Source organism: Streptomyces sp. NPDC107528, assembly GCF_055639295.1.
Map to the genome: position 1 here is coordinate 1 of NZ_JBVKAV010000024.1, position 57671 is coordinate 57671.

The 57671-nt window shown below is 67.1% G+C and carries 43 protein-coding genes and 17 pseudogenes (1 of these 60 running past the window's edge); 23 read left to right on the forward strand and 37 right to left on the reverse strand.

Features of this window, described 5'->3' with window-relative positions:
* Positions 1-351 precede the first annotated feature (351 nt).
* Positions 352-594 (reverse strand): annotated as a pseudogene (locus ACZ7L5_RS43975) (ATPase, T2SS/T4P/T4SS family); the annotation flags it as partial.
* A 6-nt stretch (positions 595-600) separates the two neighbouring features.
* Between ACZ7L5_RS43975 and ACZ7L5_RS43980 the strand changes: the two are divergent.
* Positions 601-907: pseudogene (locus ACZ7L5_RS43980) on the forward strand (transposase family protein); the annotation flags it as partial.
* 12 nt (positions 908-919) lie between these two features.
* Here the strand turns inward: ACZ7L5_RS43980 and ACZ7L5_RS43985 are convergent.
* A pseudogene (locus ACZ7L5_RS43985) lies at positions 920-1265 on the reverse strand (transposase); the annotation flags it as partial.
* Positions 1266-1352: 87 nt separating this feature from the next.
* Between ACZ7L5_RS43985 and ACZ7L5_RS43990 the strand changes: the two are divergent.
* From ACZ7L5_RS43990 to ACZ7L5_RS44000, 3 genes are all read left to right on the forward strand, one after another.
* The gene (locus ACZ7L5_RS43990; RefSeq protein WP_471524622.1) at positions 1353-3158 is read left to right on the forward strand and encodes a hypothetical protein; all 1806 of its coding nucleotides are present in this window, start codon (positions 1353-1355) and stop codon (positions 3156-3158) included.
* Between the two features lie 434 nt (positions 3159-3592).
* Positions 3593-4687, forward strand: a complete 1095-nt coding sequence (locus tag ACZ7L5_RS43995) for a barstar family protein (RefSeq protein WP_471524624.1) — start codon at positions 3593-3595, stop codon at positions 4685-4687.
* 409 nt (positions 4688-5096) lie between these two features.
* Complete coding sequence (locus ACZ7L5_RS44000) at positions 5097-5294, forward strand: hypothetical protein (protein WP_471524626.1); 198 nt, start codon at positions 5097-5099, stop codon at positions 5292-5294.
* A gap of 388 nt (positions 5295-5682) precedes the next feature.
* Here ACZ7L5_RS44000 and ACZ7L5_RS44005 read toward each other — a convergent pair whose 3' ends face one another.
* Positions 5683-5880, reverse strand: a complete 198-nt coding sequence (locus tag ACZ7L5_RS44005) for a helicase associated domain-containing protein (protein ID WP_471524628.1) — start codon at positions 5878-5880, stop codon at positions 5683-5685.
* 51 nt (positions 5881-5931) lie between these two features.
* Complete coding sequence (locus ACZ7L5_RS44010; protein ID WP_471524630.1) at positions 5932-7029, reverse strand: hypothetical protein; 1098 nt, start codon at positions 7027-7029, stop codon at positions 5932-5934.
* Positions 7030-7418: 389 nt separating this feature from the next.
* Here ACZ7L5_RS44010 and ACZ7L5_RS44015 point away from each other — a divergent pair, with 389 nt between their 5' ends.
* Complete coding sequence (locus ACZ7L5_RS44015; RefSeq protein ID WP_471524632.1) at positions 7419-7982, forward strand: cysteine hydrolase family protein; 564 nt, start codon at positions 7419-7421, stop codon at positions 7980-7982.
* A 521-nt stretch (positions 7983-8503) separates the two neighbouring features.
* On the opposite strand, the gene ACZ7L5_RS44020 is transcribed toward ACZ7L5_RS44015, so the two are convergent.
* The 7 genes and pseudogenes from ACZ7L5_RS44020 to ACZ7L5_RS44050 all read right to left on the reverse strand — a co-directional run bounded on the left by ACZ7L5_RS44020 (position 8504) and on the right by ACZ7L5_RS44050 (position 17638).
* A complete protein-coding gene (locus ACZ7L5_RS44020) occupies positions 8504-9958 on the reverse strand; it encodes an MFS transporter (RefSeq protein ID WP_471524633.1) in 1455 nt (484 codons plus the stop codon).
* 18 nt (positions 9959-9976) lie between these two features.
* Positions 9977-10607 (reverse strand): annotated as a pseudogene (locus ACZ7L5_RS44025) (IS5 family transposase); the annotation flags it as partial.
* A 274-nt stretch (positions 10608-10881) separates the two neighbouring features.
* A complete protein-coding gene (locus tag ACZ7L5_RS44030; protein WP_471524636.1) occupies positions 10882-11760 on the reverse strand; it encodes a polysaccharide deacetylase family protein in 879 nt (292 codons plus the stop codon).
* A gap of 1471 nt (positions 11761-13231) precedes the next feature.
* Positions 13232-13612, reverse strand: a complete 381-nt coding sequence (locus tag ACZ7L5_RS44035; protein WP_471524637.1) for a hypothetical protein — start codon at positions 13610-13612, stop codon at positions 13232-13234.
* A 108-nt stretch (positions 13613-13720) separates the two neighbouring features.
* A pseudogene (locus ACZ7L5_RS44040) lies at positions 13721-13876 on the reverse strand (zinc finger domain-containing protein); the annotation flags it as partial.
* A gap of 277 nt (positions 13877-14153) precedes the next feature.
* Positions 14154-14406, reverse strand: a pseudogene (locus ACZ7L5_RS44045) (IS110 family transposase); the annotation flags it as partial.
* An 865-nt stretch (positions 14407-15271) separates the two neighbouring features.
* Entirely contained in the window at positions 15272-17638 is a 2367-nt protein-coding gene (locus tag ACZ7L5_RS44050) for a SpoIIE family protein phosphatase (protein ID WP_471524639.1), read from the reverse strand.
* A gap of 167 nt (positions 17639-17805) precedes the next feature.
* Here ACZ7L5_RS44050 and ACZ7L5_RS44055 point away from each other — a divergent pair.
* Positions 17806-17922 (forward strand): annotated as a pseudogene (locus ACZ7L5_RS44055) (flavoprotein); the annotation flags it as partial.
* A 66-nt stretch (positions 17923-17988) separates the two neighbouring features.
* On the opposite strand, the pseudogene ACZ7L5_RS44060 reads toward ACZ7L5_RS44055, so the two are convergent.
* From ACZ7L5_RS44060 to ACZ7L5_RS44075, 4 genes and pseudogenes are all read right to left on the reverse strand, one after another.
* Positions 17989-18207, reverse strand: a pseudogene (locus tag ACZ7L5_RS44060) (hypothetical protein); the annotation flags it as partial.
* Between the two features lie 21 nt (positions 18208-18228).
* On the reverse strand, positions 18229-19458 hold the full coding sequence (locus ACZ7L5_RS44065; protein ID WP_471524641.1) for an IS110 family RNA-guided transposase: 1230 nt from the start codon (positions 19456-19458) through the stop codon (positions 18229-18231).
* A gap of 582 nt (positions 19459-20040) precedes the next feature.
* A pseudogene (locus ACZ7L5_RS44070) lies at positions 20041-21186 on the reverse strand (transposase); the annotation flags it as partial.
* Between the two features lie 338 nt (positions 21187-21524).
* Positions 21525-21929 (reverse strand): annotated as a pseudogene (locus tag ACZ7L5_RS44075) (replication-relaxation family protein); the annotation flags it as partial.
* Positions 21930-22075: 146 nt separating this feature from the next.
* Between ACZ7L5_RS44075 and ACZ7L5_RS44080 the strand changes: the two are divergent.
* The gene (locus tag ACZ7L5_RS44080) at positions 22076-23365 is read left to right on the forward strand and encodes a WD40 repeat domain-containing protein (RefSeq protein WP_471524643.1); all 1290 of its coding nucleotides are present in this window, start codon (positions 22076-22078) and stop codon (positions 23363-23365) included.
* 257 nt (positions 23366-23622) lie between these two features.
* On the opposite strand, the gene ACZ7L5_RS44085 is transcribed toward ACZ7L5_RS44080, so the two are convergent.
* The 7 genes and pseudogenes from ACZ7L5_RS44085 to ACZ7L5_RS44115 all read right to left on the reverse strand — a co-directional run bounded on the left by ACZ7L5_RS44085 (position 23623) and on the right by ACZ7L5_RS44115 (position 28599).
* Positions 23623-24552 (reverse strand): IS5 family transposase, encoded by a 930-nt coding sequence (locus tag ACZ7L5_RS44085; RefSeq protein ID WP_471524704.1) that lies wholly within the window; start codon positions 24550-24552, stop codon positions 23623-23625.
* A gap of 26 nt (positions 24553-24578) precedes the next feature.
* Positions 24579-24812: a hypothetical protein gene (locus tag ACZ7L5_RS44090; RefSeq protein ID WP_471524644.1), complete on the reverse strand. Its 234-nt coding sequence runs from the start codon at positions 24810-24812 to the stop codon at positions 24579-24581.
* A 189-nt stretch (positions 24813-25001) separates the two neighbouring features.
* On the reverse strand, positions 25002-25919 hold the full coding sequence (locus tag ACZ7L5_RS44095; RefSeq protein WP_471524646.1) for a DUF6192 family protein: 918 nt from the start codon (positions 25917-25919) through the stop codon (positions 25002-25004).
* Between the two features lie 279 nt (positions 25920-26198).
* Positions 26199-26690: pseudogene (locus tag ACZ7L5_RS44100) on the reverse strand (replication-relaxation family protein); the annotation flags it as partial.
* Positions 26691-26904: 214 nt separating this feature from the next.
* Complete coding sequence (locus tag ACZ7L5_RS44105; RefSeq protein WP_471524648.1) at positions 26905-27327, reverse strand: hypothetical protein; 423 nt, start codon at positions 27325-27327, stop codon at positions 26905-26907.
* A 271-nt stretch (positions 27328-27598) separates the two neighbouring features.
* A complete protein-coding gene (locus ACZ7L5_RS44110; RefSeq protein ID WP_471524650.1) occupies positions 27599-28315 on the reverse strand; it encodes a hypothetical protein in 717 nt (238 codons plus the stop codon).
* Positions 28316-28449: 134 nt separating this feature from the next.
* Entirely contained in the window at positions 28450-28599 is a 150-nt protein-coding gene (locus ACZ7L5_RS44115) for a hypothetical protein (protein ID WP_471524652.1), read from the reverse strand.
* Here ACZ7L5_RS44115 and ACZ7L5_RS44120 point away from each other — a divergent pair.
* Both ACZ7L5_RS44120 and ACZ7L5_RS44125 read left to right on the forward strand, forming a co-directional pair.
* Positions 28598-28879 (forward strand): hypothetical protein, encoded by a 282-nt coding sequence (locus tag ACZ7L5_RS44120; RefSeq protein WP_471524654.1) that lies wholly within the window; start codon positions 28598-28600, stop codon positions 28877-28879. The genes ACZ7L5_RS44115 and ACZ7L5_RS44120 overlap by 2 nt on opposite strands.
* Positions 28872-29009, forward strand: coding sequence for a hypothetical protein (locus ACZ7L5_RS44125; RefSeq protein ID WP_471524656.1), 138 nt, complete (start codon positions 28872-28874; stop codon positions 29007-29009). Before ACZ7L5_RS44120 ends, ACZ7L5_RS44125 begins: the two co-directional genes overlap by 8 nt.
* A 43-nt stretch (positions 29010-29052) precedes the next feature.
* On the opposite strand, the gene ACZ7L5_RS44130 is transcribed toward ACZ7L5_RS44125, so the two are convergent.
* Positions 29053-30306, reverse strand: coding sequence for an AlbA family DNA-binding domain-containing protein (locus ACZ7L5_RS44130; protein WP_471524658.1), 1254 nt, complete (start codon positions 30304-30306; stop codon positions 29053-29055).
* Between the two features lie 215 nt (positions 30307-30521).
* On the opposite strand from ACZ7L5_RS44130, the pseudogene ACZ7L5_RS44135 reads away from it, so the two are divergent.
* Positions 30522-30679: pseudogene (locus ACZ7L5_RS44135) on the forward strand (PIN domain-containing protein); the annotation flags it as partial.
* Between the two features lie 51 nt (positions 30680-30730).
* On the opposite strand, the gene ACZ7L5_RS44140 reads toward ACZ7L5_RS44135, so the two are convergent.
* On the reverse strand, positions 30731-32404 hold the full coding sequence (locus ACZ7L5_RS44140; RefSeq protein ID WP_471524660.1) for an SWIM zinc finger family protein: 1674 nt from the start codon (positions 32402-32404) through the stop codon (positions 30731-30733).
* Between the two features lie 422 nt (positions 32405-32826).
* Complete coding sequence (locus ACZ7L5_RS44145) at positions 32827-33081, reverse strand: hypothetical protein (RefSeq protein WP_471524662.1); 255 nt, start codon at positions 33079-33081, stop codon at positions 32827-32829.
* Between the two features lie 45 nt (positions 33082-33126).
* On the opposite strand from ACZ7L5_RS44145, the gene ACZ7L5_RS44150 reads away from it, so the two are divergent.
* The 4 genes and pseudogenes from ACZ7L5_RS44150 to ACZ7L5_RS44165 all read left to right on the forward strand — a co-directional run bounded on the left by ACZ7L5_RS44150 (position 33127) and on the right by ACZ7L5_RS44165 (position 34972).
* Entirely contained in the window at positions 33127-33390 is a 264-nt protein-coding gene (locus ACZ7L5_RS44150; protein WP_331748760.1) for a hypothetical protein, read from the forward strand.
* Entirely contained in the window at positions 33387-33773 is a 387-nt protein-coding gene (locus ACZ7L5_RS44155) for a PIN domain-containing protein (protein ID WP_471524664.1), read from the forward strand. Before ACZ7L5_RS44150 ends, ACZ7L5_RS44155 begins: the two co-directional genes overlap by 4 nt.
* Positions 33774-34091: 318 nt before the next feature.
* Positions 34092-34235 (forward strand): annotated as a pseudogene (locus ACZ7L5_RS44160) (ASCH domain-containing protein); the annotation flags it as partial.
* Positions 34236-34354: 119 nt separating this feature from the next.
* Complete coding sequence (locus tag ACZ7L5_RS44165; RefSeq protein ID WP_471524706.1) at positions 34355-34972, forward strand: DUF6000 family protein; 618 nt, start codon at positions 34355-34357, stop codon at positions 34970-34972.
* Between the two features lie 229 nt (positions 34973-35201).
* Here the strand turns inward: ACZ7L5_RS44165 and ACZ7L5_RS44170 are convergent, their stop codons facing one another.
* Together ACZ7L5_RS44170 and ACZ7L5_RS44175 are read right to left on the reverse strand one after the other, a co-directional pair.
* Positions 35202-35555: a hypothetical protein gene (locus ACZ7L5_RS44170; RefSeq protein WP_471524665.1), complete on the reverse strand. Its 354-nt coding sequence runs from the start codon at positions 35553-35555 to the stop codon at positions 35202-35204.
* Between the two features lie 91 nt (positions 35556-35646).
* On the reverse strand, positions 35647-36096 hold the full coding sequence (locus ACZ7L5_RS44175) for a hypothetical protein (RefSeq protein WP_471524667.1): 450 nt from the start codon (positions 36094-36096) through the stop codon (positions 35647-35649).
* A 1094-nt stretch (positions 36097-37190) separates the two neighbouring features.
* Here ACZ7L5_RS44175 and ACZ7L5_RS44180 point away from each other — a divergent pair.
* A pseudogene (locus ACZ7L5_RS44180) lies at positions 37191-38519 on the forward strand (IS1380 family transposase); the annotation flags it as partial.
* 162 nt (positions 38520-38681) lie between these two features.
* Here ACZ7L5_RS44180 and ACZ7L5_RS44185 read toward each other — a convergent pair.
* Positions 38682-39041, reverse strand: coding sequence for a hypothetical protein (locus tag ACZ7L5_RS44185; RefSeq protein ID WP_471524669.1), 360 nt, complete (start codon positions 39039-39041; stop codon positions 38682-38684).
* Between the two features lie 545 nt (positions 39042-39586).
* Positions 39587-40540, reverse strand: a complete 954-nt coding sequence (locus tag ACZ7L5_RS44190) for an IS110 family RNA-guided transposase (protein WP_471524671.1) — start codon at positions 40538-40540, stop codon at positions 39587-39589.
* A 545-nt stretch (positions 40541-41085) separates the two neighbouring features.
* Between ACZ7L5_RS44190 and ACZ7L5_RS44195 the strand changes: the two genes are divergently transcribed.
* The 5 genes from ACZ7L5_RS44195 to pstB all read left to right on the forward strand — a co-directional run bounded on the left by ACZ7L5_RS44195 (position 41086) and on the right by pstB (position 45885).
* Entirely contained in the window at positions 41086-41799 is a 714-nt protein-coding gene (locus ACZ7L5_RS44195; protein WP_471524708.1) for a zinc finger domain-containing protein, read from the forward strand.
* Between the two features lie 360 nt (positions 41800-42159).
* Positions 42160-43119, forward strand: a complete 960-nt coding sequence (locus ACZ7L5_RS44200; protein WP_471524672.1) for a PstS family phosphate ABC transporter substrate-binding protein — start codon at positions 42160-42162, stop codon at positions 43117-43119.
* Complete coding sequence (pstC, locus tag ACZ7L5_RS44205) at positions 43116-44072, forward strand: phosphate ABC transporter permease subunit PstC (protein ID WP_471524674.1); 957 nt, start codon at positions 43116-43118, stop codon at positions 44070-44072. Before ACZ7L5_RS44200 ends, pstC begins: the two co-directional genes overlap by 4 nt.
* Positions 44069-44974, forward strand: a complete 906-nt coding sequence (gene pstA, locus ACZ7L5_RS44210; RefSeq protein ID WP_471524676.1) for a phosphate ABC transporter permease PstA — start codon at positions 44069-44071, stop codon at positions 44972-44974. Before pstC ends, pstA begins: the two co-directional genes overlap by 4 nt.
* A gap of 89 nt (positions 44975-45063) precedes the next feature.
* Entirely contained in the window at positions 45064-45885 is an 822-nt protein-coding gene (gene pstB, locus ACZ7L5_RS44215; protein WP_471524710.1) for a phosphate ABC transporter ATP-binding protein PstB, read from the forward strand.
* On the opposite strand, the gene ACZ7L5_RS44220 is transcribed toward pstB, so the two are convergent.
* The 3 genes from ACZ7L5_RS44220 to ACZ7L5_RS44230 form a co-directional block, all read right to left on the reverse strand.
* A complete protein-coding gene (locus ACZ7L5_RS44220) occupies positions 45861-46019 on the reverse strand; it encodes a hypothetical protein (RefSeq protein ID WP_471524678.1) in 159 nt (52 codons plus the stop codon). The two genes, pstB and ACZ7L5_RS44220, sit on opposite strands and share 25 nt — an antisense overlap.
* A 744-nt stretch (positions 46020-46763) precedes the next feature.
* The gene (locus ACZ7L5_RS44225; RefSeq protein WP_471524680.1) at positions 46764-48302 is read right to left on the reverse strand and encodes a hypothetical protein; all 1539 of its coding nucleotides are present in this window, start codon (positions 48300-48302) and stop codon (positions 46764-46766) included.
* Positions 48302-49483, reverse strand: a complete 1182-nt coding sequence (locus ACZ7L5_RS44230) for an FAD-dependent monooxygenase (RefSeq protein ID WP_471524682.1) — start codon at positions 49481-49483, stop codon at positions 48302-48304. The genes ACZ7L5_RS44225 and ACZ7L5_RS44230 overlap by 1 nt, the downstream gene beginning before the upstream one ends.
* Positions 49484-50744: 1261 nt before the next feature.
* Between ACZ7L5_RS44230 and ACZ7L5_RS44235 the strand changes: the two genes are divergently transcribed.
* A complete protein-coding gene (locus ACZ7L5_RS44235) occupies positions 50745-51062 on the forward strand; it encodes a hypothetical protein (RefSeq protein ID WP_471524684.1) in 318 nt (105 codons plus the stop codon).
* Positions 51063-51387: 325 nt separating this feature from the next.
* Here ACZ7L5_RS44235 and ACZ7L5_RS44240 read toward each other — a convergent pair whose 3' ends face one another.
* Together ACZ7L5_RS44240 and ACZ7L5_RS44245 are read right to left on the reverse strand one after the other, a co-directional pair.
* Entirely contained in the window at positions 51388-52014 is a 627-nt protein-coding gene (locus tag ACZ7L5_RS44240) for an SMI1/KNR4 family protein (RefSeq protein WP_471524686.1), read from the reverse strand.
* A gap of 1506 nt (positions 52015-53520) precedes the next feature.
* Positions 53521-53673, reverse strand: a complete 153-nt coding sequence (locus tag ACZ7L5_RS44245) for a hypothetical protein (RefSeq protein ID WP_471524687.1) — start codon at positions 53671-53673, stop codon at positions 53521-53523.
* 717 nt (positions 53674-54390) lie between these two features.
* Between ACZ7L5_RS44245 and ACZ7L5_RS44250 the strand changes: the two are divergent.
* Positions 54391-55143, forward strand: a pseudogene (locus ACZ7L5_RS44250) (DUF2637 domain-containing protein); the annotation flags it as partial.
* Between the two features lie 190 nt (positions 55144-55333).
* Here ACZ7L5_RS44250 and ACZ7L5_RS44255 read toward each other — a convergent pair.
* A pseudogene (locus ACZ7L5_RS44255) lies at positions 55334-55525 on the reverse strand (IS630 family transposase); the annotation flags it as partial.
* A 495-nt stretch (positions 55526-56020) separates the two neighbouring features.
* Here ACZ7L5_RS44255 and ACZ7L5_RS44260 point away from each other — a divergent pair.
* Positions 56021-56267: pseudogene (locus tag ACZ7L5_RS44260) on the forward strand (CBS domain-containing protein); the annotation flags it as partial.
* A 180-nt stretch (positions 56268-56447) separates the two neighbouring features.
* Here ACZ7L5_RS44260 and ACZ7L5_RS44265 read toward each other — a convergent pair.
* Positions 56448-57389 carry a DUF6766 family protein gene (locus tag ACZ7L5_RS44265; protein ID WP_471524689.1) on the reverse strand — a complete coding sequence of 314 codons (942 nt, stop codon included), beginning with the start codon at positions 57387-57389 and terminating at the stop codon, positions 56448-56450.
* A gap of 83 nt (positions 57390-57472) precedes the next feature.
* A protein-coding gene (locus tag ACZ7L5_RS44270) for a hypothetical protein (RefSeq protein WP_471524691.1) crosses the window boundary here: on the reverse strand, positions 57473-57671 show its 3' portion. The gene runs 212 nt beyond the window's last position; only the last 199 of its 411 coding nucleotides appear in the window; its start codon lies beyond the right edge, outside the window; it ends in the stop codon at positions 57473-57475.

Genomic DNA, 57671 nt, shown 5'->3' on the forward strand with positions numbered 1-57671 from the left:
CGGAGTTCTCGGCCCCGGCACCCCGGCCGCCACCCGCCTCGACAACATCGCCCGCTTCCTCGACTTCGTCTGCGAGAGCACGGCCCGCGCCGCGGAGCAGGCCAGGGAAGTCCTCCACACGAAGCTCGAAACGGACCTCACAGTTGGAGCGCAGTGACCAACGCTCGCGGCGTCTCGTTGCCCCGGGGTCCGGGGCTGGAAGGGTGAGCAGCTGATCGAGTACTCGGCGGTGGACCTGCAGCGGGGCGGAGCACGCCTGCGGTCATCGGTCCTGAACCTCTCCACCGCAGTTGGCCCGGACAGGATCGCCCCGTCCGGGCCCGTTGCGAATCCGAACGGTTACATCCATCGCATTGGCTCATACACGATGAAGTCGAGGCCGTTGGCGGTCTGCCGGTACGCGAGCTGCTCGGACAAGTTCTCCTGGGCGAGCGCGTACAGTTCGGCGATCCGGTCGAAGATGATGTCGGGGCGACGCGCGTGGATGGTGCACAGGTTGCCACCCGAGCCGTTCGTCAGCGCCTGCATCATGGCGACGACTTCGGGGCCGCGGACCTCTCCGACCACGATTCGCTCCAGCGACATCCGCAGTGCCTAGCTCACGACCTGACCGCTGCCCGCACTCACCGGATCATCCGCATCTGCGAGCGCCAAGGCGTGCCCATCCTGGCCGACCTCGCCTATCAGGCGGCGGCCCGTGGGTGACCACCGGCATCAAGCGCAGACCCCTGCAGAAACTCACCCTCGCCGAGAAGACCGTCAACCGGAACCGGGCCGCGGCGCGGGCACCGGTCGAGCGCGGCGTTGCACGCCTGAAGTCCTGGCGAATCTTCCGTAGATCCCGATGCAGCCCGAACGCATGACGTCAATCGCAAAAGCCATCCTCACCCTGGAGCGGCAACGCTGAAGAACCTCAGTTAGCCCGCACATGGGCGGAATCGAGGACCACGCGAGAGACGACGACGAGGCCCGCGACGTCGAGCTGGTGCAGGACGGCCTCATGCGAGCGGACCCATCGAGCCAGCGACCAGATCATGAACTGGCGGTGCACAGTCGATTTCGATATCCCGAAGCGTGGCGACAGAGCCCGCCTGGCGCCCAGCCACTCACCAGCACGTAGATGATCGCCGCGAACAGCGTTGGATCAGGGGAGTTCTGCTTCCCACCACCCTGCGGCCGCACTCGGTCCTCCGGAATCAACGGCCTGACAATCTCCCACAAGCCATCCAGAACATCTAACTCCACGTACCACGCCCCGCGGGCAGCCCAACGATCAACAGGCCACGTAGGACACGATCTTAGCAGTCGGTTCACGCTTTCGATGTCAGTGCCATGCTCTACCTTCGGGTCACATGGACGTCAACTGCACAGCCTTGGCCGCCTACTACGGAGGAAGGGACGCGCCGGAGGGCACGCCTGCCCACTCTTTGTATGTATGGATCGAGTACCTGCATGAGCTGATGGACCGGCTGTGTGACCGGTTCACCGCCGAGGGCTGGGAGCACGACTTCTCGATCGACTCGCTGCAGGTCCTCGAGCACGACCTTGGCACCCGGTACGGGGCCGGTGACGGCACGGACGAGGCCGCCATGTTCTTGGAGTCCCTGGCGGGCTACTTCGGAGAGGTGCTCATCAGGGCGGGCGGCGGGCGCTGGGTGTGGCACGAGGGTGCGGGGGCCGGGGGGCTACCTGCCGTACAGCCGGATCCCGAGCTCGGCCTGGAACCCGTCGTTCCGATGCTGCTCGTCGGCCAGGCGGTCTACGAGAAGACACGGAACATCTTCACCACCGTCGCGCTACGTCTGCGCAAGGCGGTTGTGGACCACGCGGCGGCGTACCCCGGGTGGAAGCCGGAGCGTGTCCGTACGCCGTGGGTGCGACGCCATGAACTGGACGCGTGCGACGACGGATGGCGCCAGTGGCCGGACGCGTGCTTCAACCACTACCGCTCCTGGTGGGCGGACAGGGCCGGCGGGGGCGTTGAGCGCTGGAACTTTCAGGCCGAATCGCTCGACGCCCTGGAGGAGTTGCTGCGCCAACGCCTCGGGACGGTCGCGGAGTACGACAAGGTCGCGGGCCGGGACTTCTGGACCATGGCCGCCTGGTATGTCGGTGAGTACGTTGTCCGCCACAAGGGCGCCAGTTGGCAGTACCGCACGTCCAATCCCCAGGCGCCGCCCGGGACGTGGTACGGCAAGGACTCCTACTGGACGGACTCCGCGTTCGTCGCCCAGCGGTTCCGATACGACGGTCACACCGAGCACCCTGCCGACATGGTGCGTGACGTTCTCGTGGGCGCGAGCCTGCGTGAGGTGGTGGACCGCTTTCCTCCCCGCCTCGACGGGCCGGGGCGCGCCGTTCTCGCGTCGCCTGGCCGAGGAGATGTTGCCGAGCCCTGGCCCGAGGTCCTGTGGCCGCTCGTCGCCCCGGAGCACCTTCCGCCGCCCCTCACGCCGTTGCAGCTCGAGGAACTGGACGAAGAGGCACGGCAGTTGAAGGCCGATCCCGATCTCAGGCCCCGATACGCGGTGAAGCCTGGACGGGTCACCTACAGACGGATGGCCGAAGTCCTCGTCGATCTAGGCATGATCACTCAGGAGAAGGCTCGTGGCGTCCTGGACGACTTCAGGGACTACGCGCACGACACACTGGACGGTCCCCATGACATCGCCCACACCCTCGAGGAGTTCGGCGTTGCCGTCAGTATCCACGCCGATGACGTCGACTACGCCGACGAGCACTATGCCTGGCTCCTGGACAGGGCCGCGGCACTCACTGGAGGGAAGGCCACTGTCACGAACTTCCGCTTCGTCTTCGACAAGGACGATGAGGATGACGAGGACAACAAGGGCAACGAGGACGGGGAGTATGAGGAGTACCAGGAGGAGGACGGTCGCGGGACGCTGTACTTCGACCGCAGCGGTGAGGAGTTCTCCTTCTACATAGAGCAGGAGTCGAACGACTACCTCGACATGGGCGCAGCCCGGGCCGCCATCGAAGCGCTCAGCCCTGACGACGACCCCCGGTCCTTCCGCTGTGTTGACAACGGCCCCAAGAAGCCGCCCGGTACCACAGACGACGTTATGGTCCTGGCGACGGCCGATCAACGCGCAGGACTCCGCCGGCACTTCGGCATTGAGTTCCACGATCCGTGGTGAGGCGGCCGTCACCCTCCCTTGTACGTCTGCACTGCGGCCCACCTGGCGCCGCGTATGCGCATTCGAGCCGGTGTCCTCGCTCGTCATCGCCGCGTACAGCTCGGGATCGCTGATATGCAGGCACAGCACCTGATACGCGCACCAGCCCCAGCCGGATCGCACCACTGAGCTTCAGCTTGTGCTGTACGCCACCGGCCCGAAGGTCGGCGAGTCCTCATCCATACTCGCCACCAGACGAGGCGTATCCCGCTCCGCCTCCCACATCCGAGTAGCCGCGGTCATGTTCAACCGCCGCACCGACGGTATCCGTGCCTGGTCGTGCACGGCCGTCCAGGCTTGCATCGCTTGTGTGCGGGTGGTCGATGACCGCGCTGCTTGAGGCATCGCGACCGGCTACGGGGGAAATAACTTCGCCGTTGGAACCTGGGCCCGGCATGATTCCCAGCGTGCACGAGGACGAGGACCATCGCAGGCGAACGCGGTACACGCTGACTGAGACGGAGCACGGGCATGTCTGGGGCGTCTGCGCCGAGGCGGAAGGGCTGTTTGGAGAACCCCAACGCGGGACCTACGAGCTGTTCGGCTGGGTTCCACAAGCAGAGGTGGGCGGCTGGGTCGGCAACCGACTGTGGCTGGTGCCGGACGATGAGACAGTCGACCCCTGGTTGCTGGAGGACGCGGAGAGCCCAGGGCAGCCCCTTGGGACAGACAGTCTCGTGCTCACCGGCCTGGACGACTACGAAGGTCCGCCCGAGGGACACTGGGGCCGCGTTCGCGTGCATGATGGGCACCGATGGCTGGGCTCCTGCCGGGAATTCGCCCGTGTCCTGCCGTACAAGCAGTCGGCGCCCCCGCTCGTCCTGCGGGGGCTCGCCGAGGGTGATCAGCTGCGGGCGGCACTGGCGAAGGGCACCCGGCGGGCGCTGGACCTGGAGCAGGCCGCCCTGGAGATACGAGACGATCAAGGTGAGCCGCTCACCGAACGCCTGCTCTGGGCCAGAGTCAGTGCTTGGCGCCCATCTTCATACGGGACGGATCTGATCGACCTAGAGCTCGATGGAGAGCTCTTCACGCCCGTTCCCGAACACGCCCGGCCCATCTGGGAGCGGTGGCTCGTTGGGCCGCCTGACACGGCGGCTGCCTGGGCCGGCCTTGATACCCGGCACCGCTGGGCCTGGCACGATCTAGTCCGAGAGCGAGCTGCCTACCCTGCCCTCTGTGACCGGTCGGCCGGTTACGCCTACGAACTCGATGGCCGGCATGTCACCGACGAACCGGGCCTCTACCTGGCGCTTGGCGAGGCGGTAAACGGGCCGGGTGGCTACTTCGGCGGCTGTCTTGCCGCAGTCGACGACTGCCTGCGTGGCACCTTCGGCTACACCGCCCCCGCAACTCTGCTCTGGCGGGACGCTGCGACCGCACGCGAGCACTTGTCCCAGGCCCTGTCACCGCGTGGCCAGCCCTACGACCTGTTCGGTGTGGTCCTCGATCTCCTGGCCGAGGGCGGCATGCACGTCACCCTGGCGTGATCTACGGTCCGCCCGCCGGGCATCGACCATGTCCGGACGGTTCCCAACCACTTGTGCGCCGAGTCATTGCGTGACGGTCACATACAGTCAGCGCATGGACATAGTCAGCGGCGTCGTCAGCATCGCGTACTCGCACTTCTACATCAGCGAGCGTGTCGAGTCCGGTTTGGACAACGCCACGTAGGCACCGGACTTCCGTACCTACGACCCAGTGATTCTCACGCCCGGCCAGCTCACCGTCGTCAGCCACGTCCAGTCTCATGACGCTTGGGTGACGCTCATGCTGGCCGATGCGGAGCCTGTCAAGCAGACGGACCAATGGCAACTGTTGGGCACGTGGCCTTACTCGCCAATATGCGGAGGTCGGATGGGCATATCTGGCCCCACTACCGGTCCTGCAATGCCGGCCATGGGCTGGCTCTCCGGAGGGCAGGACGAGGACCGTTCGCTGGCCCTCAACCCGGCTACGGTCTACACCGTCCACGTCTACGCCAGGGGCCGACAGGACTCCCGAGCCCGGTATGAGGCAGCCATGGAGCGTGAGGAATGGGGCACACACGAGGGCTACGAGGACTACGTGGTTGTGTTCATCCCTGCTGGGCACTAGAAGAAGCCTCGGCCCACACGTTGAACGACAAGCTCAGGTCCCACACCGGAAGGCCGGCGGCATGCACCCACTGGAGCGAGCCGCCACCCGTTTCGGCTTGGAGACATCGCTGAATGTACGGGTGGTCCGGAAACCGGGCGGCGTTCGACGAGATCTTCGAGGAACATTCGGTGATCGTGTACGCGGATGCCATACGGGTGACCGGACACTGGGCGGCGGCCGAGGACGTCGTGTCCCTGACCTTCCTGGAAGCCTGGCGGCTGCGGGGTGGCAGAGGGTGGACAGGTACTGCCCCACCAGAGGTCCAGCATGGCCGCGGGCCTGGTGCGCACAGCGTCCGGTGCTCCACGAGGTACGCCCGGGACGCCGCTTCGTTCTCCTGGAAGCGTTAGTCCGTCATACTCCAGACCATGCCCAGCTCATCGAGCCGCTGCGCGCATTTGCCGGTCATCCGCCCGGCCCCGGAAGCTCTCCGCTGCTCAGCGACCCACGTCCCCAGCGGGAAAGTCCCCTCCCTGTGCTCGTAGCGTCGGACGTGGAGCTCACGTTCGGTGGACTTCTTCAGCGCCGCCTGGCCGCTGGCCAAGCCCGGCTGCGGGTTCGGCCAGCGATCCGGTCAAGGGCGCTTGTGGGCCTGTCAGTCGGCGGTCGGGGGGCGGTCGTCGAGGACGATGGTGGTGATGTCGCCGCTCCGGGAAGGCTCGGTGCTGGCGGCGGCAGTGACGGCCTGGTGGGTGCGGGTGTGTATGGCGTGGGCGAGGGCCCATGAGGCCAGGTCGTCGTCGGCGGGCTGGTTGAGGATGTGCTGGGTGGTGACCAGCACGGCGAGCAGGGAGCGGCCGGAGAGATGGGTGTCGATCTGTCCGTCGTCGGTGTCCGTGATGCGGTCGGGCAGCCGGAAGTGGGTGTGGGTGAGGGACTTCTCGACCAGGAAGGCCCAGGTGTCCTTGTGGCAGATCAGCCGGGCGGAGGAGACGGTGGCCGCTGCCAGCAGCCCGCGTCGGTACTCCGCCGGCTGTTCACCGCTGCCTGCGGTGCCGTTGCCTGGTGTGCCGGCGGGCTCTGCCGTATTTGAGGGCGGCCGCAGAGCCGGGCCGGCACCGGACGGGGTCTGCGGTGTGCCCGCGGTGGCTGGCGGGGACGGTGGGACGTCCGTGTCACCCACCGGTATTCCGAGAACGGCTGGTACCTGACGGGCAGCCGAGAAGACATCCGGCGCCCGCACAGCATTGTGTCCGTCCACCGGCTCGGCCCGGTCCGGCTCCGGCGATGGGTGATAGACGGGTTCCGTGTCGGTGGACGGGGGTTCGGCGGCGTCCGGCGCGGGCTGGTCGGGCACGGGTGTGTCGTCCTTCCGCTCGTCGTCGAGGCTGTCACCGGCCTCCAGGGCTGGTGTGGGGCGCCGGGCCGAAGGGGCCGCCTCGGCGGGTTCCGCAGTGCCGGGGATCCGGGGCAGGCGCAGGGTGTGCGCCCACGCCTGGGCAATCTCGCGACGTAGATCGTCGACCGCGGAGCGGACCTGGCCCAGGTCGGTGAGCATTCGCTCCTGCCGGCGCCGCAGTTCGCGGTTTTCCTCCCGCACACCGGTCGTGCTGTAGGTGACGTGCTCCAGAACTTTGCTGTGCCGGCTCTCCTGCACCTGATGCAGCGCTGTGATCCCGGTGTGGGGATCGGTGAGCATCCGCCGGATCTCGCCGATTTCACCGATGATCTTCTCGATGTCCCGTCGTGCCACGCGTCCTCCCTTCGCCATGACCGGGCCATCCCTTTCCGCCCTTCCTTGAGCTGAAGCTGCACTTTTCAGCCGTTTCGCACATGCCAGGCACAGGTGCCGTCCATGGCGACCGACGCACCTCCCAGACGGCGGCCGGCCGGACCGAACCGGGGGAGTGCGCTACCTTCACGGCTGCTACTCCGTCGGCGACGACAGTCTCTGGGGCTTCACCGGCGCCGCAAAGGCACCGACCACGGCCTCGCCGCAGTCAAGAGGGTCCGGGTGGCCCGCCCGGACGGCCCCCCATCTACGTGCTGCGGCGCGACTGATGAAGAGCACTGAAACGTCGACCATGGCTCGGTTGATCCACCAGACTTGCTCTTGTTTCCCAGCAGAGAAGGATGGCAAGCATGGCTAACAGCGCGCTTCTGGTGATGGACGTCCAACGGGACGTCGTGGCCATCGTCGACGACGGTTCCGGTTACCTGCCGCGCTTGCGCAGGGCGATTGAAGGCGCCAGGGCTGCGGACATCCCCGTGATCTACGTGGTGATGGGGTTGCGGCCCGGTGATCCGGAAGTCAGCCCTCGCAGCAGGGTGATGAAAACCGTGGTGCGGGCCGGCCTCTTCACGGAGGGGGCCCCTGGCACCGAGATCCATCACGACGTTGCTCCCCAGCCGGGCGACGTGGTGGTTACGAAGAGGCGGGGGAGCGCGTTCTCGGGCAGTGACCTTGACTTGGTACTCAGGGCTCGCAATATCGACAGCCTTGTTCTCACCGGTATCGCCACCAGCGCTGTCGTGCTGTCCACTCTGTGGCACGCCATCGACCTGGACTTCGGCCTCACAGTCCTGGCGGACGCCTGCCTGGACCCCGACCCTGAGGTCCACACCATGCTCACCGAGAAGCTGTTCCCTCAGTGGGCGGATGTAGCCGTCGTCGAGGACTGGCTCAAAGCCATCGCACCGCAATAGCGGGGCCGTCCGCACTCTCGTGTGCGGGGTTCGGCTTCGAACACGACGTGGCGCCTGATGACAGACGTGATCGCCTCGTCTGAGGCCGTGAGGGAAGTGCTGCCCGCCAGGGTTGATCAGAAGGGCCAGGGCGCCAGGGTTGGGCGGCCACTCCCACAGAGTCACACACAGTAAGAACGGGCTCAGACCCGCGCTTGTAAGGCAGGACAAGCTCGGATCATTCCAGTCAGAAGCGGGTGGCTCCGACGACGGGCAGCGGGGTGACGGCAGATCAGGGTCAGCCAGCAGGCTCGCTGAGTCACGGCTCCCGGCAGTCCGCAGGTGCGACATCGTGCACCATCAAACGGCGGTCTTCAGCCGACGTATGGAGGTCGTGGGACGAACTCCTACCATTCGACGGCTCGAAGACCAACGGGGGCTCAGGAAACATCAGTTCCTGACCGACGCTGAACCGGGTGGGGAGTAACGCCTGTTATCGGGACCTTGCTAGGGAATACAGAAGCCCCCCGGGTCACACCACCTCAGTCGTCAAGCTTCTTTACGGTGCGTGCACCGAACATGACCAGCCCGGAGAGGAACACTCCCCCTGCCCCGACCAGGAGTGCTGACTGGTTCCAGCTCACACCTGCTGCGAGCATCGCAGTAGTGATCAAACCAGCCAGGATCGCCCCGGGCTGGCCCAGCGCGTTGAGGAACGTGGTGCCAGTGGCACGGCACCCGGTCTCGTAACACTCGCCCATGTAGAACAGCAGAGGCGCGTAGGGGCCGACCAGGAAGAACATGCCCAGCGAGTACAAGGTCACCACGGCGAACGTACCGGTGGCTACGGTCATGGTCAGTGCGAACATGACACCCGAGATGAGCCAGCCGACCGCGATCACTGCCCGGCGGTCGAACCGATCGCCGGCCCAGCCGTGGAAGATGTAGCCCAGGTAGCCGACTGCGTTGATCAAGATCAACATGACCAGCGATCCGGTGAAGCTGACGTGCTTTCCTTCGGTGAGGACTGTCGTACCGAGCACGATGAAGATCTGGGTGCCAAACCAGTTGAGGGGCCACGCCAGTCCGAGCACCAGAGTGGTGCGCAGGGCACGCCCGCGGAAGATGGCCGCCAGCGGTGCCGTGGAGGGCTCATCTATACCGTATTCCCTGGCCAGTGTCGTGGCTTGCTCGACCTGACCTTGCTTACGCAGCTTCCGCAACCGCATCTCGAGCTCAAACTGCGGGCTCTCCTTCAGCCCGCGACGGGCCAGCGCGATCACGGCCGCAGGGAACACCGCGAGGAGGAAGCAGCCGCGCCAGCCCACCAGCGGTAGGAAGATGGCCACGAAAGCCGACGCGAACAGTACGCCCAAAGGCCAGCCGCCTTGTACAAGGCCGTAGACGAGGCCACGGTGCTTCTTGATCTTCTCGTCCTCAGTGACCGCGTAGATCTCGTTGAGGTACGTTGCGTTGACGGCCTGCTCGGCAAGTCCGAGGCCCCCCAGTGCGCGGATCCCGACCAGGTAGCTGATTCCAGGCGTCAGCGCACTGGCCGCCGAGGCGAGCGCCGTGCCGGAGACCGTGAGAATCATGCCGCGGCGACGTCCGATCCGGTCCACTATGGGCCCCACCGCGAGTGCCACTATCGCGGTGCCGACGGTGACCAGGGTGGACACGAGTGAGGCCGTGGCCGCACTCCAGCCGAAATGATCGGATATTGGCGGGAGCAGCATGCCGAAGAGGATGTAGTCGTAGACGGCGAACAACCACGCGAGGAACGCGAAGATGGTTGCCCTACGAGTGTCTTGAGAGCTCACCCTGGGAAATGCGCGCACATTCAGAGACAACTTAGTAGGCATGCCGTGCTGCCTTTCTCTGTGGACAATGAAAGATCGCAAGGATTTCGTGAAAGCGGTGGCGAGTCTCGTGAGCTTGTGGCTCAACTCGGGAGCACGCTCAAGGCAGTCATCGATGTTCTCGTCAAGACGGATCATCGCGCCTCAAACCGTGTCCTACATGGTCAGTTCGAGGAGCCGCTTGTGGCAGCAGAGGGCAGAAGCCAGGCCAAGAAAGGCCAGGTAATTGCCGGTTTCCGTTCGTAGCGGTGGTTGAGTCGGCGGTAGCCGGTCAGTCGGGGCATGGTGCGTTCGATGACGCCCCTGCGTCGGCCGAGTCGTTCACTGGAGTCGATGCCCTTGCGGGCGATGCGGGCTCCTATGCGTTTGCGCCACAGCCAAGGATGCCGGTGAGGGCATGTCGTACGCCTTGTCTGCATGAAGGCGTACGGGTTTGGAGTCGGTCGCATGGGGTTCGTGTCCCATGTGGAAAACGAGACAGCATCGGCTTCAGAGCGAGACTGTCGTGGGTGTTGGCCGCTGAGAGCCCAACTCGTAGGGGCAGTCCGTTCGCGTCGGACAGGACATGCGTCTTGGAACCGGGCTTACCCCGGTCCACGGGGCTCGGACCTGCAAGTTGGCCCCTCTCTTAGCGCGGATATGAGCGGAGTTCGAGGACTGCGCTGGACAGGTCGACCAGGTCCTGTTCGTCCATGAGTTGGCGAACTTTCTGTTGCAGCCGGTCCCAGACCCCGGCCCGGAACCAGATGGCGAAGCGGCCATGCACCGTCGACTTCGACCCCCCGAAGCGGTGGCAATGAGATTAGACGTCCGATTCATGGTGAGCGCGACGTAGCTCAGCGCGCGGTCGGCTCGGCTCGGACCGCTGCGACGGCGGCCCGCCGGCGCATTCTGTGAACCGCCCACACCACAGCACACGCCATCGATGCCTCGCCGTGTGGGGCAGAGCGGGGCAGGCTGCCGCCGACCTTAACGTGCCTCCACACGGCGAGTTGACGCCGCGATGCTCAGAGAGCTTCACTCGATCGCAACCACGCCGGAAGCGGCGAAGTTACTGGGGTTCAGCTGGTCTTCGCCTGCCCGGCGGCCTCAGGACCGTTTGCCTTGTAGTGGTCGGCGATGTCGTCGCTGGTGCAAACCCATACCTCGCGCGTCGACGTGATGGTCCGCAACACGCGTGCCAGATACTTGGCGCGGTACGGCTGTCCGATGATGAAGGTGTGCAGGGGCAGGGCCATCACTCGCCCTGTATTGGCCGAGTCCTCAAGCAGTTGCTCGAACTGGTCAAGGACGACCCGCTCGTAGTCGGGGCCGGACAGCCCAGGGTTCGTCACGAACATCAGGAAGTCGTTGACGTCAAGCGAGTACGGCACGGACAGCATGCCGGGGATGTTCAGCGGGAACGGCTGATCGTCGCAGCACCAATCCAGGAGGTAGTTGATTCCTCCGTCGGCGAGCATCTGCGGCGTCGCAAGCGTCTCGGTGAGGCCAGGGCCCAGCCAGCCCTTCGGCCGGGCAGGGAGCGACGCATCGAACGTCGCGAACATCTCCTTGAGGTACTGCTCCTCCTCCTTCGGAGCCATGCCGGTCTGGAAAATCGAGTTGGTCTGGCCGTGCGCTACCCACGCCCAATCGCGCTCAATGCCGGCTTCGATGATCTCCGGGTACGCGGTACAGACGTCAGAGTTGATGATGCCCGAGGCGCGAATGCCAACCTCGTCGAACATGTCCATCAGACGCCAGATGCCCACGCGGTTGCCGTAGTCCCTCCACCCGTGCGACAGAGGGTCGGGTACGGGGCCGCCGGCTCGGTCGATCGGGATGTCATGCCGGAAGTGTTCGATGTTGAGGCCGACGTAGAACGCCAGACGTGCACCGTTCGGGAAGGTGAGCGGCGGCCGGGAGACGATCGAAGAAGGGGAGTAGAGCTGCTGGTTCATGATTCCTTCTCTGTGAGTGCTTGGGGCACACGGTCAAGTGATGGGTGTTCATGCATCCGGTGGGTCCGGTGGGTCCGGTGGGTCCGGTGGGGAGGCGAGTACCGCCCTCGATTCGACGAATGGCGACCAGCCCAAACGATCACGATCCATGGCTCGGGCTAGTGGCTCGGCGGGAGTGATGACCGTTCGGCCAAGCAGTCCGCCCCAGCCACGGTGGTGCCCATCGGTGTTGTTCGTGACATCGGCCGTCAGTCATGGAGGGCTTGCCGAGGTGTGACTGTGGTCCTCTATGTCGGGCTGCTGCTGTGGGGTGAGTTTGCGATCACATCGCCGAGGCCTGCGGGAGAGACGTGAGGCCGCCGTTTGCAGACGGACGGGGTTCGCGTCGACCGCCGGGTAACCCGTTGGCTCCAGCCAGTGGAGTAGGTGGAGTCGACGATCCCTGAGTCACGTCGTCGACCAGGGCTGCAGGGCGCACGGCTGCCATGATCGGCGATCCTGACGGTCAAAGCCCCGCCCGAAGCGTGTGAGGCCCTCCTCCGCGATGACGCCGCTCCACGGCTTGTCGCTGATCTCATCTCTACCTCCACAGCACTGACCGACGAACAACGAAACGCAGAATCAGCTAGGTCCTGCCGTATCCCTCGGTTAAATGTCTAGCATTAGCGTCACGGTTCCAACTGTCAACAGGTGGGAGTATTGCCGGGTGGTATGTTCGAAATCTGTCTAATGTGGTGTCCTCTCGCGCCGTACTCCTGCCCCTCTCGTCGCTAGTAGTCAGGTGTGGAAACATCCGACAATTAACGGGGTGGCAAGCCGTAGGCGATAGGTGGCCGGGTCGCGGGCGCGCTGACGGCTCAGGCGAGGCCGCGTCCCGGCCCAAGGGCCCTGCGAGGTACTGACGGCATCCGAGACGACGGCGAGCGCGAGGCAGGTCATGCGATCAGCCAGCCGGTAGGGGCCGGATGACGGGTGCCGTCCAAGGCCGGCCACGGCGGGCCGTCGAGCGCCACGAGCAGACCACTGCCGCGTGGAGCCAGGCGATGGTGCGCTCGATGACCGGAACGCCGGCTCCTTCATGCAGCCGGGCACCTCGTGGCGGCCGGACAGCCGTTCATGATTCAGACAGCGTGGTGGAGCGCCGGCCCGCCGCCCGAACGTGTACACCCCGCTCGATGACCTTGTCCGGTGACCCGCCGCCGACGACAGGGATGCGCCAGCGGCGGGCCCGGCGGGCCACCCCACCGGGGGGTTGTAGTGGCCCATCCAACCTGGACGCGACGCCTGACACATCAATGCCGGAGGTCAGTGGCGTATAGACGCCTGCCCTGCATGGGACAGCGGCTGAGCTGTCACCACCAACTCGTCTTCGTGTAGGTGTGCCAGTGCGGGTGCCCCTCGTCGGAGTGTGACCCAAATTCGCGACAAAGGGGCAATCAGTTGATCTTGAGGTGCCGACCGGCGGCCGGGCTCACTCGCTGCTGTCGGTGTCCTCGGCGAGGATGCGGTACACGGTGGCGACCGAGGGGCGCTTGTCCTGCTTCTTGCCTGAGGTGATGACAAGTCTGCGGGTGATCTCGGGGACGGGGATCCCGTTGCCCCGCAGGGACCGTGCGTACGCGGCCATGTCGTCGTCGACGACCTTCGGGCGTCCGCCGTGCCGACCGCGCTCGCGGGCGGGCGCCTGGCCCTCCAGGGACTTCTCCCGGATGTACTCGTGCTCGGACTCGGCCATGCCGGCGAAGAATGCGAAGAGGGCGGCGCCGTGTCCTGATGGGTCGTAGACCGCTTGGAGAGGGCCCGTGAGAAGCTCGAGCTGGATGTCGTGGTGGCGCGCTGGGCGGTGCTGCACCGGGCGTACCCCACTCTCGTGGGTTTCATGGTGGCCTCGGGCACCGCGGCATCGATCGCCGGGTCCATCTCTCACGCGCGGTGGGCGGGCGTCTTCACCTTCAGCTCGGCGCGGAGCTGGGGGACGAGCATGAAGCGGGGTGTGGTATTTCGGGGCGACCTTGCCGCCGCGGGTGCGGCAGGTGCTTCCGGCGGACACCTCACAGGTCGGGCAGTCGAACTGTTCGACGGCGGCGGTCGGTTCGTTGAGCTGGGCACGTCGCAGAACCCATCGCGAGGGGCTTGGTGGTGAGAACGAAGATCAGGGGCAAGTCGGACCCGGTCCGGCGGTGGGCTCCGGTCTCTCAGAACTACTCATTTCTGCGAGGATGCCGCCACCTCGTTTCCGGCTCTGCGCGGCCGAGTTGAAGCGACGCGTCTTCGCGATGACGTCGTGAGGCGTGTCGGACGTCATAGGGAACCGAACAAAGGAAGCGGACACTTCGCTGTGTGGAGACATCGCTGACTGAACGGGTGTGGTCCGGAAACCGGGCGGCGTTCGATGAGATCCGGCAGCCGGCGTCGCGGGCTACGGTCAGCGGCAGAGCCCCGATCGAGGCCGGGCTGGTCGACCACGACCAGCGCCGTTCCGTGCCTGGACTGCAGCTTCCCGAATAGCGCACGCAGCCGCGGCTCACGGTTGGGCAGCGCCTTGTCGAACACCTTCTTGCCCGCCGGAGTCAGTGCGGTGCCGGGATGCTCGCCCTTGCCGACGTCCAGACCGACGTAGACATCGATCTCACCCTCGTCGCTCAGGGCCCCGCCCTGCAGAACCACCGCTCGCTACGCCCGAGCGGGGAGTACCGCATACCCCACCGCGGAGGGGCGACTTCCCGGGCCATGCGAGCACCGCAAGCTCTCCCACGGCATCTGCGCCCGCGCGTTAGGCACCTGATGTATCCGCGAATACACGGGTTCCCTGAACTGCGAACGCAGCCGCAGCCGCAGCAGAGCCCTTGGAGGACAGCTGAGTCTTCATGAGCGTCGGTATGGTCGGAGGATCTCTCGCGGGGCGTGCTGCTGGCCACGGAAGGGGGCAGGGATGATCCCTCTGACTTGCTGGCGGGGTGCAGACTTTGCATTCCTTGTCTGCTTCTAACCAGGGCTTCATGCGCAACATCATCAGCGCCTCCGCGCGCGCAGCAGCTCACTGCCTGAGCCTCACTGCCTGTTCCGACAGAGATGACGAGAGTGATCCGCAGCCGAGTCCGCGCGCCGCGCTCAATTTCGGGCAGAGCGCCAGCACGTCCGGTGTTCGGTGGTAGGGGCACTGCGCAGATCACCCCAGATGCCGTCGTCTACGTCGACAGGGCTGGCACCGAAACCGGGTGCTGTTCTGCAGCCCGACCCAGCCCGGAAGCTGCGCGGACATCACCCATGCCCGCCAGTTAGGGCTGGCCGGGCTCATGGTCGACGGACCCGCGTTCGAGATCCTTGCCGATGCCGGCCATCAGGCTCGGGGTGCCCAGACCGGCGGCCGCGTGGTGACACCACCGCACCGCAAGTTCAAGACACCTCATGGCCCGCCGCCTCACCGGCGAGAACGCTATCTCCTGGCACGACCTGAAAACGACCGCGAAGCAACCGATTCCGGGATGAAACATCGGACGAAAACGACCTCTCAGATGCCCAGGGCGTCGGCGTCCTCGGCGTTCAGATCGAAGAGGATCGTCGGCTCGGCGTCGGGACGGATCGGCACCTCGGCCCAGATCGTCTTTCCCTCGCGCGTGTAGCGCGTGCCCCACCGGTCGGCGAGTTGGGCGACCAGGAACAGCCCGCGGCCCCCCTCCTCGTCAGGCCGGGCCCGCCGCAGCCGCGGTGATGTCTCGCGGCCGTCCGACACCTCGCAGATCAGCGCGCGGTCCTCGTCGCGCAGGAGTCGCAGCTCCACCGGCGGAGCCCCATATCGGATCGCGTTGGTGACGAGTTCGCTGACGATCAGTTCGACCGCGAAACCGGCGGTGTCGAGGCGCCAGTGGGCCAGCTGCGCGTTCGTGGAGGCGCGGGCTTCGGCCACCTCGGCCGGGTCCGGGTCGATTCGCCAGCTCGCCATGTGGTCCTCGGCCAGGGCGCGGACCCGGACGAGCAGCAGTGCCGCGTCGTCGCGGGCGTACGCCGGGTCCCGGGGTGCGGCGATCCGGCGCCGGATGTCGTCCGGGTGCAGACCGGAGTGCTCCGTCAGGGTCCGGCACAGGCCGGCGACCCCGGCATCGGGATCACCGTCCGCCCCGATCACCAGGCCGTCCGTGAACAGGGCCAGCAGGCTGTGCTCCTCGATCTCGAACTCCGCAGCCTCGAACGGCATTCCGCCGACCCCCAGCGGCAGCCCGACGGGGACGTCCAGGGGTGCCGCGGGTCCCCCGGGCGGGACGACGACCGGCGGCAGATGACCGGCGCTCGCCGCCGTGATCCGCCCGTGGACAGCGTCGTACACTACGTACAGGCAGCGCGCACACACCGCAGGGTCAGCGCCGTCCGCATCCTTTGCGTCGATCCCGATGCGCGCCTGCCCGACCAGGTCGTCGAGTCGGCTGAGGAGTTCGTCGGGCGCTAGATCGAGGGCGGCCAGGGCGCGGACGGTCGTCCGCAGTCGCCCCATCGTCACCGCCGCGTGCAGCCCGTGACCCACCACGTCGCCCACGACGAGCCCGACACGAGCACCGGACAGCGGAGTCACGTCGTACCAGTCGCCGCCCACGCCCGTGGGAACCGCCCCCGGGATGTAGTGGTGGGCCGTCTCCACGGTGGTGTGCTCCGGCAGTTCCTGCGGCAGCAGATTGCGCTGGAGCAGCAGGGCGGTGGCGTGCTCGTGGGCGTAGCGCCGTCCGTTGTCGACACAGACGGCGGTATGGGCGGCCAGTTCGCCGGCCAGATCAAGGTCGGCGTCGTCGAAGGCGGCTCTGTGGGCCGTGCGGGTGAAAGTGACGGTTCCGAGCGTCGCGGCACCGACCTTCAGGGGGAGAACGAGCCGCCGGTCGTTGGCGGGGTGGTCCTGCGCTGGCGTGTCTTCCTGATCCGCGCTGCCGCTGTGCGCCACCGTCCTGAGGGGCGGCCTGACATCCCACGGACCGGGTTCCAGCCCTTCGAGCACGGCCTCGGCGAGGTCGACCCGGGCCGCGTCCGCGAAGTCGGGGACGGCCACGGCAAGGAGTTCCTCGGACGTCCGGACCACATCCAGCGTCGTTCCTACCATGCTGGAGCGGCTCAGCAGCTCGAGGCGGCGCTGGGCCGTGTAACGCGCGGTGATCTCGAATGCTGATTCGCATACCCCCAGCAGATTGCCGTCGGGGTCCTGCAGCCGGAAGTAGGAACAGCAGACGACCCGCTCACGGGTGGGTCCGTGCGGCATGGTGTAGCGATAGTGGAGGTCGATGACGGGCTCGCCGGTGCGGAAGACCTGTTCGACCACCTCGTCGAGCTGACGGCCCTGTAGCTGCCCGCCGACGATCACGCCCTCGGGCGTGATGTCTCGCACGTACTTGCCGATCCAGTACGAGCGGTCGAGGCGGAACTCGACCTCCTGGGTGGGATTGATCCAGGTCACGCGGCCGTCCGGGCCGTACACGGTCAGGCCGATTGGTGACTGGTGGAAGAGCCCCATCAGCATCGCCTGGTCGGTCGCCCAGCGCTCCACCTGCTCCGCGGCGAGGGACATGACGGCCCAGGCGGCAGGGGCGGGGCCGGTCTGGACGAGCGGCAGGACGTGCAGCACCGCTCGCACGGTGCCGCCGTCGCTGGTCCGCAGGGTCCGGGTCTCGCCGGAGAGGTCGGCGGGGGTGTCCGCCTCGAGGAGCGGGCGTCCGTCGGTGGGGGCGAGGATCTCCCGCGCCGGCCTGCCGAGGGCTTCGACCGCCGTGAGGCCGTAGAGGTCCTCGGCCGCGGAGTTCCAGCCGATGACGACGCCCTGTCGATCCAGTACTGCTGTGGCCGTGGACGCCAGGTGGAACGGAGTGCCGGGGTCCGGCTCTCCCGACCTGGACGGTATCATGGCGGCCTCCCGGCGTACGGAGATCCCCCTCGTCACCTTAGTCGGCGGGGACGTGGGAGCGCGCCGGAAGGGCCGGGTCGGGGGAAGTGTCAGTCCGTCGAGAGCTCGCGCTTGAGGATCTTGCCGGTGGCGGTCATGGGCAGGGTCGGGTTCTTCCGGCCCCTCAGCAGGTGCTGTTTGGGGAGGGTGGGTTCGTGCCCAACCAGGCGGGCTCGGGGAAGCCGAATGAGTACCCGTGGCATCTGGCGCTGGACGCCGCCGAACGGATTACGGAAAGGCCATGACGGCCGTGAGTGAGCCGGTGCCCGGGTGAGAGTCTGTGTCATGTCTCCCTTCTCTCAGCTTGGCGTTCATGCAGCTCCGGTGACTGTGGTGGCTGCTACGAGGTTTGGTTTGTCCTGTTTCCCGACAGGGTGCTCGCGTGCGCGGTGCCTATTCTTAGCGCCGATTGGTCGGCCTGGGCCTGCAGCGCTGGGTTTCGGTGCGCTGGCCACCTGAGGGGTTTTCCCGTGGAGGCGGCGAAATCCTCGACGTACGCGTGCGGGTGTGTGGGCGGCAATGACCAGCCAGACACCTCATGAAGCTAAGAGTCAAGCTGCAGCAGCCATCGGGACGGGAAACGCCGTCTGTTCGTCGAACAGCGTGTGGTCCTCCAGACAGCGGTAGAGCTGGCCGAGCATCCGGTTGAAGAGATGCCGAAGGGCGGCCGCGTGCCAGTCTCCGTGTTCGTCGCGTCGACGGCGGTAGTGAGTCTTGGCCCCGGACGATCCGTTCGGAGCTGAGAAGGCCCATAGGTAGCCGGCATGGTTGAGGCGATCGTTCTTCACCCGCCGCCGAGTGATGCTCGACTTCTTCCCGGATGCCCGAGTGATGGGCGAGGAGCCTGCGTAGGCCTTCAGTCCGCGGGCGTCGGCGAACCTGTTGCGGTCGTCCCCGATCTCGGCAAGCACCCGGACGCCGAGCTGGACGCCGAGGCCAGGAAAACTGAGGAAGATTTCAGCGTCCGGGTGCTGAGGGAGGGCCTCCTCCACCGCCCTTGCAAGGTCTTCGGCCGCGGTGCAGGCGGCTTCCAGTTGGATGAGGAGGGCGAGCATCTGCTTGCCGAGTGCGTCCTCGACCAAGGGCGGCTGGTGGGCCCAGTCGGCCCGGAAGACGTCACGGATGCGGTCGGCCTCGGTCTCTATGCCCCGTTTGCGGCCGGCTCGCCTGAGGGCGGCCTGGATCTGCGTGCGACTCAGTCGCGCGGCCTTGGCCGGAGTGGGCGCGAGCCTGAGCAGTTCGCGGGCCTCAGGACGACACAGGCCGTTCTGCCAGGGCGCGAAGGCATCCAGGGCGGCTGGGTAGTACTCGCGAAGCAGCGACCGGAGCTGGTTGGAGGTCTGCTGCCGGTTCCAGGTGGCGTCCTGCTGGGCCCTCGCCAAAACGGCGATGGCGCGGGCCAGGTCGGTGTCTTCGGGCAGCGGCCGGTGGGCGTGCATGTCGGTGCGCAGGATGTTGGCCAGGACCAGGGCGTCGCCGGGGTCGGACTTCTTGCGCGAGACGCTGTGCCGGTCGCGGTAGCGGGCGGCGGCCATCGGGTTGATGGCGAAGACCTGCCGCTTGCCGGTCCGCAGCACGGCCACCAGCAGGCCCCGGGAGGTCTCGATGGCGACCGGGATGGGGGCGTCCTCCGTATCACCGTACTCAGCAAGGAGGTCCAGCAGGAGCCGGTAGCCGACCGCGTCGTCGGTGATACGGCGCTTGGCGAGTAACGCGCCGGTGTCGTCGACCAAGGCGATGTCGTGGTGCCGTTCTGCCCAGTCGATACCGCAGTAGATCACGTTGTTCCCTCCCCATGGTGCGGGTGTTTGCGCTGGTCACGAGCGCATGCGGGCCACGCAGCGACCTAATTCCAGGACTCCGCCGGGATGGTCCGACACCTCATTAGCCGTGTTCGTGGCACCAGCGCACCGCGCGGGCCTCGGTCTAGTCGGGAGCTCGGACGGCTCGGGTGCATCAAGAGGTCACCGTGCGGAGGGCTCACACCACCAACTCCAACGAGTGATCAAGCGAGTGGGTGTTGACGCTTCACAGGCGCCGAGCGTCGTCGCTCTGGCTAAAGGCATCGAGGCCAGGTCCAGCGAAGACGTCCGCTCGACGCCCATGGAGCATCACCACACATCGGTCGTGGCTGCCGTGAATACGTCGAGCGTCGCCGTTCTCTGGGTAGGCCTCTCCTCGACCAAGTCGCGTGAAGACGTCCGCTCGACGCCCACGCGACCGCCACCACCACAAGCCGGGGGCCGTCCGCACGCTCTAACCAGAGGCTTCACAAGCCCAGCTCGAAGTAGGCGTGACGACCCTCACCACTCGAACACCCCGGTGACTCGACCTGACCCACCGGGGCCGTTGGAAAGGAATTAGGTCCAGCGGTCGGCGGCGGCCGGCTCGCGGAGTTTGGGAGCGGTCCACCCCAATGTCTGCTTGAACATCCTGAAGGTGTGCTCCAGATCGAATCTTCGCAGGAATGCCTGCCAGAGCCGGTCCACATTCCCAGCGGTAGCGGCTGTGGCCGACCACCACAGCCAGACAGGCTTGGGGTTCCGGTCTCCAGGGAGGTGGTCGACCTGGAGACGGATGACGGTGCCTTCGATGACCGGCAGCTCTCCTTCGGGGTGGTCGGCCCAGGCCGAGCGCCGGACCAGCAACGCGTGCAGGCGGTCCCAGGCCGCGGCGACGGCCTTCCCGTAGTGGGCGGTGTCAGTCACGGTGGTGACGGAAGGGGCGGGCTGGGTTGCCGCATCCTCGAAAGCAAACTCCGCCCCCCGCTTGGGCTTACGCCCGCGTTTGCCCGCTGGCTGCGGTGGGGGCGGGAAGTACAGGACGCGGTCCGAATGCATCCGGCCCAGCAGCTCAAGGGGTAGGTCCGCGAGCAGGAACGCCAGGTGGGTCACGTCATAGCCGGCATCGACGACAACCAGGACGGGCGGGTCACCGATCTGCCACTGACCTGCCACATACAGCCGCTGGAACACCTCCCGAAGCTGGGCGGCGGTGACAGCGATCGCGTCGTCCCACGGACACAGCCGGACCACGTCCAGCATGGCAGTCCACGACGTCCGCCCCGGCTCCAGAGCGGCAATGAAGGAGTAGGGCCACCCGGGGATCATCTGGGCCGAGCCCCTGCCCCGACCATACGTGTGACAGAACAGCCGGTCCGGGCTGGTATTCGCATCCGGCCGCAGCCAGTTGCTCACATCGACCGCCAGCACCAGCCGCCCTTCCGCCGTCCGGGCAAGCGGCAGCTGGGCCAGCGCCATGCGGAGCCGAGACAGGTCCAGATGCCCGCGGTTCAACCCGCCATATAGTGCACCATGCCCACGCTGATGCTCCGGCGTCGCCAGGGACAGCTCGACCAACGTCTTCACCGGGCCGTCCTCACACAGCAGGGCGTCGCTCAGCTCGAACAAGGCATCGGGTCTGTGCGTCAGGCAGGCATATAACTCCGTCCGAAAGCATGCCAGTTCGGTAAACGCATCCCGCGGGACATCCCGCTGCAGCAGACTCATTGCTACGGCCTTCGTGCTGGTCAAGTGCCTCTGTGACGGAGCATAGGATCAGGCGAAGGCGCTCTTATGTCAGGCGCTCGGCCGAAAGAATCATCAAGTTCGGGGCCATGTTCGACCACGGACGTTAAACGCCAAGCTCAGCACCCGGGCGTCTTGCGCTCTGCTGCGGTTGTGAACGAGGACATCCGTGTCCTGTGGCCGCATCCGGTGGTGCGGCTTACGGACGGAGCGGGCGGTGTGGGGTGCGGCTGTTGCAGGATGCGTCGCTGTCTCCCGGGGCCGGTAGGTGCGGCTGATCCGGTACCGTCGGTGGCCTTCTCAGCGGCGGGGTTTTGTGTTTACAGGTCGGTCCATGGGCGGGGTTGGCCTCCAGCCGGTACCCACACCTTCCCCGAGGGGCCGTGCTTCTCGATGTCTTCCAGGATGGCGGCTGCGAGGGGGACCTCGCGGGAGAAGGCTGCGACGAGTGGGTGCTGAGCGGCCATCGCCTGTAGATCGTTGATCCGGTTCTCGAGCCTTGCTCGCGTTGCGCCGGTGAGTACGAAGAGGACGCGGGGGGAGATGGGGTACCAGCGCAGCCAGGCCGGGCCGGCGGTTGGCAGCTTTCGGCGGCCGACGGGTTGGGCTTCGTAGCGGAACAGGCGGGCGTATTCGATCAGTTTGACGGCCAGGCGTTCGCTGCTCATGGTGGTGCGGTCGACTTCTATGAATGCCCGCAGTTTCAGCCGGTGTTCGTCGTCTGTGAGGGTGTAGTGCATGAGAAGCTGTTTCACATCCGGTGATCTACGGGCACTCCGTGCCTGCTGCGAGCGTTCTATGGCTAGGCGATCGGTGACCTTGGCGGTGGAGGGTCGTTGCGGAGACGTGTTACGAACGTCTCGATTCAGCGATGGAGCAACTGATTTGTTCTCGCACCCAGTTGGAGGGCATCGCCCCAGCGCTATCGCCCGATCAGTTGGTCGGTTCCAGCCGGGAGGAACGCTCTGTTCGGGAGGAACTGTGCGCTGAAGCCCTCCAACTCCTGGAAGATGCCGAGGCGGCCGTCGCTTTGGAGAACCGGTTGATGTCCTCGTCGGTCAGCACATTCCTGGATGTCAGAGGGCGCTGGCAACATGCAGGCATGACAAGCAATGAGCCGCTCATCAGCAGCCTGCCCCCGTCCGTCAGTCACATGTACGACTTCGATCTCGTCACCCTCGACGGTCAACTGCTCGTCGTCGGCACCCCCGACGAGGACTGCCGTGCCTGCACCTGGGATCCGGGAGCCGACCGTTGGACGACGTACGAGCTCGACGCTCCGGACGAGGAATACCCCTTCACCGAGCTCACCTCGCTCTGTGCGGCGGTGGTGGACGGACGGATCGTGATCGGCGGTGGCGGTGAACACCAAGGCTTCGCCATGTGGGACTTGACGACTGGCAAAGTACGGCTGAGCCCACAGGATTACGGCACAAGCTCCGCGGTCAGGGCCGACTTCGGGGGGTACTCAAAGTTCGTCGTGGGAGCGAACTACATGGGGGTGGATCTCTGGGACCCGTCCCTGGTCGAGCCTGACGACGACGGCGACGAGGAGGACGACGAGGCCAAGCCGGAGCAGCCCTCACCGTACGATTCCCTGGTCAGCGTCGGGCTGTGGTGCAAATCGAGAGCCAGTAGTGCTGCCGCGGCGGGACTGCTGGACGGCCGCCCTGTGCTGGTCGGCGGTCACCCGAGCGGAGTCGTCGCCGTATGGGATGTCGAGGGAAAGCCTCTGGCTGAGTTCGACCGCCTCGATCGTTTTGCCGGCTCCGAGGACTCGGATCGCTTCCCCGGGGCGACGCTCACTGATTTCGCCCTGGCGGCGGTAGACGATCGTATTCAGGTCGTGGCGGCGGGCCGGCAGCGGCTCCTGGTGGGAGATCCGAGGTCCGGCAAGTGGGGAGAGGAGCTCGCCGTGCCCGGTGGCGAGATCGTGTGCCTCGACGCCGACACCGTGCACGGGGTCCCGGTCGCTGTCACCGGGGCCGAGGACGGCACCATCTGCGTCTGGGACCTGGCGGAACGTCGGCTGCTGGGCCAGCCGTTCCAGAAGTACGATCACAAGGTGTTCGGGGTACGGCTGGCCGAGCTCGACGGTCGCCCGGTGGTGATCAGCAGTGGAAGGTTCAGTTCCGTCGACGTCTGGGAGATTCCGTCGTAGGGAGGTGGGCTGCCGGCCTCATCCGCGATCTGCCCCGTTCGCCTTCCGGACTCAGGGACGGTCCGTGCAACGCCGCCTCGGTGGACTGTGCGGTAGTACCCCGGCTGTGCATCGGATATCTCCTCCAACCGCCTCGTCGCCCTGGTCAACGCGATTGAGGGGCTCGCGGGAGAGTTGCGGGACTGTGTCCTGGATCAGGTGGTGGAGTCGAGTCCGCCCGCGGACTCGTGGCCCCTGTGAGAGGAGTCTGTCCGAGGTCAGCGCAGGGTGGTGGGGGCCAGGCGGATCGTCTGCGGCTTCTGCGTCCGGAGGCGTATGCGTGTGGGTTTGCCGGCTGTTTTCACCGGTTCGACGGGGTGTGGTGACGAGCGGGGTGGTCGGGGAGGACGGGTGAGGCGGCGGACCATGAGGGTGATGACGGTCCAGGTGAGGTGGGCCTCACTGTGGGAGATGAGCCGTTCGTAGTCCCGGACGTTTCTCCTGGCTCTCATGATCCATGAGATGGCCCGCTCGACCCGCCATCGCTTGGCCAGGACGGCGAAGCCGTCCTGGTCCTTTCGGCGGGGCACCGTCTTGAGGGTGATGCCGAGGAAGGAGCGGGAGAAGTCGGCGAGGGTTCCGCCGTAGGCGGAGTCTGCCCAGGCGACGGTGAGTTCGGGACGGGTCAGGCGCAGGCGGAAGATCTGGTCGCGGGCGGGGACGCTGTCGTGCGGAGAGGCTTTGGTGACCATGACGGCCAGGGGCATGCCGCGCATGTCCACGGCCAGGTGCCGCTTCCTCCCATTGATGAGCTTGCCGCCGTCGAAGCCGCGGGTGTCCTGGCTGACCGTCTCGGCGCCTTTGACCGACTGGGAGTCCAGGATCACCGCGACGGTGCGGGGGTTGATTCCGTCGTGGACGCGGACCTGTTCGTGCAGCTCAGTGTGGATGCGGGCCAGGTCCCCACTCGCCCGCCACCTTTGAAAGTACCCGTAGACAGTGCGCCAGGGGATGCCGTAGTCGACCGGTACGGCCCTCCATTTCACGCCGTTGTCGTTGACGTAGCGGATGGCGTCGACGATGTTGCGGCGCGGATGGGCTTCCGGGCGCCCGCCCGTGGGCAGCTCGCAGGCCGGGACGGGCAGCAGTGGTTCGAGGACGGCCCATTCGGCGTCCGTGGTGTCGCTGGGGTAGTGCCGCTCGCGCATGGTGCCTTGCTCGGTATGGATGCAGGTCATGGCCGTTCCATGCGGGAGAGGACTTCGAGGGTGGCTCTGATGCCGCCGAGCTGGTCGAGGATCAGGCGGGCCCACTCGTCCTTCGGGGTGCGTTTGGTGTGCGGGGCGACGATCCCCTCGATGAAGTTCGTCATCCGGTGCAACTCGGCGTCAAACACTGCCTGTTCGTAAGCGATCCACACCTCGGGGTCCTCGGACAGCTGGAACCCGTCGCGGCGGTTGTGGGTCACCGGTGGCAGCCCGTCCTTGACGGCGTTCCTGCGCAGGAACCGGATTCCCGTCCAGACCTGTGCCGGACTCCGTTTTGGTGGCTTTGGCCAGCTGTTTCGAGTGCAGTCCCGCGGGCTGTGCCTCTTCCAGAGCTTTGCGTATCGCTTCGGCATGAACATGAGCGGGATGCCCCGCCCGCCGTTTCATGGCTACTGGCCCCGCAGGAGCTCAGCCAGGGCTTCATCCAGGTCCACCTTGCCGGTGGCCACCGCGGTCTCGATCCAGTCCGCCGTCGCCCTAATCTTCTCCACCTGCCTTGTCACTAGGGCGCGTTGGGACTCGGAGAACTCCCGGCCGCGCAGTTTCGGCACCAGCCGGCTCGCTCCGGCGACGAAGCCCTGGCAGACACCGATCAAGTCGGTGAACTCCATGGCCCTGTGGAACCCGCGCACGATCGCGACGGGATCGACGACGCCGTCCTCCTCGGCGTCGTTGTCCTCCCACCGTTCCTCCTCGCCCTCTTCGGCCTGGTCGAACTGGGCCTGATTGACGAGTTCACGGGCCTGCCGGTCCCGCATGGCCCTAAAGGCCACCTCCGGCCGGTGCAGCAGATCGCACGCGGCCTGGGCGGCCACCTGCTCGTCCTGCGCGAGATCCCGGATGGCCTCGACCTTCTCCTCCACCGTCACGGGTGTCGCGGTCGACCAGCCCGCCGCCCGCTTCGCCGCGTCCCCGCTCCACTCACAGCGGCCCGTCCGCTCACTGGCCGGCGGATGCTGAATCAGCTCGTACGCGTCCGGCGCCGACGCCAGAATCCGGTGCACCTCGAAGGAGACACCCTCCTGACGCTGCTCCTTCGGCCACCGCGCGGCCACCCACCGATACGTCCGAACCGTGTGGAAGGACAGCCCTATCTCCTCGGCAAACAGCCGTAACGCATCCTCCACCCCCAACTCCTCACCCTCACCCAGCGCCATGTTCCCGCCGTGCGTACGCAACGGAGCGATCTCCAACGCAATGTCTCCCAGCGCGAACTGGCAGCCCGTCATCACCCCGACCAGCTCCACCGACCGGTCCACCAGATCATCGAAACGCTCACACGGCACACTGCCGACCGTCTGGACCACGGGACACGCTCCCCAGCGGGCCGTGAGGACCGGCACTTCACCGGCCACACCTGACTCCGGCCCGCGTATGCCCGACAGGCTCCGCCGACCACTCCAAGGTCACCACAAACGACCAGATTTACACCGCTTCACGTACGAGCCATCCCTCCCCTGCCCGAACGCAGGCAGGACCCGACACACAACTGAACGAATCCGCCATCCATGACAAAGCATCACGGATCACCGAACTCCTGCACTCGGGCACGGAGTGCCTAGATCACCGGATGTGACACAGCTTCTGACTGCGTCGGCTACGAGCCGTTCTCCTTCGCCGATGGGGTGAGCTACTTCCGGGGTCCAGTCCCACGGGCCGTGTTCGTGTCCGAGTCTGCGGGCGTCTGCGGCGAACGGCAGATGGGTGCGTACGACGGTGAGTGTGTGGGGTGTCTTCAGTGATGCTGCGGTGGTTGCGGTGATGGGGTAGGGCGGGCGGCCCCGCAGGGCGGGGAGGTCGCGGGTCAGGCGTGCCCCTTCGGGGGTGAGGTACCAGGCGTGTGTACGTGAGCGGTCTTTGCCCAGCAGTGGGGTGAGGTCGACGAAGCCGGCATCCCGCAGTTTGTTCAGCACGCGGGAGATCAGTTGGCGGGAGTTGTCCGGCCGGAGCATCTGGCGCAGCTGGCCGGTGGTGGCCATGCGGTGCTGGGCGAGTGCGGTCAGGACCTGCAATCGCAGTGGTTCATACGGGCTGGGGGCCGACTCGGCGGCCGGGGCATGTGATGGGGAACGAGCCATAGGAAGCAGGCAACCCGTGCACAGCGACCCGAGCCCCGACCACGACAGCCCGACCACGGTTACGACCGAAGAACGATCTCGTGGTCGGGGCCGCCGTCGGGGGTGCCCACCCCGACCACGAGCGAGCGCGGTGGGACATCGTGGCTTTGTTCACGAGTTGCGGGCACAGATCTTGGGGAGCGATCGCGGAGTGTGACGGTGGCGTTCGATTCGCTCAGAGCGCGATCGGCCGGTACTGCAGAGCCTGGTCGACAATCTGCTCGGCAGACGGGTCCTGAAGGATGTCCGAGGGATGGAAGACCAGGTCACTCACCCGGGGATGCGACACGTTCGCTTCCAGGAGCCGCAGATAGTAGCCGCTCTCCGCCGAGGCAGTCAGGAGTCTGCGAACGATCTCAACGAGCTCGTCCCGGGTGATGTCCGCAACCACGGGGCGAGCCGGCCGGGCCGCCTCCCTCGCGAACTCTTCCACGCTCCTGTTTCCGTCATACTCGGCGAAGTCGAGAGCCACGTAGTTGTGACCGGTCATCGCGTTGAACGCCTCGATCGCCTCGCCCGCCACCTTTGGGCGGGCGACCAGCAGCTGCGCGATCTGCTCAACCTCCGCGCACAGCTCGTCCAGCCGCTGCTGGCTCACGGGCGGGGGCAACAGCTCCGGTCTCAGGTCCACACCGCATTATGTCCGTCGGTGCCGACACGCCCCAGCCAAGCTCTCTGGGTGCGGTCAATCTTTCGGTGTCGGAAGGCTGGTGATGGCCGGTCCGCAGCAGCGGATGCTGCTGCGGGGTGTGTTGGCGAGCCACGCCATGCCGGCCATCGTGCGGCATCCGGCCCGCAAGGGACCAACTTCCCCAAACCGGCTGCCGCGTATCTGGGGCGGTGAGCGCAGGCGCGTTCACCACCGGGTACTACTTCCTCTTGGACCGCTCGGCGGCTTGCTGGAGGATGCGTCGGCGTGTCCACCGCCGGCGGCCCTTCTGGCGTCCCGCTTCGGTGACACCGTCCGTGGTCTTGAGTAGCGGGAGGTTGCCCTGGGACAGGCTGCTGGAGAAGGAGCCGATGCTCTTGAATCCCAGCAGGGCGGCTGCCTGGCTGGCTCCCAGGAGTTCGTCGGGATCGCCGTCGGCGGGAACGTCGGGCAGGGGTGGCGACTGTTTGGCGCCGGCGCGTCTTCCGCGGCCGGGCCGGGTGGCCATCCATTCTTTGAGGGTCTGCACCTTCCACAGTTGCCGGCGGTAGGGGTTGTCGGCGGCGCCCTTTTCTTCGACGGCGTCCGGTTCGGGGAAGTATCCGGGGTGGTCGCGCACGAAGGTGGTGACCTGGTTGGAGTTCTTGTAGCCGAGATACCTCGAGGCGTCCGCGGCGTTCAGCAGTGTCTCCGGGTCCAGGGAGGGCGGTGTGTGTTCAGCGAGCCGTGTCGGCGCGCGGTGAGCGAACCACTCGGTGACCTCCGCGTGGTCCCACAGGCGGGCGCGGCCGCGCTTGTCGACGGGCTCGGGGAAGGTCTCGCCGGCCGCGTTCTGCTCCTGCCCGGTGTAGAGGCCGCTGATCCTGGCGGGAGTCAGGCCCTGTTCAGCCGCGATCTCGGCAGCGTCGGCCAGGCGAGGCTCATCGCTGGAGGTCACGGCAGAACCGTCCGTCCTGTCAGCAGCGGGCCGACCGGCCCGACTCACAAAGCAAATAATGGCAGGAGTTTGGGTTGGGTGTCCAGCCTGCGGCTCGAGGTCGTTGCGGTGAGGCGGCTCTCGCGGCTCTCGCCCTACTCCTGCGGGATCAGGCAGACGCCGCGGCGCGCGGCGTCGTTGGCCTTGGTGAGCAGGCCGTCGTCGAGTGCAGGGTCGTCTTGGTCGCGGAGGTCAGCAGCCAGCGGCCCGAAGTGGATCGACGCGGGGCAGTGATCGCATTCCATGTACGGCAGTGAGCTCGACGAGGCTGACCGCCGGGGCACCGCCGAGAGCGTCAACAAGATCGCCGACCAGATGCGCCGGGCCACCTTGGCCGCCCGACAGCTGCTGTGCCAGGTCCTGGAGGAGGGCGGTGAGCTCAGCATCGGCGAGGACGCACATCGTGGGGGCCCTAAGACTCAGGTCCGCGAGCTCGGTCTGCAGCTTGAGCGATTGTGGCTGGCCCGTGTCGAGGAAAGAGTGGGACGACCCTGGGTACCGGCCGGACCGCATCACGGTGCCTGATCCCTTGCGCGACCACAACGAGCTGCTCGACTACGACTTCTTCAACGAGCTGATCCGTCACGCCGCCAGCCGCGACGACGATGTCCTGCACGAGGTTGTCGTTGGGCTCGACTTCTCGGTACTGGTCTAGGAGTGCCCGGGCAGGCAGCGAAGTTCGAGGACATAGGGTCCAGCTACTGCTGTTCGCCTCGTACCGGGGGCCGGATGATCAGTAGGTTCGAGATGCCGCCTTGATTCACGCAGTCTTGAGCAAGGTCGTGAACGTGCCAGTGGTAGTCCAATGCGGGCTCCACCGCGTTCACAGTTGTCTCAACTGGGGTGTAGCGATACAGCGGGGTCGAAGCGCCGCCATAGGTCTGCCCGAAGGTGTCGGTGGTGAGGATCGTCAGCGGTTCCTGACCGGTCCACTCGATCCCTACTCGAACGTCGTACTCCTCATTGTCGGTTGCTTCCGCAGTGGTGCGGATGAGTGCTATGACATCCGCGATGGCGCACTCGATGGCAGAAGACGGGATCTCCCAGCCCTCGAAGTCGCTGTCGCGGCTCCTGCGTTGCCCACCGACCGCAGCAGCGAGGGTGACCGAGCCGTCGTGGTGGATGCTCATCCAGGCCTCCTTCCACCTCGATCCATCGCCTATGGCCATGCTCACCGCAACCCAGCGGCGCAAACCGGGGCGCGGGTTGTTCCGGTCAACGTTCTCCAGCGGATGCATGCCCTCCCGCCCGGCATAGGCCAGAGCCAGAGGCTCCGTCGTCGCCCAGACGTAGCGAGCCCTATCGCGCGTCATCCGCTCACGCAAGACGGGGATGCGGGGATGAGCGACCGCTATCAGCCAGGCGCGCTTGTCGGAGTCCCGTCCAGCGGACGCTTCCCCGAACAGAGCGTCCAGGGCCTCGCTCGCGTGTCGGCGCTCCTCGAACCGGGCGCGGCACATGGCTTCGATCTGCCGTTCCTTCATCCACGCGGTGTCTGAGTCATTCCGGACCGGCGCGCCGAAGTAGTCGTTCCTGTAGATCAGATGAGGTCCGTCGATGCTTGCGGGGACCTCCACGACGATGGCCCGCTTGCCTTCAGCCTCGAGGTGATGCACGTTCAGGCCGAACACGGGCGGGGAGATGGCGGTAATTGCGGCGCTGCGCAGCGATCGTTCGTAGGTCTCATTGAACTCGCCGACGTCGACGCGCACAGTCGCTGCCTTCTGTGACTCTTCCACGCCGTAGACGATCAGGCCTCCGCCGCTGTTCGCCATCGCCGCGACGTCCTTGGGGAAGTCCGTCTGCGTCAGCCCCTTCGCCGGAGGCAGCTCGCCCTTCCAGTCCAGGTCGTTTGTCTCCCTCGTACCAGCAGCCACAGCGGCGTCGAGGAGATCGTCGGTCAGGGGTCCCGGTGTCGCTCCGACGGCGCGATGGAGTGCTGTGAAGCTCATGCGCCAGAGTGTAGGGATCGAGCGCGTACAGCAGGCGGCCAACCCGGCCCCGTAGCTTCGTCACTCAGGCAGTGGTTCATCCGTGATCGCCCGGAGCCTCTGGTGAGCTCTCCGACTGGCCGATGCGGGTGACGTGTTCGGGGCCGGGGGTTCGACGCCGGGGACCGTGGGGTTTTCATAGTCGAATTCCACCTTGCCGAAGGAGTCGCTGGTAAGAACTGCTCACCACCAAGGGCGAGCACCGCGCGCGTGCCCCGTCGACCCGCTGATCGCCGCTGCCGCGGAAGAGGCGGGACTGACCCTGCTTCACTACGACCGCGACTTCGAAACGATCGCCCGTACAACCGGACAGCCGGTACGGATGATGGACCTCACGGACAGACGCCGTCAGCAGGCAGTGAGAGGGGGCCGGGCTCGCCCACCTTCACAGCCCGGATTGGTCGAGGATGCTCATCAGATTCCGCCTGCGTTTCAGCTCCGTCCGCAGGCCGGCGAGATACACGGTGAACGCGTCCTCGGTCCCCAGCGCACGATGGCAGTCACGGGCGCCCAGCAGCAGCCGTGCCAGGCGCTGGTAGGCGCGATTTCCGGTTGGTTCCTTCGACCTCTCAACCAGCCGCAGGTACACGCCGAGCGCCTCACCCGGACGCGTCTCACGCGACAGGTCGGCGAGCTGCTCCCACTGCCGGTCGTCAGCCCGGCCGGCCGCCTCCCGCCAGGCGGCGTCCAGGTCCCCGTCGTCGATCAGCACGTCGATGAGCACGTTCCCGCCGCCGCGCTCACGACGGGCGTCCTCCTTCAAGGTGGTCAGCGCCGCCGCGCGGTCAGCCTCCCAGCAGTCTGCCGCCAGGGAGGCGGAGCGCAGCTGCCGGTAGGCGGCCAGGGACCGCTCGACACGGAACCTGTCCCGGCGCACCGCGACAGCGTCGGCCGCCCGCCTCGTCTTTGCGTACCGGACGCATACGTAGTCGACCAGACGGCCGTCGATGTGCGTCTCGGCGGCGCAGTCCCGCAGTCCGCGCTCCGCCCAGGCGAGCGCCTCCTCCGCGCGGCCCGCCGATTCCAGTTCCTCGGCGATGCGCAGATGTGTGGCACCGGACACGTCGAGGTCCTGCGCGTATAGGGCGACCAACGCGCCGACGTCGCCCTCCGCCTTGACCAGGCGTTGCATCAGGTACTGCTCCGCCCAGCCGGACGGCCTGCGCCGCCGCGCCTCGACCGCCAGCTGCCGCATGCGGACCAGCCCGCTCGGTCCCAGCAGGTCGGCGTAGTCGAGCAGGTCCAGGTCCGTCACATCGCTGTCGTCGCCGAGCACGTGGCCGACCAGCCACTGGGCCAGCCGGTTTGGATCGGGGCGTGCGACCCCGCAGGCCTCCAAATGGGCCTCGGCCACCGCGGCGGCGGCCTCCCCGACCACACCGTCGGAGTCGTCGATCTCCCGGTACGCTTCCCCCAGCTGCTGGAGGGCCTCCTCTGCCAGACTGACCGCCTGCGCCGCCTGCCCGCCGGCGGTCAGGGCGCGCAGCGCGTCGGCCGCCTCGGCCACCTGCCGCGCATACCCCTCGGCATCCGCGTACTCGACGTACCCGTACCGCGCGAACGGCCGTGGATCGACCAGCGCAATAATCCGGTCCCGGACCGTACCGAGGTCTGAGCGAGCGGCGGCGGCCCGCAGCTCCAAGCGCCGACGCAGTTCCCGGTCTTCGGTGATCTGCTCCCGCACCAGCCCCAGGAGTTCGTCACGTGACAGCGCCGAAAGCCACGCTCCCAAGCCGGAGGCTCTTGCCCGTGCCGCGGCTCGCTGCTGTGGAATCGTCTTCGCCCGCCGCAGCACGGTCAGCCCCACCGCCACGCAGTGCTTGCAGAAGTTGCCCTCCTGCCCGTACGGGCAGTCGCACCACCCCGAGACCCCCTCGCCCCGGCCGAGGGCGAGCTCCACGTCGTAGACATCCGTACCGTGCACCACGGCGGTGATCGAGCCCTCCCTCACCTCCAGACCGCTCACCGCGTCCAGATACCCCAGCCCCCGATCGAAGGACCGAGCCCCGGCCAGTGCCCGCAGATCGTCCTCGCCGAACTCCAAGACTTTCTGTGCCACACCGGCATTCAACCGCGGATCGGCAGCTCTCGGAGGCCTGACGGCCCCGGCTGTCCACACGCGCTCTGCCGCGGGCGACGACTGAGCACCCGCGAACACCCCATCACGAAGTGGGATCTGCGATGCACTGGCGATAGCGCGAGCGCCGGGAGCATGCATGGGCGTGGCCATGTGGCGGATCATGCGGCCGGCGAAGACCGGGTGCGGCATGGCCATGCCCGGACGAGGGCGGAGATCATCGCGGCTACGCCCCGCAACCTCTCCCGCATTGACGTACGCCAGCTCGCCAAATCGGCCGCAACTGACCTGCAACAATGGCTGCGCTCGCGGCTCTCGCCTCACTCTTCGGGGATCAAGCAGACACCGCGGTGGGCGGTGCCCTCGGCCATCTCCGCGTGGGCCATGGCGGCCGGTGTCATCTCTTACTCGGCCAGAGCCAGCAGCAGGATCACCTCGTCGCGTTCGTGCGAGGCATTACACGGCATGCCGGCCGTCTCCGCAGCGGACATCAGGTCCGTGGTGGCCAGCCGGTCGAGACGCTCAGACACCTCCTGGTGCACTTCCCGCAGGCTCTGCTGGTACAGCTCGTTCGCCTTGTGCAGGAGCAGCACCAGTTCCTCGCCGTGGGTGGCCGGTCCCGCCGCGGCGAGGTCGAGGATGCGCTGGGCCCTCGTCACGTCATCGGGGCCCACCCGACGTATACATGCGCGTATACTGGGGTTATGTCTGATGCGATGATTCGAGTGCCGGCCGAGGTCCGTGACCGGCTGGCAGTGATCGCGGAGTCCCGCGGCACGTCGATCCGGACCCTGGTACAGGAGTTCGCGGAGTCCACGCTGACGGACGAAGAGCGCCGCGAGCGGGCCGAACGTACCCGTGCCTACCTCGCGGAGCACTTCGGTGTCGAGGTGTCCGACGAGGAGAGCGCCGCGATGGGTGCCCGTCTGCGCGAGGCGTTTCTGCCGGCGAACGGCGCGGCCGCGTGATCCTTCACCACCTGGTCCTCGATGCGCCGACCCTGCTGGCGCTCGCCGGGAACCGGCAGGTCTCTGCGCTGATCCATCGGGCGCACTTCGAGACGGAGGCCCGATTGTGGGTGCCGGCGCTGTCGGTCCTGGAGGCCGACCGGGAACATCGGGGGATGGCCGAGCACGTTGGGCAACTGGAAGTCCTGCACACTCTCGATCTCGACTATCCTGCGGTACTCGCGACGGCAGATCTGTTCCACGAGGGCGTCCCGGTCGGGATCGGCGCGGCGATCTACGCAGTGCGACACCTGCCCGCGTGGGGAGCTGACGCGCTGATTGCCACGGTGGAGCCGAAGGTGTATGCCGGGCACGGCGTTCCCGTACTCGACCTCAACCGGTGACGTCCGTCCGGCCTCGGCCAGCGCCCCTGCGGCCCCCTGGCACCTGTCCCCTGCCCCGCGACAGGGCCCCGCAGAACACCATCCCCGGTGATTGGGGACAGCGCGAGCAGCTCTACCTCGACCTGCTCGACCTCGCGCCGCAGTTCAGCATCCCGTGCCACCTTTGTCGATGACTGACATCGGGCTCGGAACACGCTCACCGCCTGCTCGGCTTGACCGAGATGTTACTCGCCGACCCCCGACACTCCTTCGCTCGTACTCGGCCGGTGAACTCGGCCGACTCATGACTACCCCAACAGTTAGGAGCGCTCCCGCCCCCTGACGGAGACTGCCGCTGCTCGCGTCCGCGAACTGAACCTCTACCGCCGGTACTTCGACCTCGTCGCCGCCGGTGAGAAGACGATCGAGGTGCGGGTGAAGTACCCCCACCTCGATGACCTGGTGTTGAGTGCACTTGTTCAGTAGCTGCGGTATTCCAGTGCCAAGTCGCCGCGGAAGGCGTGGGCCATGGCCTGTCCTCGGACAAGCCGGGCAATGAACGGGCTGGCCTCGTTCCGCATCAGCAAAGCAAGACCGGGCGTGTGATACGCGACCCCCGTGACGATGCCGAACTACTGGCCCTGGTTCGCCGATATGTCAAGCCCGAGCGGCGCTATCTGAAGCTCGGCGGCAGCTTGCTGCGCATGCAAAGCCCTGCCTACGACCGATTCATGCGAGACCTCTGCGAGGACGCGAAACTCATCACCCCGAATGAGATCGCCAAGCTTCTTGAAGGCGGCTGGCGCGAACGGAGAACTGCGGCTTGGCTCGTAGCTGTATCCCGCCGGACCGAATTCCGTGAGGGCCTCGGTCAACTCCTTCTGGCCAGCGAAGTCTGCTGTGTCGGCCTGGCCTACAGCGTGGCCCTGGCGAGTTTCGGAACGGCGCGCGACGCTGATCTGCTCGCCGCCTACCTTGATCGCTACCTCTGCCGCCCTGACCTCGCGTACGACCAGACCATCGTCATGGGCGCTCTCCGGTTCATCGACCTGAACCTAGGAGGTGGTCACGCCGACCGCTTTCGGGAGCCGGACGGCCTGTGGCAGCAGTGGCTCCAGGATGCACCTCACATGCAGAGCGACTCGGACCCCACCCCCTCCAATTTGAGCCTCGTCCGTCGGCTTTGTGCGTTCGTCGATGAATGCGCCGAGGCACGATAACGGCCCCCGTCCTCTGGTGGTCTCACTGGGCCGTGCCCGGCGCTCATGGGAGCGGTCGGATCTGTGTGCGGGATGCGATGTAGTCGAGCCAGTCGCGTCTGGCGTATCCGGTCCAGCGGGTGGCGTTGCTGATGCTGGTGCCGGTGAAGTCGGCGAGGACGGACGCAGGCAGGTCGGTGGCCAGCGCGAGACGAGCGGTGTTGCGGCCGGCGAGGGGCGCGATGCCGTGTCAGCGGAGCTTCAAGTTGAGGTAGGTGGCTCCGAGAGGGCGGGCGGGCTCCTGCCCGGGGAACAGCCACGGTGTCGTGCTGGCTGTCTGATCGAACTGCCAGCGCGCCTGGCACTGGTCGCGTAGCGCACGGACCAGCCGGGCGACTTCAGGCGGCAACGGAAGACGGCGGCCTGCGAGATTGAGCGCCACCATCGCGTTGTCATCGATGACGTCGCGCACGGTGAGTTCGAGCAGTTTGGTGTGCTGCAGCCCGAAGAGGAGCGTCAGGGCACCAGCCGTACGAACATCGAGAGGCAGAGCATCGTCGCCGAGACACCGGTGCAGTTGCTCGGTCTGCTCCTCGTCCGTCATGAAGACGCTGGGCGCGGCAACCCGTGCCCGGGGAACTACGAGCTCGCCGACAAGGCCCCGACCTCGCGCCCACATGACGAAGGCACGCACCTCACGACGTTCTACAGCACCTTCCTCCAGCCACATCTCGAGTTCTGGCTGTGAGTTCCCCGAGGGCGGTGCCGTGCTCGTCGAGCCAGTCGAGCAGTTCCAGGGCCCGGCGCAGTCGCGATCGCATCTGGTGCTGTGTGCTGGCGCGTAACGGGCGGTTCCGGTGGGCCCGGCGGATCCGGTGCAGCAGATACCAATGGGTGAAGGGGGTGACGAGCTGCCGCTGGGGGAGCGGTGCCTGGGCCAAGAGGGCGTCCGCCCAGCGAGGCAGGGCCTCCAATCGTTCGTCGCGCGGCGGCAGCACCGCGGCGACGACGAGGACGTCGCGGATGTAACGAGTGGTCGACGTATTGGCGAGATCGTCAAGCTGTTGGTGGGTGATCTCCTCATCGGAAGTGCCCAGTTGGGACAGGAGGGCGGGTACTCCGGCGAGGGTCAGCCAGTGCGCCACCCTCCGGGGGTGGCCTGCGGCGGCGAGAGCCGAGTGGAATCTCTGCCGCTGCGCGGGGACCGTTGCGTCTTTTCCACTGAGAGCTTCGGCCAGTTGTTTCGTGGCGAAGCAACGGGTGCACAACTGCTCGCGGAGGATCCTGTCGCTCGTGCCGCAGAGCTGGCACGCGTAGGTGAGTTCGACTCCGGCGCAGGGTCCGCAGATACCGGCCCCTGCTTCGGTGGAAGAGATGAGTGGACGTCGCTCTTCGCACTGAGCGCAGGCGCCGGGGCGTGCGCGCACTGTCGCGTAGCAGTGCTTGCAGACCGGGCCCATCGGCTTGTAGGCATGGACAGGACGGTCGTGGAGACAGCGTGCGCATGGGCCCGTGGGGCGGGGACAGCAGCTCTGGCAGAACGGCTTGCCCGCCACCCTGCGCGCGCAGGTCCGGAGCCGACCGCAGGAGGCGCAGGCGACCGGCGGAGCGTGATAGCAGCGGGAGCACAGATCGGGCCTGCCGCCGCCACCGCGCCGGTCGACCGTGCGTACTTCTCCACAGCGGCCGCAGCGGCGCTCAGGCTGTCGGTAGCAGCGCCGGCAGACCGGTCCGTCCGCTGAGATCGCTTGGACTGGGGCTTGAACTCCGCACCCGACGCAGGTGCGCTCAGGGCGTGGGTGGCACCCCTGGCAGCGGACACTGCCGTCGGGCATGCGGTAGGTCGCGCGGCGTACGCGCCCGCACTGTCCGCATGTGGTGGCAACGTGCTTGCCGTAGCAGGTGCCGCAGCCCGGGGCGCCCTTGGCGGCCGCCAACGTGACAGCGACTTTTTCGGTCGTGCCCGGCTGCACAGCCGGTGTCCCGGCCGCGGGCGCGTCGCACGACGATCCGGCGCCCAGGCGCGGAATGACCGGTCCTCTCCGCCTCGATCCCTGGACTTGCACCGTGCGGCGTACTAACCTCGCGCCTTTCATGAAGCGGACTGTCCGGCAGACGGTCAGGAAAGCAGAAAGTGCCTCTGGCCAGCAAGAATGGTGATTGTCGAGGTCCTTGTTCCTGCCACTGCCGGAGGCACTTCCAGGTGAAGCACTCTATCGGGTCCTGACGCCATGTCTGCGTTCGGGACGACGGCCGTCAGGTCGTCTCCCAGGCTGGGTCGGTCCTGCTCGTCGCAACGGTCCGCAAGACCGTCCTTGACCAGGCCATATCCCAGGCTCTGGCTCCGTGGCGCAAACCGCGGGCCCTCCACGATCCCGGCAAGGCCATCATGGATGTCGCCCTGTCGGTCGCACTGGGCGGGGACTGCCTCGCGGACGTCGCGATGCTGCGGTGTGAGCCGGCCGAATTCGGCCCGGTCGCCTCCGACCCGACCATCTCCCACCTGCTCGACACCCTCGCCGCCTCCGTCGAGAAAGCCCTGCAGGCCATCAGATCCGCACGGTCCGAAGTCCGTTGCCGTGCCTGGTCGTTGGCCGGCAAGAACGCTCCGGACGCCGACGGCCAGGTCGCCATCGATCTCGACGGCGTCCTCGTGAGCGCCCACTCCGACAAGGAGGACGCGGCCCCGACCTGGAGGAAGACCTACGGCCATCACCCGCTGACGGCCTTCCTCGACCACGGACCGGGCGGAACCGTTGAGCCCATCGCCGCGCTCCTGAGACCGGGAAACGCGGGGTCCAACACCGCAGCCGACCACATCACCACCGTCCAACTCGCCCTGGCTCGACTCCCGAAGCATTACCGGCGAGGGCGTCAGCCCCTGATCCGCACCGACTCCGCGGGCGGCACCCTCGACCTCGTGTCCTGGCTCGCCAGGCGAGGACGATGGCTGTTCTACTCGGTCGGCATGGTGATCATCGAAGCAATCCACGAACACGTGCTGAAGGTCCCCGCCTCAGCCTGGACCCCGGCCGTCGAGACCGACGGTGAGGCCCGTGACGGGGCTCGGGTTGCCGAGCTCACCGGCAGGCTCCTGGACGGCTGGCCCAAGGGCATTCCGAAAGGAACGGCCCCATCCTGGCGCCCAGTTGAGAAGCACGGACGCGGACGGCATGCCATCACGTGCTCCGCGACCAACACCCCTGACCGGCCGATCGCCGCCCTTGAGCTCCGTCATCGGCTGCGTGCCAGGGCCGAGGACCGGATCCGGGCCGCCCGGGCCACCGGCCTGCGCAACCTGCCCCGCCGCACAACAGCCCAGAACATGGTCTGGCTCGAGATCGTCCAGATCGCCCTCGACCTGCTGGCCAGGATGCCCATGCTCGCCCTCACCGGCAAGGCCCGGCTCTGGGAACCCCGCCGCCTGCGATTCTGCCTGTTCTCCGCGGCCACTCAGCTCGGCACCACCGGCCGACGCAGGATCCTCCGCCTCACTCGGCACTGGCCCTGGATCGGCGAGATCGCCGCCGCCCTCGAACGGCTCGCGCTCCTGCCAGCCCCCGGCTGACCAGCAGCTTTCCACCGTCCCGACGACAAAATCTCCCGCCCCGGGCAGTGGAACCCGGCGCCCACCCGACGCGACAACCGGGCCGCCGGCCTGCCCACCGTCAGCTCCGGAAAGCAAGAGGGTCCGCCGACTCCGTCGGCGGACCCTCGCGAAAGATCGAGGTTAGTGGTCGTTAACCCACCATACGTCGCCGTCCCAGTGCCCACCATTGCCATCGTAGCGGGCGTTGACCTCGCTGCTCTCTGTGAAATTGTAGTCCGCGCCGTCGCTTGCCTGGGCTGTCTTACAGCTTCCAAAGCCGCCGGTGACCTTGAGGTGGTAGGAGTCGCCCTCCCAGGAGTAGTCAATATGCTCATTCACGTACACCTCGGCCGAATGGCCATTGGCCGACGTATCGCACACGGACACAATGTCTCCGTGCTCCTCAACGTAAACCGTCGCGCCATTTCCTTTGTAGACGTGATCCCAGACGATGCCAGAGGGCGGCTCGGCAGCGGCAGCAGATGGCGCGGTCGCGGTCATGGCACCAGCCAGCGCGGCGAAGCCGAGTAGGGCGGCAGCAGTCCCGCGCCGAAGGCGGGGTCGCCTGGCGACAGCGAAGCATGCGGATTGTTGAGACATGGATCGATCCTCTTCAGGGGAGTTCACTTTAGGCATGCATGCGCCGGACGGCGCGTTGCTTGTGTTCCTGTTGACACTTAACCCGTGACAGCGGAATTTCGCAGGGCCCGTCAGGCGTCGAGTCCAAGGTGTGAGTACATTACATCGAACGCTGGATAGCCGGATACCTCAGTCAGGGAGCATGACGTAATTCCGTCAATGTGGTCTGCTTGGGAAGCAGTGAGCTTCTTGGACCTTGGCGCCGATCAGGTGACGCTCACCAAACGCAACGAGCGAGGCCCCCGGCAGTTGATCGAGATGTCTGAAGTCTCAACCACGCTGCTCGTGGGCCTCGTTGGTCATCCATCCAGCCGCACTCACCCTGCCCCATGCACTCGTGGAGTGAGTCTCAATGAAGGTGTCAGGCCGATTGGGGGGCAGGTGGGGTGGGGGTGAAGTGCCTCTTGTCACGGAGCATGGCCCATAAGACGTCGACTCGGCTGGACGTGGATCAGCCCTTCGCCGCGTTCTTTGACGTAGTAATCCCGGGAGGGTCCTGGGCGCATCATGGCGGTTTGGGCGGCCGTGTAGAAGACATGTCGCAGGCGGCGGTGGTAGCGCTTGGGCCGGTGGTGATTACCGGTCCGGCGGCCGGAGTCGCGCGACACTGGGGCTAGTCCCGTGTGGGCGGCGAGGCGGCCGGCGTCTGTGTAGCTGGACAGGCCTCCGACGATGGCAAGGAACTCGGCCCCGAGGATGGGGCCCATACCCGGCAGGGATTCGACGACTTCAGCGCGCTCGTCGAGGTGGAAGGACTCGCGGATCTCCCGGTCCGTGTCTTTGATCCACTCGTCGAGTGCGAGGAGCTGATGAGCGAGGTCGCACACGAGTTTGGCGGCTCGCTCTTCGCCCGGCAGAGCAGTCACCTGGGACTGGGCTGCCTCGACCGCGCAGGCGGCAACCTCGGCTGCCTGCGGACCGCGCGTCGTGCCAGCCAGTCCGCGAGCTGCTTGACGCCGGTCCGTCGCAGGGCGGCCGGGGTCTGGTACTCGGTCAGCAGGACGACCGGTCCCTTGGCTGCTGAGTAGTCGAAGGCCCGCTCCAGAGCAGGGCAGATGCCCCACCAAGGCATCGCGCAGACGGTTGATCAGTCGAACCCGGTCGGCGATCAGGTCGGCTCGGTGGGCGGTGAGCAGCTGGAGGTTTGCCACGGTCTCGTCCGGGAGGCTCAGGGGTGTGAAGTCCTGGCGCATACGCGCAGTGTGGGCGATGACCAGGGTGTTTTTCGCGTCGGTCTTCCCTTCGCCGCGGTAGGCCCCGGACATTCGGTTGACCGTGCGTCCAGGCACATACACCACGCTCTGGCCATGGGCGATCAACAGTACAAGCAACAGCGTCGAGGCCCGGCCGCAGATGTCCACCGCCCACCGCACCTCGTCGGCCCATCTCGCACGCTGCGGCCATCAGGGCCAGGGTCTCGTCCTCACCGTTGATGACCTTCCTCGAGAACACCTTCTCTCCGCTGGCGTTGACTCCGACCGCCCAGTGCCGGGCCTTGCCGGCGTCGATGCCGACCCAGACTTGCTCGTGACGTTCCGTCACCGTCATCGCTCCGCTGCTCCCCAGACACCAGCACTCTCCGGGTCCGGGAACACTCCGCCGCTAAACCCTTGGGTCGTAGAGCCCGGCAAGCGGTCCGGCGAACATCTGCCGGACCACGCTGTGAACGGTGAAGTGGTCGACGAGAGCGGTTGAGTCCGGCGGCGCCGCGGCCCAGCTGCTTCATCTCGTCAACCGTCGGGCGGACGCGGCAATACGGGGCGTGGGCCTTGATCTGCCTGAGCGGTCGCGAGGGCGTTCTCGAACTTGGTGGGACCCTGACGCGGGTGGAGACCAGATCGAGGACGGCCCGACCACAGCCGCACGATGAGCCTTTGTAAAAGGGTCACGCCTCGTGCTCGCAGAAATGAGTAGTGCTGAGAGATCGTGGGCCCCGGCGAGCCGTGTCCGGTGTGACCCTTTTCGTTCTCATGACCTCTCGCAAAAAAGCCTTCGCACACAGCCTTTGCGATGGGTTCTGCGACATGCCAGGCTCGCCGAACCGGCCGCCAACGTCGCACAGTTCGACTGCCCCACCTGTGAAGTGCCCGCCGGAAGCACCTGCCGCACCCGCGGCGGCAAGGTCGCCCCGAAGTACCACACCCCGCGTTTCATGCTGGTGCCTCAGCTCCGCGCCGAGCTAGAGGTGAAAACCCCACCGGCCGCGCGTGGGAGAGGGCCCGGCCGTCGATGCCGCAGGGCACTGCGCCCGGGCCTGAACAGCAGCAGGGCGGCGAGCTACGCCATCCGCGGGCCGTGGCCGGTGCTGTCCACGCCGGTCACCTCGACCGGAACCCAAAACCCGAATTTCCGGCGCGTGCAGGGCATGCGCTTCAAACTTTTCCACCTGAGGCACCTCGTGCTCTTCGACCAACTCCTCGGTAACGTCCGCCTCTGCGGCCGCCGAGAAGGCTGCTTCGGTGTCTGCGCCGGGTTCGTCATGGCCCTGCGGTGGCACGGTGGCGGTACGCAGCAGAGACGCCGCCTGGCTCTGTGTGGCCGCCGACTCAGCGCAAGCAGCCGGTGTGTAGGCGGTCGTCGATGTGTGGCGCTAGGAGTGGCGCCCCCTGTAGGGCGCTGAACCATGAACTCCCCTCGAACACGGCCTCGTCCGGTGCTCTGTGCGACTCGGACACCACGTCAGCAGCAACTGGCGCGAGCACCGCATCCGCCGCCATTCAATAGTCACCAAGCGAGGCGGACGAGCTCCGATGGACTCGACTGAGATGCAATCCGGCATCCACCTCGGTAAACCAAAATCCATCCATGAAGATCACTGGCTATATTTCACGCTTCGGAGGCGGACTGTACATCCTGAGTTCGCGTTGCCTGGTTTCGATCCGAGTACCCCCTGCGGCTCGCGCTTGCGCACTTCATACATATGACCGGGAGACCCCCGGCGGATACGAGGATCGAGAGTCACGTGTACATTCCCACTAGGTTGCGCCAGACGAAGGCCCCCTTGGTCGTGATGGCGGCTGTGATGCTGGCTGTGAGCGCGTGCGGTGGTGCCGATGCCGGCTCGAACGGTGGCGGTGACGGCGAGCAGCTGTCGGGGTCGGTGAAGGTGGACGGCTCCAGCACGGTGGCTCCGCTGACCACGGCGGCGGCCGAGTTGTTCGCCGAGGAGCAGCCGAAGGTCCGGGTGACCGTGGGCACGTCCGGCACCGGTGGTGGCTTCGAGAAGTTCTGCAACGGCGAGACCGACATCTCCGACGCATCCCGTCCGATCAAGGACGAGGAGAAGGCGGCCTGTGACAAGAAGGGCATCGCCTACGAGGAGTTCCAGGTCGCCAATGACGCGCTGACTGTCGTGGTGAACAAGGACGCCAACTGGGTGGACTGCCTGACGGTCGAGCAGCTGAAGAAGACCTGGGAGCCCGGGTCCAAGGTCAACAACTGGAACCAGATCGACCCTGAGTTCCCGGACGAGCCGCTGAAGTTGTTCGGCGCGGGCACCGACTCGGGCACCTTCGATTACTTCACCGACGCGATCAACGGCGAGGAGGGTGCTTCCCGCACCGATTACTCGCCGAGCGAGGACGACAACGTCACCGTGCAGGGCGTCGCCGGCTCCAAGGGCGGTCTGGGCTACTTCGGTTACTCCTACTTCGAGGAGAACACCGACAAGCTCAAGGCCCTGAAGGTCGACGGCGGCCAGGGCTGTGTGGCGCCCGGTGCCAAGGCCGCGCAGAGCGGCGAGTACACCCCGCTGTCGCGACCGCTGTTCGTCTACCCGAGCGCCTCGGCACTCAAGAAGGACGAGGTGCTGGCGTTCGTCGAGTACTACGTCGAGAGCCATAAGCCGATCGCGGAGGACGCGAAGTTCATCCCGCTCAACTCCGAGCAGGAGACCGAGCTCAAGGCCGATTTCGACAAGCTCAAGGAATCGGCGAAGTGACCTCGCCCATCCTGAAGGCATCCGCAGGGGCCGGGCCCAGCGGCCCCCGGTCCCTGCGGCGGGCACGGCCGCGCTATGGGGAACAACTCATCCAGGCCTTGCTTCTGGTGGCTGCCCTGGTGTCCGTCGCCACCACCGCCGGCATCGTGATCTCCCTGATCCCGCCCACCGCCGAGTTCTTCGAGAGGGTCAGCCTCACCGAGTTCCTCGGCGGCACGGACTGGACGGCGCTATTCAGCAGCCCTAAGTACGGTGTGCTGCCGCTGCTGAGCGCCACCATGCTGATCACCGTGATCGCGCTGCTCGTCGCCGTCCCCCTGGGGCTGGGAGCCGCCATCTATCTGAGCGAGTACGCCAACCGCCGCGTACGCAAGGCGCTCAAGCCCACCCTGGAGGTGCTGGCCGGCGTACCGACGGTCGTCTATGGCTTCTTCGCGCTCAGCTTCGTCACCCCGCTCCTGCGGGACTGGTGGCCGGGCGGCACGGGGCCGGACTTCCAGAACGCGCTGGCCGCGGGCCTGGTCATGGGCGTCATGATCATCCCAACGATCGCCTCACTGTCCGAGGACGCCATGTCCGCCGTACCGATGTCGCTGCGCGACGGGGCGTACGCGCTCGGCTCGGGCAAGCGCGTAGTGTCCGTGCGAGTCGTCGTCCCCGCCGCGCTCTCCGGCATCGTCGCCGCCTGCGTCCTGGGCATCTCCCGGGCCATCGGCGAGACGATGATCGTGGCGATCGCGTCCGGCAACCAGACCGTGCTCAGCTGGGACCCGCTCGACGCCATGCAGACCATGACCGGCTTCATCGCACAGGCCGGTTCCGGGGATGTCCCGGTGCAGTCCTTCGAGTACAAGACCATCTTCGCCGTCGGCGCTTTGCTGTTCGCCATCACCTTCGTGATGAACATCATCAGCATCCGCCTGGTGCGCAAATACCGGGAGGTCTACGAATGACCGTCATCCGGGTCACCGAACCACCCGCCCCGGCGGCGCCCCGCAAGCTGGCCGGTCCTCGGTTCCGGCCGGGCGAGACCGCCTTCCGCGTGCTGCTGCTGTGCTGCCTGGGCGTGGGGATCATCTTCCTCGGCGTTCTCATCACTTACGTCCTGGTCGAGGCGTGGCCTCGCCTGGACTCCCGACTGTGGCAGAACTTCCCCTCCATCCGCCGCCCCGAGCAGGCAGGCGCCCAGTCCGCCATCTTCGGCACGATCTGGGTGATCTCCTTCACCGCCCTGTTCTGCCTGCCCACCGGCATCATGGCGGCGATCTACCTGGAGGAGTACGCCGACTCCGACCGCTGGTACAACCGGCTGATCGAACTGAACATCCAGAACCTGGCCGCCGTGCCCTCGATCATCTACGGCATTCTCGGCCTCGGCCTGCTGGCCCGCCAACTGGCCCTGGGCACCACGGTGCTGACGGCCTCCCTGACCCTGTCGCTGCTGGTCCTACCGGTGGTCATCATCGCTTCTCGCGAGGCAATCAGAGCCGTCCCGCAGTCGATCCGGCAGGCCTCCCTCGCGCTCGGCGCAACCCAGTGGCAGACGATCTGGCGCCAGGTACTTCCGGCCGCGATCCCCGGCATCGCCACCGGGGCGATCCTCGCCCTGTCCCGGGCGATCGGCGAGGCCGCACCGCTGCTGCTGCTCGGCGCGGTGACCTACGTGGCATTCAATCCAGAGGGCCTGGAGAGCGCATACACCGTGCTACCCATCCAGATCTTCGGCTGGATCAGCCAGTCCCGCGAGGAGTTCCACCACCTGGCCGCCGCCGGGATCGTCATCCTCCTCGCCATCCTCCTTCTCATGAACGCGGCCGCGATCTGGCTGCGCAACCGCTTCAGCAAGCCTTGGTGACCGCCATGACTGACAAGTCCACTTCCAGGCAGCCCAATATGACTCCTGAAATCGCCCCAGATGCGGAGCCGGAGGGGCAGGCGCTGTCGATGGCGATCGGCGACCGCCGGCGCAACCGCCGCGGACCCTCCCTCGACGACCCGGTGTTCCACGTTTCCGACCTCGACGTCTGGTACGGCGACCACCAAGCCGTACGCGATGTGACGATGACCATCGGACGCCGCCAGATCACCGCGATGATCGGCCCTTCCGGCTGCGGCAAGTCCACCGTGATCCGCTGCTTCAACCGCATGAATGACCTGATCCCCGGCGCCCGAGTCACCGGCAAGGTCGCCTATCACGGCGAGGACCTCTACGACCCCGAGGTCGACGCCATCGAGGTGCGCCGCCGAATCGGCATGGTCTTCCAGAAACCGAACCCGTTTCCCAAGTCGATCTACGACAACATCGCCTACGGGCCTCGGGTCAACGGCGCGAAGGGCAACCTGGACGACCTGGTCGAGGAGGCTCTGACCGGGGCCGCGCTGTGGGACGAGGTCAAGGACAAGCTCAAGGCGAGCGCTCTGGCCCTCTCCGGCGGCCAGCAGCAGCGGCTGTGTATCGCCCGCGCCATCGCGGTCAGGCCGGACGTGATCCTGATGGATGAGCCGTGTTCGGCGCTCGACCCGATTGCCACCGCCCGTATCGAGGACCTGATGGCGGGACTGGCGAGCGAGTACACCATCGTCATCGTCACCCACAACATGCAGCAGGCGGCCCGTATCTCCGACTACACCGCCTTCTTCACCGCTGACGTCGACGACAAGGGCATACGGCACGGGCGGCTCGTCGAGTACGACACCACCGAGAAGATCTTCGAAAACCCGGCCGACCAACGCACCGAGGACTACATCACCGGCCGCTTCGGCTGACGAAGCCGTCGCAGCCTCGTGCGTTCCTCGTCATCAATGAGGGTGGCGTGCATGACCGCGTCGGTGATGATCTTCTCGTGGTCACGCATTGCGATCAGGCCCGTCGCTTCGAACTCGTCGATCTCTGCATCCATGTGCTCACCAAGGCCGAGGCGCCGGGCGTGCTGCCGGCGATGGGGGGCTTGGGAAACCTGGCGGCCGGGCCGCGGGCAGGGATCACTGTTTGGCGGTCTGCTGAACGCGCCGGCCCGCGAACGGTTTGAGGGCGCCGTGTTGTTCTGGGAGGAGGTGCAGAGCAGGTCTCGCGTCGTGCTCGTTGCCCCGGCCTGTCCGATCGTCCTGACCGTACTGCCGTTGCCGAGCGCGATCGACCGAAGAAGATGGCCTACGGGCCACAAGACCGAGCACCCGCTACGGTGCCGTGCGCGGAGCGTCTTGCTCTCGGCACGGGCGCGCTCCAACACGCGCCGCACACGCGTGACCGGCCTGCATCCGAGACGTTTCGTGCCTGGCACGGCCGGTCCTGGATCTTCATTCGAGACCCGGACTTCCGCGCCGAGGCCCGGCGTGTCCAGGTCGTGGCATCGCGGTTGACCCGCGGGACGCTGGGCGTCGCGCCGGGGGTGAAGTGTGGATCGGATACCAGATAGCCGCCCCCATCGTGTTCGCCGCGCTGCTGGTCGCCGCTGCCGCCCCTACTCGGGATGAACTCGGAAGAGCGAGACAGCCAACCCGCCCCCGTCTCGCTCCAACTGAGGCACTTCAGGTCAGCCACTCGCGCTGCCTCACCTTCAGCGAGACCGGACAGTCGGGGCCCAGAAGGCAGTACAGCTGCGAGTTTGGTGGATCGGTGGTGGAGCGCTCGCCGGGGCGCACCGTCAGTTCATCGGCCTTGCCGAGGCCTTGGCGCAGAGGTACGGATATGCGAGCAGCAGGCCGGTGCCGGCCATAGCGATGCCGAAGTAGACCGGCGCGAGGTGGATGAAGTTCGTGTAGTGGATCGCGCCGTGCACCACGACAGTCGGCAGGAAGCCGACCGCCGCCGCAGCGGTCAGGGTCCAGAACACCCAGGCCTCACCGCGCCGCCAGCCCCACGCGCTGAGCAGAATGATGGCCACCGCGGCGGCCATCAGGGCGCCGCCGAAGCCCGCGCGGTCGTGGGCGATGAAGGGCACAAGCCGGGGACTGACGGTTTCCAGCGTCTGCGGGCTGGTCCCCAGGAAGGCCAGGTCGGTCGGCACGAAGACACCGGTCAGACCGACCACCGAGATCACCGCTCCGCCGACGAACAGCCCCGCTCCCGTGACGATCAGCAGCAGCTGGCCGACCAGCGCCCGTCGGCGCTCCGGCTCCGGGCCCTCGGGTGCAAGGCGCCACTGCGGTGCGTGCGGGGTCCGGCGGACCGCGGCCACGAACATCGGGAACAGCACGATGGTGGTGGCCGTGTGCAGGGGTTCCACGAAGCCGGTGGCCAGGAAGTAGAACAGGGTGGGGAAGGCGATCGCCCCCGACAGTAGATACACCTCGCGGGCCCAGGGCCAGCCGCGTCTGATCCCGCCTACGGCGAGGCCGGTGTAGAGGGCGCCGATCGCTACCATCGTGCCGGCCATGGTGATCCGGTCGTGCTGGAGGAAGTGCACGAGGTGGTGGTTGGCAGCATGCAGTTCGTGCAGCGTCATGCCGAGGTAGTCGCGGTCGTACCAGAGCAGCACCGGCCCGAGCGTGATCGCCGCGGCGCCCAGTCCGGCGCCTGTCATGCCGAGCCCGACGAGCAGCGCCCACCACCAGGCGGGCCAGCGGCGGGGATCGCGGCCGACGTCCCGTAGTGCTGGGGCGGGCGCGGTGGGCGTGGCTGCCTCGGTGACCCGTGCGAACCAGCCGGGTCCGGCCGCGACGAGCACCCCGGGCCGGGCGAGCACGACGGTGCCTGGCTCCTCAAGCGCGGCGGCCGCGGCGGTGACCGACGGGTCGGACACGTTGACCACGTGCGGGTCATCGCTGCTGGTGAACCCGTCGACATGGGGTTTGAGGGCGGCCTCGGCGTCCGGGTCGCAGGCGCGGACAACCACCGGGATCGAGCGGTCGGCAGCGGCCTCGCGTACGGTCTCCGCGTCGGCCGCCGAGACGGGCGCCACCTCGACGACACCGGCCCCGAGCGGGGGCATGGCGCGTACCGCTTCGCGGGCGAGCGAGGGCGGGACGGATATGCCGAGGCGGAGGGTCAGGGGCACGCCGGCGATCTCGCCGGCGAGCCGCTTGGGCGGATGGCGGTGGCCGAACCCTCGGGCGATCAGCCGCGCGCCGGCGGGACGGGAGCCGATCGAGGCCAGCAGCCGCAGCGCGGTGCGCTGCGAACGGCGCTGGCCGAGGACCGCAGCGGCCAGGCCGCGCAGCGGGTGATACGTCCAGTCCGGCATCAGTGGCTCTCGCTCTCCGTCGAGGTCACCGGGTCACCCGGCGCCGTCCAGCTGAGCACCGGCGTCATGGAACGCAGCGTCGCCCGCGTCGGCGTCAGCCGGGCGGCCGTGTCGCGCAGCAGCACCGCCGGCGGCCACGACAGCTGGCCGACTGCGCCGAGCCGTGCGGAGCGGCGTGTGATGGCCTGGGTCCGCGGGCGGCGCAGCAGGTCGTACGAGCGCAGCGCGGCGGCCACGTCCGGGGTGGCGCCGAGGCAGTGGGCGAGGGTTACCGCGTCCTCCAGTGCCTGGCACGCGCCCTGGCCCAGATTAGGGGTCATGGCGTGGGCCGCGTCGCCCAGCAGCGCGACCCGGCCGCGGACGAAGGAGGGCAGCGGCGGCAGGTCGTGCAGGTCGTGCCGGAGCACCGCGCCCGCGGGGACGGCGGCCAGCAGGGCGGGGATGGGATCCGGCCAGGACTCGAACCGGCGCAGCAGTTCGGCGTACTCGGACGAGCCGGAGGCTGCTCCCTCCGGCAATGACGCGGTCGCGAAGCAGTACATGCGCCCGCCCGGCAGCGCCGTGTAGCCGAATCTCGCCCCGCGGCCCCAGGTCGCCGCGCCCTCGGAGGGCGGCTTGGCGAGAGGCTCGGTGACCATGCGCCAGGCGGTGTAACCGGCGTACCGGGGACCGGCCGCGCCGGACCACAGGGCGCGACGGACCGCACTGCTCAGCCCGTCGGCGCCGACCACGAGATCGGGACGGGACTCACCCCTGCGGTGAACGACGACCAAACGGTCGCCGTCGTCGCGGACCGCGGACACTTCGCTGCCGGACCGCAGACTGTCGGCGGGCAGCGCCTCGATGAGCGCCCGCAACAGGTCCGCGCGGTGCAAGACCACCAAGGGGTGGCCGAAGCGGCGTGTCAGCTCCGCGTTGTCCGTACGGGACAGCCAGCGGCCCCGGCGGTCGCGTACGCCGCCTGTGGCCTCGACGGCGCCGAGTGCCCGGACGGCGCCGGCCAGGCCGAGCACCTCAAGTGCGTGCAGCGCGTTCGGCCACAGGGAGATGCCGGCGCCGATCTCAGTGAACTCCTCGGCCCGTTCCAGCACCTCGACGCGCCAGCCCCGGCGATGCAGGGCGACGGCCGCCGCGAGACCGCCGATCCCGCCGCCGACGATGGCCACGGCGCGCTGCGGCATAGGTCCTCACTCTGGGTTCGGGGGGCGTCGTGCCCGGTCATGTGGCCGTCGATCCGGTGCCCCTGCGGCATGCGACGCGACGCAGGTCCGGCTGAGCAGCGCCTCATGGCAACATCTTGACAGACGCCTGTCAACGTGCCGAAAGGCGAGCCGGCCGCCACCGTCGCGCTGTCTGTCTCATGCACTTCCTTGGCGGTGGCGTGGAGGGGTGGGGCTGCAGGCGGGCGGGGGTATGTGGGGTCCGTCGGAAGTGTAGTCACCGATGCGGAGCATGTTCTCGCGCCGGTTGGGGCTGAGCACCGCCGATCGCTCGCATTCACGGTCCAGCCCTCGCGGGCCATCTGACACCGGATCCTGGTCATGTCGATGGTGGTGGGAAGATCAAGCTCGCCGCGGCAAGGTCGAGGAACTGCACCGCCTTGTCCTGGAGTTACTGGTCGCGGCTGTTCAGCCAGCTGGCGTTGCCGAATTGAGGCCGACCGCTCCTGGGGACGGCCCCGGTAGCCGGATGCGTGACCGCCCTCGAGGGCGCGGGCACGACTGCACAGTCAGGTGGTCAAGTCATCTGCGTACGGACTGCGATCCGTGCGCAGCGACCTGCCTGCGGGAGGCTGCAGTCCGTGATGCACACCGATTGCGCAGCCGGGGGCAGGTGGTTGCTGGGGGGAGGGGCGGGCCAGGCCCTGATGCGGGCGTGCCTCATTTCGGCACGGAGACTTCTGAGGGTCCAGGGCTTGAGCCGGGCACTCGCCGCTTTGCGAATGCCTCCGCCGTTTCAGCCCGCTTGAAGGTTGCAGACGATCATCGGCGGCGGTAAGAGTTCGACCTCGTTAGCGAAGAAGGCTGCGTCAGACATGAGTCATGCTGGCGGGTTTACGGCGCACTCGCGGTCATGATTGACCAACGAAGGAGTGTGTCGGTGGAATCGACGGGACTATGTACAGCATTTGCGCTCACGCATGACGTTGGTGCTCGGGACAAGGGGATTTTAGCCATGTTCGTTGGACGATCAGCCGCAGCGGCCGTAGTCCTCGCGATCGCTTTGACGGCATGCGGAACCCAGCAGGCTGGGAATGCTGCGCCGTCGACATCCCCGCGGTTTACCTCCGAGCCCCGACCGGCGTGCGCTCAGCCTGTCGAGAGGTCCACGAAGAGGCCCGCTTCCTCCGCTCGCCGCGCGGACAGCAGCCACCAGGAGGAGAACAACGTCGGTCAGCCTCCCAACTACGCTGACAATCACGCCTACCGCATGCAGGCGCCGATGAGCGAGGAGGCCCGCGCTCAGGGGGAGGCGTCCGCCAAGCTCATTGTGGCGGAGCTCGAGAAGGTTCGGCAGGAGGGAGGTTCCGGTCAGTACGGCCGCTTCGATGACGAGCGCGTCGAGGCGGCACTGAAGAGCCTCGGCTGCGGCCAGGAGCACGGCGTATACGTCGGCAACGGGTTCTACAGCGTGTACACGGGTGTCGCTTGCGTGTCTGGGCGCGTGACGAAGAGCGAGCTGACCAGCGAGGTGCACGGCGTCTACGCTGAACCGCAGCCCGGCACAGGGCCCTGCGTCGAGAACAGCGGAGGCCACTGACTGGCGGGGCCCCGCCCTCGCTTTTAGCGTCAGCCCGAGTGCACCCCCTGTTGGAAAAAGCTCCGAATGCAGCGTCTTGGGAAGCGGCGCTGGGCGGACGTGACCAGCATGAGAGATTTGCGCCGTTCGCGGGGGTGGTGTGGCGACTCGGCCGTGGATTGTGGACGATGCACTCCGGGCAGCGAGGCACGCACCCGTGGTTGGTTTTCTGCTGCGGCCGGTGCCGCCGCTGTGAAGGATCCGGCTCCGATGGGCGGCGAGGTGGACGAGGGAGTAGTTATCGACGTTGGGGCTTCAGCCATGACAGCCCCCGGGCGGGCAAGAGTCAGTGGAGGGGACGCCAGTGCTTCAGCGCGTCGTCCAGCAAAGGAGTCTGGGGGTCGTCCCAGACCAGGCAGCCCCACACCAGGCCGGGCACATCTGGGCCCATGACCTCGGCCGGCCCTTCGGTGAGTGTGCGGTGCACGGCATCGAAGTAGGCGGCGATCGATGGATAGCTGGGGTTGTCGCAGGCCACGTTGTCCGGCAGCGACCAGCTGCCGACGCCGTCCGCGCCCACGTAGTGTCCGGACTCCGGGCCTGTCTGGTCGCCGGTCAGCCAAGGAACTACCGCGGCGCCCCACGTGTCGCTGCGGCCGATCTCGGGCAGCCGCGGGAACAGCGCATCCGCCGGGCCGAGCAAAATCCCGCCGGGCAAGAACGCCCCTGAGCCGACTTCGCCCTCTTCATTGGCCTCGATGTACTGGTGTTCCACACCGCCGCACAGCCGCCAGAGATCGCCCAGGTCGGCGGGGAGAGAGAAGTTGAGGTGATGCCTCAGCTGGGCGTCGGCAGCTTCAATGGTCTGCTCCGGGGCGGGCGGCAGCAGGGAGGCGTATGAGACTGGGGCGTTCGCCTTCAGCCAGTCCGTGAGGCAGCGCCACGCCTTCGCTGTATTCGATTGATCGCTCATCCCGCCAACCTACTGAGTCCATCGGGCGGGGCTGACGGTTGGCGGAGCCCAAGGCCCGGTTCGCGTGAAACGAGTGGGCTGACGGTATGGAACGCCCGTACGCCTCCACGCCCAGGACTGCCGGCCGCACTGCCTCGGGGAGTCCGGAGTGCTGCCGTGCAGGCAGCCGAAGTTCGACGGTGGTCAGGCAAGGCGGCTCATGGTCGGGCCGACCATGAGCCCGAACCATGGCAACCCGGCTGCTGTTGGGGGATCGTGACCGGTGGTCGGGGCTGGTGGGCGACCTGTTGGTGGGGTCGGCGGCCGCCGTGTCCGCTTGGTGCCGGGGGCACGGTGGTAAGCGGGTTCCGGTCGGGGATCCGCCGGGGCGTGATGGAGGCCGCGAGGACGCGGATCACCAGCAACAGGCCGTCGCGTCCCGAGCGGTCCCAAAGTTCTTCCGGCGCATGGCCGCCACAGAGGATGGCGACCTGAACCCCGAGCCTCATCACAAGGCTGCGGCGCTGTTGTGCGAGCTGGCGAGAAACCCGAGCTTGGAAGTACGGAACCTCCTTATTGCGGCCACAGTGACCGCGGCGTACCTATCGGCATGCGGCCTGCCGGTGAGCCCTGGCCTGGACACAGTCCTCCCGCTCGCACGCGCCGCCCGGGAAGGGCTCCCCGTGCGTGAGGGCGCCGCGCGGATCAAAACTTGGACAAGCTGATCCTTGGGCGGGTGAGATCGCTCGGCGCTGTTCCGGGCTGGGGTCGGCGATGGACCGCCACGGACCGACGCAGATTCCCGGGTCGTGAAGCGAAGGCCTGTGCTGGACCACCCGGTCCACCGTCTTCGCCACACTGCGTGGACTGCCCGAAGTCCCCGCAAAGCACCTCGCCACCAGGCACGGACCAGCCGATCACCACAATCCGCACGACGCCCGAGATGTGGCCACCTGGAAGCAGCGCGCCACCGCCGGGGCGCAGTTGCCGTTGACTCCGCTGCATAAGCAGGTAGGCCGCCAGTACTGGATAGAGCAGAGCTGTCCGCGCTGCCACGCAGGTCAGGGCAAGCCCCGCGTTCTCGCTGAGGGCACCGGTGTCGGCAAGGTTCGCCGCTTCCCTCACGACGAACGGGTACAGCCGATCCTGGACGAACGGAAAGCCCGGCAGCAGGCAAGGTCGTCTCGCGCCCGTGGCGCGTGTATGAGGTGACATGCCCGGACTGCGACCAGGGCCCGGATCTGCGTTGCAAGAGCCCCGGCGGCCCACATCGTGCACGGGTCGAGAGGGCGAAGGAGTACACCCGCCTGCGGAAGCTCGTCTGAGGCAGGGTGGCGCGCACCTCGATCTCCAGGCGCAGATCACCGGACCGGTGTTCGTCCAGGGCCCGCACTTGCGTACTGGTGAGTATGTAGCGCAGCTCCGGGCGCTCGACGGAGGCCGGACGGAAAGCCACGGTGGCCGAGCAGGCGCCAAGCATGCTCCTCTGGCCGTTCCCGAACGGTGCCCACAGGACGGTGTCCAGGATCAGCACACACCCAGCCTCCTCGGCCGCTGAAGTTTCACCTCCAGTTGCAGACGCAGGCTGTGCGCGCCGAACTCCTTGAAGAGCATCAGGCTGTTGTCCCGGTGGGCGATGGCCATGGTCCCGACGGGCGCGTCAAAACGCAGTTCGTCCATCGTGCGGCGCCTTCCTGGTGGTTCGTGTGCTGCGCCGATTGTGGGGCCTATGCCCGGCAGGGTGCCCGGCATTTAGGTATCCAGCTCTCCGTTCTGTTCCGATCCGGGCCAACCAGCTCCACGACCAAAGAGGTTGGAGCTCGAAGCTCCGTCCGGTGGAGACGTTCTGGATCATCACGGCGGCGGTCCTGTGGGGCGCCGGCACAGGCCTGCTCATACCGCGTGCCGCGTACCGGCTTTCGGTGCCGCCCGATGAACCGTGGCGGACAGCGTGTCCTGGCGGACACACCTTTGGCGGTGCCGGGCACGGATGGATCGGGCGGGCCCGCTGCGCCGGCGGGGACACATTCGGTCCTTGCACACTCGCCGTCGTCGTCGCCGTTTCCGCGGTCTGCGCGGCGCTGGCGGCCGCCGTCGGGACTCGCCCCGAGCTGGTGGTCTGGCTGCTGCTCACCCCCGCCAGCGTGCTACTCGCTGCGATCGACCTTGTGGCGCACCGGCTACCCGACGTACTCACCCTGCGCTCGCTGCGGCGGCGCTCGTGCTGCTCTGTGGTACCGCGTCGGACTCTGTCCTCCTCGGAAGGTGCCAGCACGGAGTGATGACCACTTTTCGTTGACGAACCGGGCTGGAGTGCCTCCGGGACGCTACAAGCCGCTGCGCATCGTGGGAGTGTGAGAGCTGTTCAGTTGTGAGGCTTGATTGGGGGAGTGGGACGTGGCTGCGGGGACTGGCGAGAGGCCCCAGCTGACCCGAGCGCATCGGGTTCTTATCGGAGTGGTCGTGTTCGGTGCCGTGGTCATCGCCGGCATCGGCTTCGCCGGCTCGTACGCGGCCGTCCGTGAGCTGGCTGTCAAGAAGGGGTTCGGGGACTTCTCCTTTGTCTTCCCCATTGGTATCGACGCGGGCATCTGTGTCCTGCTCGCCCTTGACCTGCTGCTCACCTGGATCCGCATCCCGTTCCCCCTGCTACGTCAGACTGCCTGGTTGCTGACGGCGGCCACGATCGCGTTCAACGGTGCGGCGGCCTGGCCGGACCCGCTCGGTGTCGGCATGCACGCCGTCATCCCGGTCCTGTTCGTGGTCGCTGTCGAGGCGGCCCGGCATGCCATCGGCCGGATCGCGGACATCACCGCCGACAAGCACATGGAGGGTGTACGCCTCACCCGCTGGCTCCTCTCGCCCGGTCCCACATTCCTGTTGTGGCGGCGAATGAAGCTCTGGGAGCTGCGCTCCTACGAGCAAGTCATCAAGCTGGAGCAGGGGCGCCTGGTCTACCAGGCAAGTCTGCGCTCCCGCTTCGGCCGGGCATGGCGGCGCAAGGCCCCGGTCGAGGCGCTGATGCCGCTGCGGCTGGCCCGATACGGTGTCCCGCTCGCCGAGACAGCGGCCGCCGGTCTTGCTGCCGCCGGAATCGACAAGCCACCGGTTCAGTTCAGCGTGGAGCAAGCCCCAATCCCGGCCCGAGCGAATGACTTCACCCTTGAGCCAGTGGCAGATCACGGGGAAGGCGTCGAGCTGGACACTTCAGAGACGAATCCGGCCCAGGTGTCTCTCTCCACCTCCGCCCCCGGGCCGGACCCGTTCCGGGAGTCGACCGAGGAGGCTGCCGAGCGGTGCGCTGGGGCCTACCAGGCGTTTCTCAGCCAGGGTTCGGCGGTCAGTCTGCAGTCTGTAGTGGTCTGCCGTCCCGGCGGATGCCTTTCTCGCTGCGGATGCGGGCACGTTCTCGGCGTTGTGCGGTGAGTACGTCGGGGTGGCGGGCGTTGGCATTGTGCCAGCGCAGGTAGCGGTGCAGGGCCCGGGTCTGCACGGTGTGGTTCGGATGGTTGGAGTCGGCCGGGGTGAACTGTGCAGGACCACGTCAACCGGCAGTGCCCCGGCACCACTTACAGCAACGTCCTGCCGAACGCGCAGGGCGTCATCATCGGCGAGCAGCGAAACGTCACCCAGAACAACACCGCCGGCATCGACCCGAGCGCGTTCCTCCATCTGGCCGGTTACGTCGGCCGGATCAGCAACACCCTGGGCATGCCCGAGACGGACCGCGTGGAACTGGAGCGTGTCGCCCAGGAGCTCCATGCCGAAGCGACGTCGCCGACCCCGGAGCCGGGCCGGATGAGGCAGTTCGCGACCCAGGTCAAGGACATGCTGGTGGGTGCCGGAGCGACGGCGGCGGCTCAGGTCGGCATTCAGATGGCTGAGCAGGCTCTGGGCACTCTCGTGCAGAACGCCTTGGGCCTCAGCATGGGGAGTTCCTGGAGATCAGTCATGGTGTCCGGGCTCGATGAGCAGGCCGGGGTGCCTGGTGACGCCGGCCTCCCTTCCCGACCCGCAGCAGCGCTGCCAAGTTCTCGGGGCGGGCAGGGACCCCGCTGCTTGTCCGGCTGGCGGCCTCGCCCAGGGGGGAGGCCGTGACCGTCGGCGCGGACGACGACGTGGACGAGATCCTGCGCACGATGACGGAGCACAAGGTACGTCGGCTGCCGGTGATCGACGGGCACGACCTGGTCGGTATGGTCGCGCAGGCCGACGTCGCTCGCTCGCTGCCCGATCCTGAGGTCGGCGACCTCCTGGAGGCCCTGTCGAGCGACTGGGCCGCCCTGCGGGCCGTGGCGCCCTTGGTTCCTCGGCGCGGCCTGGCCAGGGTGCGGGCGGGATCACCGTCTCTGTTCAACTGCGTGATCCCTGCCGAGCGTGGGCGAGTTCCTCCCGACCGTGCGCGTGCGACCTGAGGGCGCCACGAAGGTCGCAAGGACTGGGCGGCTGCTGGTTCACCCGGAGCGTTCAGGGGTCGTTTCGGGCGTAAATTCCTTTAATGCGGGGCACTTAGGGATCTGCTCGGCGCTGCCGGTGTGCAGCGTTGGCGTGCGAAGGCATGCGCGCAACGTGGCCTTGTGGTGGCGCCGACCGGTATGCGGGCTGCCACGGGTCATAGAAGCCGTGCACTTGAAGACGCTGCGTACACGCTCTGCGTGATGACCGGACTGTCTGATCAGCTTTCCACGCCGGTGGCGCCATGGGCCGCTCCCACCGGCTTCGACTCGGGGGGAGCCGCGTTGCCGCAGATAGACAGACAGCACGGCCATCGACGCGACGGCGAGCAGTTCGGACTGCCAGTTCTGCAGCGTCCGGTTCCAGAAATCGGCCGCGCCTAGGTAGTCGGCCCAGGTGAGCGGCGCTTGCAACTCCCGTAGCCGCTGCTCGTTGTAGGCGGCCACGCCGGTGATCGACTGGACCAGCCAGGACAGCAGAAAGATCGCCCCCATGACGAGCAGCAGTGAGTGCGAGTACACCGCTTGCCGCCATCCGCCCACCCCGGCCCACTTGGGCGAGCTCTCCTTGGCGTACGTGCCGACCATTTGCGCCTCGTCGGACTCGGTGCCGCCCTTGTGCAGTTCCTTCGACTCGGGGGAGCCGCGTTGCAGCAGCCAGACGGTGACGCCGATGTAGAGGAAGAACTGCAGGTACTCCGACTGCCAGTTCTCGGACACATCGACGGCGAAGTCGGAGGTGGTGACGTATTCACCGAACGAGATCTGTTGGAGCTGGGCCGTTGCCATCTGATTGTTGAAGTCGGCGTGGCCCGCGATCGCCTGTCCGGCCAGCGCGAGCACGAACGTGCCGACGAAGAACAGCCCGAGCCCGTTGTCGCGAACGAAGCCGCGCGGGCCCCGGTGCCTGGGCGGGCCGGTCCGGGAGGAGTGTTCGGTCATCGGTGCATCAGCCCCAGGGCCGCCAGATAGACGAGACCGACCGTGATGATCCCGAGGACGACTGTGAACATGACCCGCACGTCTCACCCGCCCTTGGTCTGGCACTGGTAGGGCTCCTGCGGCCGCTGTTCGCAGCCGAGGGCCACGATCTTCCAGCCTGAGGTGAAGTGGGAGAGGAACAGGGTGTCGGCGGTGAGTACCGCCCGCGCCTGATTGCCGTACACGTCAGTTCGCCTCACGGCACCGCCCGGCGTCGGCGTTTGCTCCCGCAGCGCTTGCGGA

Bases quoted from the DNA above. Each gene is read 5' to 3' on its own strand.
- ACZ7L5_RS43990 (WP_471524622.1), top strand. From the start codon at position 1,353: ATGGACGTCAACTGCACAGCCTTGGCCGCCTACTACGGAGGAAGGGAC.
- ACZ7L5_RS43995 (WP_471524624.1), top strand. From the start codon at position 3,593: ATGATTCCCAGCGTGCACGAGGACGAGGACCATCGCAGGCGAACGCGG.
- ACZ7L5_RS44000 (WP_471524626.1), top strand. From the start codon at position 5,097: ATGGGCTGGCTCTCCGGAGGGCAGGACGAGGACCGTTCGCTGGCCCTC.
- ACZ7L5_RS44015 (WP_471524632.1), top strand. From the start codon at position 7,419: ATGGCTAACAGCGCGCTTCTGGTGATGGACGTCCAACGGGACGTCGTG.
- ACZ7L5_RS44020 (WP_471524633.1), bottom strand. From the start codon at position 9,958: ATGATCCGTCTTGACGAGAACATCGATGACTGCCTTGAGCGTGCTCCC.
- ACZ7L5_RS44030 (WP_471524636.1), bottom strand. From the start codon at position 11,760: ATGAACCAGCAGCTCTACTCCCCTTCTTCGATCGTCTCCCGGCCGCCG.
- ACZ7L5_RS44050 (WP_471524639.1), bottom strand. From the start codon at position 17,638: ATGATACCGTCCAGGTCGGGAGAGCCGGACCCCGGCACTCCGTTCCAC.
- ACZ7L5_RS44080 (WP_471524643.1), top strand. From the start codon at position 22,076: ATGGAGCAACTGATTTGTTCTCGCACCCAGTTGGAGGGCATCGCCCCA.
- ACZ7L5_RS44085 (WP_471524704.1), bottom strand. From the start codon at position 24,552: ATGCGCGAGCGGCACTACCCCAGCGACACCACGGACGCCGAATGGGCC.
- ACZ7L5_RS44120 (WP_471524654.1), top strand. From the start codon at position 28,598: ATGTACGGCAGTGAGCTCGACGAGGCTGACCGCCGGGGCACCGCCGAG.
- ACZ7L5_RS44115 (WP_471524652.1), bottom strand. From the start codon at position 28,599: ATGGAATGCGATCACTGCCCCGCGTCGATCCACTTCGGGCCGCTGGCT.
- ACZ7L5_RS44130 (WP_471524658.1), bottom strand. From the start codon at position 30,306: ATGAGCTTCACAGCACTCCATCGCGCCGTCGGAGCGACACCGGGACCC.
- ACZ7L5_RS44150 (WP_331748760.1), top strand. From the start codon at position 33,127: ATGTCTGATGCGATGATTCGAGTGCCGGCCGAGGTCCGTGACCGGCTG.
- ACZ7L5_RS44170 (WP_471524665.1), bottom strand. From the start codon at position 35,555: ATGACGGACGAGGAGCAGACCGAGCAACTGCACCGGTGTCTCGGCGAC.
- ACZ7L5_RS44185 (WP_471524669.1), bottom strand. From the start codon at position 39,041: ATGACCGCGACCGCGCCATCTGCTGCCGCTGCCGAGCCGCCCTCTGGC.
- ACZ7L5_RS44195 (WP_471524708.1), top strand. From the start codon at position 41,086: ATGAGTAGTGCTGAGAGATCGTGGGCCCCGGCGAGCCGTGTCCGGTGT.
- pstA (WP_471524676.1), top strand. From the start codon at position 44,069: ATGACCGTCATCCGGGTCACCGAACCACCCGCCCCGGCGGCGCCCCGC.
- pstB (WP_471524710.1), top strand. From the start codon at position 45,064: ATGGCGATCGGCGACCGCCGGCGCAACCGCCGCGGACCCTCCCTCGAC.
- ACZ7L5_RS44220 (WP_471524678.1), bottom strand. From the start codon at position 46,019: ATGGATGCAGAGATCGACGAGTTCGAAGCGACGGGCCTGATCGCAATG.
- ACZ7L5_RS44225 (WP_471524680.1), bottom strand. From the start codon at position 48,302: ATGCCGGACTGGACGTATCACCCGCTGCGCGGCCTGGCCGCTGCGGTC.
- ACZ7L5_RS44230 (WP_471524682.1), bottom strand. From the start codon at position 49,483: ATGCCGCAGCGCGCCGTGGCCATCGTCGGCGGCGGGATCGGCGGTCTC.
- ACZ7L5_RS44235 (WP_471524684.1), top strand. From the start codon at position 50,745: ATGAGCGAGGAGGCCCGCGCTCAGGGGGAGGCGTCCGCCAAGCTCATT.
- ACZ7L5_RS44240 (WP_471524686.1), bottom strand. From the start codon at position 52,014: ATGAGCGATCAATCGAATACAGCGAAGGCGTGGCGCTGCCTCACGGAC.
- ACZ7L5_RS44245 (WP_471524687.1), bottom strand. From the start codon at position 53,673: ATGGACGAACTGCGTTTTGACGCGCCCGTCGGGACCATGGCCATCGCC.
- ACZ7L5_RS44265 (WP_471524689.1), bottom strand. From the start codon at position 57,389: ATGACCGAACACTCCTCCCGGACCGGCCCGCCCAGGCACCGGGGCCCG.